At 38.0% G+C, this 57671-nt stretch carries 55 protein-coding genes and 3 pseudogenes (2 of these 58 cut by a window edge); 33 read left to right on the top strand and 25 right to left on the bottom strand.

Translation table 11 applies throughout. The features are described from left to right. The 6 genes in view from ODZ84_RS17715 to ODZ84_RS17690 are tightly spaced (at most 16 nt apart) and all read left to right on the top strand, a layout consistent with a single transcriptional unit that may run on beyond the window. Window positions 1-506: the 3' portion of a NuoI/complex I 23 kDa subunit family protein gene (locus ODZ84_RS17715; RefSeq protein WP_266173706.1), read on the top strand. Its footprint begins 52 nt before the window's first position; the window shows 506 of its 558 coding nt (coding positions 53-558); its start codon lies beyond the left edge, outside the window; its stop codon occupies window positions 504-506. Beyond that, on the top strand, window positions 506-1003 hold the full coding sequence (locus ODZ84_RS17710; RefSeq protein ID WP_266173705.1) for an NADH-quinone oxidoreductase subunit J family protein: 498 nt from the start codon (window positions 506-508) through the stop codon (window positions 1001-1003). The genes ODZ84_RS17715 and ODZ84_RS17710 overlap by 1 nt, the downstream gene beginning before the upstream one ends. A 4-nt stretch (window positions 1004-1007) precedes the next feature. After that, window positions 1008-1337 (top strand): NADH-quinone oxidoreductase subunit NuoK, encoded by a 330-nt coding sequence (gene nuoK, locus ODZ84_RS17705; RefSeq protein WP_089754032.1) that lies wholly within the window; start codon window positions 1008-1010, stop codon window positions 1335-1337. 2 nt (window positions 1338-1339) lie between these two features. Further along, window positions 1340-3253, top strand: coding sequence for an NADH-quinone oxidoreductase subunit L (gene nuoL / locus ODZ84_RS17700; RefSeq protein ID WP_266173704.1), 1914 nt, complete (start codon window positions 1340-1342; stop codon window positions 3251-3253). Further along, on the top strand, window positions 3253-4746 hold the full coding sequence (locus ODZ84_RS17695) for a complex I subunit 4 family protein (protein WP_266173703.1): 1494 nt from the start codon (window positions 3253-3255) through the stop codon (window positions 4744-4746). Before nuoL ends, ODZ84_RS17695 begins: the two co-directional genes overlap by 1 nt. A 16-nt stretch (window positions 4747-4762) precedes the next feature. Continuing rightward, entirely contained in the window at window positions 4763-6148 is a 1386-nt protein-coding gene (locus tag ODZ84_RS17690) for an NADH-quinone oxidoreductase subunit N (protein ID WP_266173702.1), read from the top strand. A 151-nt stretch (window positions 6149-6299) separates the two neighbouring features. Here the strand turns inward: ODZ84_RS17690 and ODZ84_RS17685 are convergent, their stop codons facing one another. The 4 genes and pseudogenes from ODZ84_RS17685 to ODZ84_RS23475 form a co-directional block, all read right to left on the bottom strand. Continuing rightward, a complete protein-coding gene (locus ODZ84_RS17685; protein WP_266173701.1) occupies window positions 6300-6683 on the bottom strand; it encodes a hypothetical protein in 384 nt (127 codons plus the stop codon). Next, a complete protein-coding gene (locus ODZ84_RS17680; RefSeq protein WP_266173700.1) occupies window positions 6677-6967 on the bottom strand; it encodes a hypothetical protein in 291 nt (96 codons plus the stop codon). The genes ODZ84_RS17685 and ODZ84_RS17680 overlap by 7 nt, the downstream gene beginning before the upstream one ends. Window positions 6968-7271: 304 nt before the next feature. Beyond that, the gene (locus tag ODZ84_RS17675) at window positions 7272-7955 is read right to left on the bottom strand and encodes a hypothetical protein (RefSeq protein WP_266173699.1); all 684 of its coding nucleotides are present in this window, start codon (window positions 7953-7955) and stop codon (window positions 7272-7274) included. Between the two features lie 409 nt (window positions 7956-8364). After that, a pseudogene (locus tag ODZ84_RS23475) lies at window positions 8365-8568 on the bottom strand (transposase); the annotation flags it as partial. An 830-nt stretch (window positions 8569-9398) separates the two neighbouring features. Between ODZ84_RS23475 and ODZ84_RS17665 the strand changes: the two are divergent. Next, the gene (locus ODZ84_RS17665) at window positions 9399-11717 is read left to right on the top strand and encodes a GAF domain-containing protein (protein WP_266173698.1); all 2319 of its coding nucleotides are present in this window, start codon (window positions 9399-9401) and stop codon (window positions 11715-11717) included. Here ODZ84_RS17665 and ODZ84_RS17660 read toward each other — a convergent pair. Both ODZ84_RS17660 and ODZ84_RS17655 read right to left on the bottom strand, forming a co-directional pair. Next, entirely contained in the window at window positions 11702-12616 is a 915-nt protein-coding gene (locus tag ODZ84_RS17660) for a bestrophin family protein (protein WP_266173697.1), read from the bottom strand. The genes ODZ84_RS17665 and ODZ84_RS17660 overlap by 16 nt on opposite strands. A gap of 13 nt (window positions 12617-12629) precedes the next feature. Continuing rightward, entirely contained in the window at window positions 12630-13802 is a 1173-nt protein-coding gene (locus ODZ84_RS17655) for a Pycsar system effector family protein (protein ID WP_266173696.1), read from the bottom strand. A 26-nt stretch (window positions 13803-13828) separates the two neighbouring features. On the opposite strand from ODZ84_RS17655, the gene ODZ84_RS17650 reads away from it, so the two are divergent. Further along, a complete protein-coding gene (locus tag ODZ84_RS17650) occupies window positions 13829-17545 on the top strand; it encodes a metallophosphoesterase (protein WP_266173695.1) in 3717 nt (1238 codons plus the stop codon). A gap of 93 nt (window positions 17546-17638) precedes the next feature. On the opposite strand, the gene ODZ84_RS17645 is transcribed toward ODZ84_RS17650, so the two are convergent. From ODZ84_RS17645 to ruvX, 6 genes are all read right to left on the bottom strand, one after another. Further along, complete coding sequence (locus tag ODZ84_RS17645; protein ID WP_266173694.1) at window positions 17639-18511, bottom strand: NHL repeat-containing protein; 873 nt, start codon at window positions 18509-18511, stop codon at window positions 17639-17641. 2 nt (window positions 18512-18513) lie between these two features. Continuing rightward, the gene (locus tag ODZ84_RS17640; protein ID WP_266173693.1) at window positions 18514-19593 is read right to left on the bottom strand and encodes an FUSC family protein; all 1080 of its coding nucleotides are present in this window, start codon (window positions 19591-19593) and stop codon (window positions 18514-18516) included. Continuing rightward, entirely contained in the window at window positions 19580-20359 is a 780-nt protein-coding gene (mazG, locus tag ODZ84_RS17635) for a nucleoside triphosphate pyrophosphohydrolase (RefSeq protein ID WP_266173692.1), read from the bottom strand. Before mazG ends, ODZ84_RS17640 begins: the two co-directional genes overlap by 14 nt. 172 nt (window positions 20360-20531) lie before the next feature. Continuing rightward, window positions 20532-21095 (bottom strand): DUF5606 family protein, encoded by a 564-nt coding sequence (locus ODZ84_RS17630; protein ID WP_266173691.1) that lies wholly within the window; start codon window positions 21093-21095, stop codon window positions 20532-20534. A 97-nt stretch (window positions 21096-21192) separates the two neighbouring features. Next, on the bottom strand, window positions 21193-21765 hold the full coding sequence (def, locus tag ODZ84_RS17625; protein ID WP_266173690.1) for a peptide deformylase: 573 nt from the start codon (window positions 21763-21765) through the stop codon (window positions 21193-21195). Beyond that, window positions 21762-22178 (bottom strand): Holliday junction resolvase RuvX, encoded by a 417-nt coding sequence (ruvX, locus tag ODZ84_RS17620; RefSeq protein ID WP_266173689.1) that lies wholly within the window; start codon window positions 22176-22178, stop codon window positions 21762-21764. The genes def and ruvX overlap by 4 nt, the downstream gene beginning before the upstream one ends. Window positions 22179-22292: 114 nt before the next feature. Here ruvX and ODZ84_RS17615 point away from each other — a divergent pair, with 114 nt between their 5' ends. The 4 genes from ODZ84_RS17615 to ODZ84_RS17600 all read left to right on the top strand — a co-directional run bounded on the left by ODZ84_RS17615 (window position 22293) and on the right by ODZ84_RS17600 (window position 24825). Then, window positions 22293-22769, top strand: coding sequence for a SixA phosphatase family protein (locus ODZ84_RS17615; RefSeq protein ID WP_266173688.1), 477 nt, complete (start codon window positions 22293-22295; stop codon window positions 22767-22769). A gap of 97 nt (window positions 22770-22866) precedes the next feature. Then, on the top strand, window positions 22867-23307 hold the full coding sequence (locus ODZ84_RS17610) for a zinc metalloprotease (RefSeq protein ID WP_266173687.1): 441 nt from the start codon (window positions 22867-22869) through the stop codon (window positions 23305-23307). 5 nt (window positions 23308-23312) lie between these two features. Then, window positions 23313-23636, top strand: a complete 324-nt coding sequence (locus ODZ84_RS17605) for a zinc metalloprotease (RefSeq protein WP_266173686.1) — start codon at window positions 23313-23315, stop codon at window positions 23634-23636. A gap of 139 nt (window positions 23637-23775) precedes the next feature. After that, a complete protein-coding gene (locus ODZ84_RS17600; RefSeq protein WP_266173685.1) occupies window positions 23776-24825 on the top strand; it encodes a T9SS type A sorting domain-containing protein in 1050 nt (349 codons plus the stop codon). Between the two features lie 125 nt (window positions 24826-24950). Here ODZ84_RS17600 and ODZ84_RS17595 read toward each other — a convergent pair whose 3' ends face one another. Next, the gene (locus tag ODZ84_RS17595; RefSeq protein WP_266173684.1) at window positions 24951-26495 is read right to left on the bottom strand and encodes a serine hydrolase; all 1545 of its coding nucleotides are present in this window, start codon (window positions 26493-26495) and stop codon (window positions 24951-24953) included. A 70-nt stretch (window positions 26496-26565) separates the two neighbouring features. Between ODZ84_RS17595 and ODZ84_RS17590 the strand changes: the two genes are divergently transcribed. The 4 genes from ODZ84_RS17590 to ODZ84_RS17575 all read left to right on the top strand — a co-directional run bounded on the left by ODZ84_RS17590 (window position 26566) and on the right by ODZ84_RS17575 (window position 28947). Beyond that, on the top strand, window positions 26566-27063 hold the full coding sequence (locus ODZ84_RS17590; RefSeq protein ID WP_266173683.1) for a metallophosphoesterase family protein: 498 nt from the start codon (window positions 26566-26568) through the stop codon (window positions 27061-27063). Window positions 27064-27069: 6 nt separating this feature from the next. After that, window positions 27070-27564, top strand: coding sequence for a Smr/MutS family protein (locus ODZ84_RS17585; RefSeq protein WP_266173682.1), 495 nt, complete (start codon window positions 27070-27072; stop codon window positions 27562-27564). Between the two features lie 18 nt (window positions 27565-27582). Beyond that, window positions 27583-28299 (top strand): DUF3822 family protein, encoded by a 717-nt coding sequence (locus ODZ84_RS17580; RefSeq protein WP_266173681.1) that lies wholly within the window; start codon window positions 27583-27585, stop codon window positions 28297-28299. 69 nt (window positions 28300-28368) lie between these two features. Then, window positions 28369-28947: an RsmD family RNA methyltransferase gene (locus ODZ84_RS17575; RefSeq protein WP_266173680.1), complete on the top strand. Its 579-nt coding sequence runs from the start codon at window positions 28369-28371 to the stop codon at window positions 28945-28947. A gap of 98 nt (window positions 28948-29045) precedes the next feature. Here the strand turns inward: ODZ84_RS17575 and murI are convergent, their stop codons facing one another. The 5 genes from murI to ODZ84_RS17550 form a co-directional block, all read right to left on the bottom strand. Further along, the gene (gene murI / locus ODZ84_RS17570; protein ID WP_266173679.1) at window positions 29046-29876 is read right to left on the bottom strand and encodes a glutamate racemase; all 831 of its coding nucleotides are present in this window, start codon (window positions 29874-29876) and stop codon (window positions 29046-29048) included. Window positions 29877-29979: 103 nt separating this feature from the next. Beyond that, complete coding sequence (gene hemW / locus ODZ84_RS17565) at window positions 29980-31104, bottom strand: radical SAM family heme chaperone HemW (RefSeq protein WP_266173678.1); 1125 nt, start codon at window positions 31102-31104, stop codon at window positions 29980-29982. 49 nt (window positions 31105-31153) lie between these two features. Then, window positions 31154-32104: a PorP/SprF family type IX secretion system membrane protein gene (locus ODZ84_RS17560; RefSeq protein ID WP_259112989.1), complete on the bottom strand. Its 951-nt coding sequence runs from the start codon at window positions 32102-32104 to the stop codon at window positions 31154-31156. A gap of 51 nt (window positions 32105-32155) precedes the next feature. Then, window positions 32156-33220: an RluA family pseudouridine synthase gene (locus ODZ84_RS17555; protein WP_266173677.1), complete on the bottom strand. Its 1065-nt coding sequence runs from the start codon at window positions 33218-33220 to the stop codon at window positions 32156-32158. A gap of 72 nt (window positions 33221-33292) precedes the next feature. Beyond that, window positions 33293-34363: a PASTA domain-containing protein gene (locus ODZ84_RS17550; protein ID WP_266173676.1), complete on the bottom strand. Its 1071-nt coding sequence runs from the start codon at window positions 34361-34363 to the stop codon at window positions 33293-33295. 154 nt (window positions 34364-34517) lie between these two features. Here ODZ84_RS17550 and ODZ84_RS17545 point away from each other — a divergent pair. The 3 genes and pseudogenes from ODZ84_RS17545 to ODZ84_RS17535 all read left to right on the top strand — a co-directional run bounded on the left by ODZ84_RS17545 (window position 34518) and on the right by ODZ84_RS17535 (window position 36785). Continuing rightward, window positions 34518-35509: pseudogene (locus ODZ84_RS17545) on the top strand (D-alanine--D-alanine ligase). 120 nt (window positions 35510-35629) lie between these two features. Continuing rightward, complete coding sequence (gene coaD, locus ODZ84_RS17540) at window positions 35630-36088, top strand: pantetheine-phosphate adenylyltransferase (protein WP_266173675.1); 459 nt, start codon at window positions 35630-35632, stop codon at window positions 36086-36088. A 64-nt stretch (window positions 36089-36152) separates the two neighbouring features. Continuing rightward, window positions 36153-36785 carry a trimeric intracellular cation channel family protein gene (locus tag ODZ84_RS17535; protein WP_266173674.1) on the top strand — a complete coding sequence of 211 codons (633 nt, stop codon included), beginning with the start codon at window positions 36153-36155 and terminating at the stop codon, window positions 36783-36785. A 236-nt stretch (window positions 36786-37021) separates the two neighbouring features. Here the strand turns inward: ODZ84_RS17535 and ODZ84_RS17530 are convergent, their stop codons facing one another. Both ODZ84_RS17530 and ODZ84_RS17525 read right to left on the bottom strand, forming a co-directional pair. Next, a complete protein-coding gene (locus tag ODZ84_RS17530) occupies window positions 37022-37588 on the bottom strand; it encodes a DUF2892 domain-containing protein (RefSeq protein ID WP_266173673.1) in 567 nt (188 codons plus the stop codon). 121 nt (window positions 37589-37709) lie between these two features. Beyond that, window positions 37710-38201 carry a dihydrofolate reductase gene (locus ODZ84_RS17525; protein WP_266173672.1) on the bottom strand — a complete coding sequence of 164 codons (492 nt, stop codon included), beginning with the start codon at window positions 38199-38201 and terminating at the stop codon, window positions 37710-37712. Between the two features lie 75 nt (window positions 38202-38276). Here ODZ84_RS17525 and ODZ84_RS17520 point away from each other — a divergent pair, with 75 nt between their 5' ends. From ODZ84_RS17520 to ODZ84_RS17495, 6 genes and pseudogenes are all read left to right on the top strand, one after another. Continuing rightward, window positions 38277-38885 carry a LemA family protein gene (locus ODZ84_RS17520; protein ID WP_266173671.1) on the top strand — a complete coding sequence of 203 codons (609 nt, stop codon included), beginning with the start codon at window positions 38277-38279 and terminating at the stop codon, window positions 38883-38885. Continuing rightward, the gene (locus ODZ84_RS17515; protein ID WP_323136768.1) at window positions 38885-39313 is read left to right on the top strand and encodes a TPM domain-containing protein; all 429 of its coding nucleotides are present in this window, start codon (window positions 38885-38887) and stop codon (window positions 39311-39313) included. Before ODZ84_RS17520 ends, ODZ84_RS17515 begins: the two co-directional genes overlap by 1 nt. Beyond that, window positions 39294-40099 (top strand): annotated as a pseudogene (locus ODZ84_RS17510) (TPM domain-containing protein). Before ODZ84_RS17515 ends, ODZ84_RS17510 begins: the two are co-directional and overlap by 20 nt. A 72-nt stretch (window positions 40100-40171) precedes the next feature. After that, window positions 40172-40687: a hypothetical protein gene (locus ODZ84_RS17505; protein WP_266173670.1), complete on the top strand. Its 516-nt coding sequence runs from the start codon at window positions 40172-40174 to the stop codon at window positions 40685-40687. 90 nt (window positions 40688-40777) lie between these two features. Continuing rightward, complete coding sequence (locus tag ODZ84_RS17500) at window positions 40778-41299, top strand: NAD(P)H-dependent oxidoreductase (protein ID WP_266173669.1); 522 nt, start codon at window positions 40778-40780, stop codon at window positions 41297-41299. Window positions 41300-41306: 7 nt separating this feature from the next. Then, a complete protein-coding gene (locus ODZ84_RS17495) occupies window positions 41307-43184 on the top strand; it encodes a monovalent cation:proton antiporter-2 (CPA2) family protein (protein WP_266173668.1) in 1878 nt (625 codons plus the stop codon). Window positions 43185-43272: 88 nt separating this feature from the next. Here ODZ84_RS17495 and ODZ84_RS17490 read toward each other — a convergent pair whose 3' ends face one another. Then, on the bottom strand, window positions 43273-44100 hold the full coding sequence (locus tag ODZ84_RS17490) for a head GIN domain-containing protein (protein ID WP_266173667.1): 828 nt from the start codon (window positions 44098-44100) through the stop codon (window positions 43273-43275). Between the two features lie 55 nt (window positions 44101-44155). On the opposite strand from ODZ84_RS17490, the gene ODZ84_RS17485 reads away from it, so the two are divergent. Together ODZ84_RS17485 and ODZ84_RS17480 are read left to right on the top strand one after the other, a co-directional pair. After that, window positions 44156-46294, top strand: coding sequence for a M3 family metallopeptidase (locus ODZ84_RS17485; RefSeq protein ID WP_266173666.1), 2139 nt, complete (start codon window positions 44156-44158; stop codon window positions 46292-46294). A gap of 150 nt (window positions 46295-46444) precedes the next feature. Further along, window positions 46445-46822, top strand: a complete 378-nt coding sequence (locus ODZ84_RS17480) for a YchJ family protein (RefSeq protein ID WP_266173665.1) — start codon at window positions 46445-46447, stop codon at window positions 46820-46822. 131 nt (window positions 46823-46953) lie between these two features. Here ODZ84_RS17480 and ODZ84_RS17475 read toward each other — a convergent pair whose 3' ends face one another. Both ODZ84_RS17475 and ODZ84_RS17470 read right to left on the bottom strand, forming a co-directional pair. Beyond that, complete coding sequence (locus ODZ84_RS17475) at window positions 46954-47454, bottom strand: FKBP-type peptidyl-prolyl cis-trans isomerase (protein ID WP_266173664.1); 501 nt, start codon at window positions 47452-47454, stop codon at window positions 46954-46956. 101 nt (window positions 47455-47555) lie between these two features. Beyond that, entirely contained in the window at window positions 47556-47804 is a 249-nt protein-coding gene (locus ODZ84_RS17470) for a VF530 family protein (RefSeq protein WP_266173663.1), read from the bottom strand. Between the two features lie 285 nt (window positions 47805-48089). On the opposite strand from ODZ84_RS17470, the gene ODZ84_RS17465 reads away from it, so the two are divergent. From ODZ84_RS17465 to ODZ84_RS17455, 3 genes are read left to right on the top strand one after another with little or no spacing between them, the layout of a single operon-like run. Next, on the top strand, window positions 48090-48242 hold the full coding sequence (locus ODZ84_RS17465) for a hypothetical protein (RefSeq protein WP_266173662.1): 153 nt from the start codon (window positions 48090-48092) through the stop codon (window positions 48240-48242). Continuing rightward, window positions 48239-49444: a metallophosphoesterase family protein gene (locus ODZ84_RS17460; RefSeq protein ID WP_266173661.1), complete on the top strand. Its 1206-nt coding sequence runs from the start codon at window positions 48239-48241 to the stop codon at window positions 49442-49444. The genes ODZ84_RS17465 and ODZ84_RS17460 overlap by 4 nt, the downstream gene beginning before the upstream one ends. A gap of 3 nt (window positions 49445-49447) precedes the next feature. Then, complete coding sequence (locus ODZ84_RS17455) at window positions 49448-52477, top strand: AAA family ATPase (protein WP_266173660.1); 3030 nt, start codon at window positions 49448-49450, stop codon at window positions 52475-52477. A 182-nt stretch (window positions 52478-52659) separates the two neighbouring features. On the opposite strand, the gene ODZ84_RS17450 is transcribed toward ODZ84_RS17455, so the two are convergent. Then, window positions 52660-53685 (bottom strand): LLM class flavin-dependent oxidoreductase, encoded by a 1026-nt coding sequence (locus ODZ84_RS17450; RefSeq protein WP_266173659.1) that lies wholly within the window; start codon window positions 53683-53685, stop codon window positions 52660-52662. A 129-nt stretch (window positions 53686-53814) separates the two neighbouring features. Further along, the gene (locus ODZ84_RS17445; RefSeq protein WP_266173658.1) at window positions 53815-55956 is read right to left on the bottom strand and encodes a S9 family peptidase; all 2142 of its coding nucleotides are present in this window, start codon (window positions 55954-55956) and stop codon (window positions 53815-53817) included. 246 nt (window positions 55957-56202) lie between these two features. On the opposite strand from ODZ84_RS17445, the gene ODZ84_RS17440 reads away from it, so the two are divergent. The 3 genes from ODZ84_RS17440 to ODZ84_RS17430 all read left to right on the top strand — a co-directional run. Further along, window positions 56203-56715, top strand: coding sequence for a YceI family protein (locus tag ODZ84_RS17440; protein ID WP_266173657.1), 513 nt, complete (start codon window positions 56203-56205; stop codon window positions 56713-56715). Between the two features lie 83 nt (window positions 56716-56798). After that, window positions 56799-57626 carry a 4,5-DOPA-extradiol-dioxygenase gene (gene ygiD / locus ODZ84_RS17435; RefSeq protein ID WP_266173656.1) on the top strand — a complete coding sequence of 276 codons (828 nt, stop codon included), beginning with the start codon at window positions 56799-56801 and terminating at the stop codon, window positions 57624-57626. Between the two features lie 42 nt (window positions 57627-57668). Then, window positions 57669-57671: the beginning of a carboxypeptidase-like regulatory domain-containing protein gene (locus ODZ84_RS17430; protein WP_266173655.1), read on the top strand. The gene runs 1167 nt beyond the window's last position; 3 of the gene's 1170 nt are visible here — the first part of the coding sequence; it begins with the start codon at window positions 57669-57671; its stop codon lies beyond the right edge, outside the window.

Raw genomic sequence — 57671 nt, 5'->3', positions numbered from 1 at the left:
CTGAAAAAATCTACTTACCTGCGATTTTTACAGGAATGGGGATTACATTTAAGCATGCTGTCAGAACCGTATTGAAAGGTGCTCCAGCAGTATATTCGTATCCGGAGGTACAGAAACCGAGAGCAGAAATCTGGAGAGGTCAGCACGTCCTGAAAAGAGACGAAGAAGGCAGAGAAAGATGTACTGCCTGCGGACTTTGCGCGGTGGCATGTCCTGCAGAAGCCATTACAATGACTTCTGCTGAAAGAACCAAGGAAGAAAAACACCTTTACAGAGAAGAGAAGTACGCTTCAGTATACGAAATCAATATGCTAAGATGTATTTTCTGCGGTATGTGTGAGGAGGCTTGTCCTAAATCTGCCATCTATCTTACCGACCGATTGGTAGACGTGGAAACCAACAGAGGTTCTTTCATCTATGGAAAAGATAAATTGGTTGAAAAAATAAATCAAAGGATTGATATCACTGAAAGACAATCCGAGAAACAAAAAAATGCGGTAAAATAATGGATCAGTTTTTATTTTTCTTGGTGGCGTTTTTAGCAGTGGCAAGTGCGGTTTATTTCGTATTTGCCAGAAATCCTTTATATGCTATTCTGTCATTAATTGTTACAATGTTCTCTATTGCGGGAATGTACATCCTTCTGAATGCGCAGTTCCTGGCGATTATCCAGATTATTGTTTACGCCGGAGCTATCATGGTACTATTCCTTTATATCCTGATGATGCTTAACCTTAATAAGGAAGACGAAAGTAAGAAGGGCAATACTTTAAAATTTATTGGCGTTTTTACTGCCGGTTTGCTGTTAATCGGAGTATTGGGTGTTTTCAGAGGAGTTCAGGACCATCATGTCGTTGTTGAAAATGTAGACAAAGGCGTGGGTCTTACTAAAAATCTGGGTAGGCTTTTGTTTAATGAATATGTTTTACCGTTTGAGCTTGCATCCATCCTTATATTGGCAGGTATTGTAGGTGCGGTATTAATCGGTAAAAAAGATTTATAAAATTATGGGAGAAGTAAATACATTTATACAAAGCGTCCCTCTGAATTATTTTATCATTCTTTCTTCAGTGTTATTCTGTTTGGGAGTGTTAGGAGTATTGTTGAGAAAAAACGCTATTGTTATTTTGGGTTGTGTTGAGCTTATGCTGAATTCTACAAACCTTTTACTGGCTGCATTTTCAGCATATAAAGGAAATGGAGACGGGCAACTTTTGGTTTTCTTCATTATGGTGGTAGCAGCTGCGGAAGTAGCGGTAGGCTTGGCAATTATTGCGATGCTGTATAGAAATACCCGTTCTGTTGATGTAAGTATATTTAATAAATTAAGAGGATAAGAATGGAGAATTTAATATATGCAATAATACTTTTACCACTTTTAGGTTTTCTTATTAACGGTCTTTTCGGGAAAGGTCTTCCCAAAATAGTAGTGGGCAGCCTGGCTACAGCCATGGTTTTTATACCTTTCTGTATTGCGGTGAGTATTTTCATGAATTTCGATTCTGAAAGTCCGGCGGTTATCGTAAAAGCTTTTGAATGGTTCAGGGTAAACGGAGTTCAGATCAATTTCGGATTCCAGATCGATCAGTTATCCTTAATGATGGTGATGATCATCACAGGGATCGGATCTTTAATCCATCTCTACTCTATCGGATATATGAGTCATGATAAAGGTTTTTATAAGTTTTTCACTTATCTGAACCTGTTTATCTTCTCTATGTTATTATTGGTTATGGGAAGCAACTACCTGATCTTATTCATCGGATGGGAAGGAGTAGGATTGTGTTCTTACTTACTGATAGGATTCTGGTATACCAACGAAGAATATGGTAAAGCAGCGAGAAAAGCATTTATCATGAACAGAATCGGTGACCTTGCTTTATTGATCGGTATCTTTATGATCGCCGGCCAGACTAATGCTGTAGATTACCTTACCGTAGCGGAAAATGCCGGAAAATTTGAATTGGACGGAAACGTAATTATTTTTATTACGGCGAGTTTATTTATCGGTGCTACCGGTAAATCTGCTCAGGTTCCTTTATATACCTGGTTACCGGATGCGATGGCCGGGCCGACTCCTGTTTCTGCATTAATTCACGCAGCAACGATGGTAACGGCGGGAATTTATTTGGTAGTAAGATCAAACTTCTTATTTACCTTAGCACCAACCGTTCAGGGAGGCATTTTATTCATCGGATTCTTAACCGCTGCTTTGGCAGGATTCTATGCACTGCGTCAAAACGATATTAAAAAAGTATTGGCCTACTCTACTGTTTCACAGCTTGGATTTATGTTCATTGCTTTGGGTCTTGGAGCTTATACAACAGCTATGTTCCACGTAATGACACATGCTTTCTTCAAGGCATTGCTGTTCTTAGGAGCAGGTTCTGTTATCCACGCGATGAGCAACGAACAGGATATGCGTTTTATGGGAGGTCTGAAAAAATATATTCCGGTCACTCATGCTACTTTCCTTATCGGAACATTGGCTATCTCAGGATTCCCTTTGCTATCAGGGATGATTTCAAAAGACGAAATTTTAGTAGCTGCATTTGCTAAAAATCCGGTTTACTGGGTACTTTTATTCATTTTAGCTGCTGTTACTGCAACCTATATGTTCAGATTATACTACCTGACTTTCCACGGGGAGTTCAGAGGTACTGAAGAACAAAAGCACCACCTGCATGAGAGTCCGACCAATATGACATTACCTTTAATTGTTTTGGCTATTCTATCGGTTCTGGGTGGTTTAATTAACCTTCCTCACTTTATCGGTCACGGCCATTATGCTAAGCTCATGGAATGGTTAAAACCTGTTCTTACTGAGGAAAGCTTTAAACAGATGGAAGCTACTCTTTCTGGAGTTCCGTTTGGTACTGAAATGATTCTTTTGGGAGCAACAGTTGCGATGTTCTTCTGCGTTTGGTTTATCGTTAAAAACACGTATGTTAATAAGCAAAAACGAGCGTTACCGGAAGAACAATATACGGGATGGGAAAAGTTGTCTGCTAAGAAATTATATATTGACGAACTTTACAATGCCATTGTTGTAAAAACTGTTGAAGGATTAGGGCGCGGAGGAAGAATGTTTGACAGGGGTGTTCTGGACCGTTTTGTAGACTTCGTAGGGGAAGGCGCTGAAGACAGCGGAAAAGCGATGAAGCGTATTCAGAACGGAAATGTTGAGAATTACATTCTGATCATGTCTTTAGCGGTAGGAATTATACTGATTGTTAACTTTATATTACAATAATGTCTGGTTTATTATTAACATTATTACTATTACCTCTAGTAGGTTCGGGATTAGTTTTCGCTTGGAAGAGTAATTCCAGCAAATATTTGGCACTGGGAATTGCTTTGATTCAGATGCTTGTAACGTTTTATATCGCATCGGATTTCAATTTTGGGCCGACGGTAGACAGCTCTTTACAGTATGAGATCACGTACCCATGGTCGCAGTTTATCAAAAGTACGCTTCACTTCGGAATCGATGGGATGAGCTTGCTTCTTTTATTGCTGACTAATATTCTGGCGCCTATTATTATTTTATCTTCTTTTAATGAAAATGTAAGCTACAGAAATACATTCTACGGTCTGATCCTGCTGATGCAGTTTGGATTGGTAGGTGTTTTCACTTCGCTTGACGGACTGTTATTCTACATTTTCTGGGAAGTAACTTTGATTCCGATCTGGTTTATTGCCGGACTTTGGGGACAGGAAAATAAAAGATTTGAGTTTACTACGAAATTCTTCGTATATACATTCGTTGGGTCATTATTCATGTTAGCCGGATTGATTTATGTTTACAATCACTCTGCATCTTTTGCGCTGACAGATTTATACAATGCCCAATTAAATGAGACACAACAGACGGTGGTGTTCTGGTTTATCTTTTTTGCCTTTGCAGTAAAATTACCTGTGTTTCCTTTCCATACCTGGCAGCCGGATACCTATACTTATTCTCCGACTCAGGGATCAATGCTTTTGTCAGGGATTATGCTTAAGATGGCAATTTATGGGGTTATGCGTTATCTTTTACCCATCACTCCCATCCCGATTGCAGGAATTTCAGGACAGATTGTTATTATTCTGGCCATCATCGGAATTGTACACGGTGCATTGATCGCCATTGTGCAGACTGATATGAAGAAGATCATTGCGTATTCATCTTTTTCTCACGTAGGATTAATGGTGGCAGGTATCTTCGCTTCTGCGATCGTTACCCTGAGAGGAACTTTCAATATTGAAGGTGCTGAAGGAGCACTGGTGCAGACGTTTGCTCACGGGATCAACGTGGCTGGTCTGTTCTACTGTTGTGATATTTTATACAAGAGATTTAAATCCAGAGACATCAGACAAATGGGAGGTCTTGCCAGAGTAGCTCCTAAATTTGCTGTGCTGTTCCTGATTATTATACTGGGTTCAATGGGCGTTCCGTTGACCAATGGATTTATCGGAGAATTTATCTTGTTGAAATCGGTGTATGATTTCAACGGATTGGCAGCAGTGGTTGCAGGTCTTACGGTAATTCTTTGTGCAGTATACTTATTGAGATTTTACGGAAGAGCCATGTTCGGACAGGGAGATGATGCGGTATTGAGTACAGCAAAAGATTTATCTGCAGTAGAATTCTCCGTATTGGCAAGTTTAGCGGTTTTTGTGATTGTACTGGGTATTTTCCCGCAACCGGTAATCGAAATGGTGAATAGTTCGTTGAAGTTTATCTACCAGTCAATGGTAAGCTAATTTGATATTTTAAAAAATGAGTGTTTTAATTATTGTTTTCCTAACGGCAGTTGTTGCGTTATTTTCAGGAGTTTTTGAACAAGGGAAATTCGCAAGATACATTGGGATTTTGGGATTAATCATCGCATTATATGTAAGTTTCATGCCGGAATATGCTTTTTTCGAAAAGTACAGACACATGTATGAGTATACTGCAAATACTGCTTTATTTACTAAGATATCAATCGTAACGACATTATTACTATTCTTCTTGGGCGGTTTTGCATTCAGCAACCACAGAAGCCACCAGTCAGAATTATACGCGCTGATGCTTTTTGCATTATGCGGTGGAATCATCCTTTTCGGATACCAGAACTTAGTAACGCTGTTCCTGGGCGTAGAAATCCTTTCTATTCCTTTGTATGTCATGGCGGGTGCTAATAAAACTGATTTAAGATCCAACGAAGCATCAATTAAATATTTCCTGATGGGTGCCTTCGCAACGGGTTTCTTACTGTTCGGTATCGCATTTATCTATGGAAGTGTCGGAAGTTTCGATTTATATAAAATCCAGGATTTTGGAGTTTCAAACCCTAAAGATGTCATGTTCATTTTAGGTGTTTTACTGATCCTTTGTGCACTGGCATTCAAAGTGGCACTGGCACCTTTCCACATGTGGAGTCCTGATGTTTACTTCGGAGCGCCTTCATTAATCACGGCTTTCATGGCAAGTGTGGTAAAAATATCAGGATTTTTTGCACTGTTCAGATTAATGACCATAGGGTTTGGTGGTGTTACCGCAGAATGGATTAATGTTTTCGGCGTATTCCTGATTATCACTTTGCTTTTGGCCAATGTGATGGGTCTGGCTCAGACCAATGCGAAAAGAATGCTGGCCTACTCTTCGGTTTCTCATGCAGGATACATCGGATTAGTTTTCTACGGAATGACAAGCCTCTCTACTTATAATTTAGCATTCTATCTGTTTGCTTATTCTTTATCAACAGTTGGGGTATTCATGTGTCTGATTTATGTTGAAAAACTGAAAAGAGAAACTTCATTCGGCGCATTCAAAGGATTGGCAAAATCTGAACCTTTACTGGCGACAGTAGCCGCAATTTCTATGCTATCCATGGCTGGAATTCCGTTAACGGCTGGTTTCATGGGGAAATTTGCTTTATTCTCCCAGGCTATGAATTCCAATCACGGCGTGTTCCTTGTATTGGTGGCCGTTCTTGGTTCAGCAGTTTCAATAGCGTATTACCTGAGATTAATAATCTCCATGTTCTTCTTTAAAGAAAGCACATTTAAATCTTCAGAGAAAGTAACGGTTACCTACAATATTGTTGCGGTGGTCATCATTGCATCAGTGATTATATTAGGCGTTGCTCCGGATTTATTTGCAGGAGTATTCGGATTATAATTCCAAACTGAAATATAAAAGCTAAACCTTCCAATAATCTGGAAGGTTTTTAATTTATAAGTTTCCCTTTAAAATATTTACTCATCATAATATTACAGTTGAATACTCATACGGGATTTTTATATAGTTCTAATTGCTAATAATTTTTATCTCACGGAACCAATTCAATTGTATAATTCCAATTAGGTTTTTCTTTATTAAACTTCTTTTCAAGACGTATATACATATCTCTAAATTTGATACTTTTATTTTTCAATAGCTTACCTTCTAATAATAGATTCAAATCATAAAAAGAAAAATTATACTTTTCATAATATAGACCAGCCTCGGAAAATGGTTGAAAATAGTATAAAGTATGAAACTGCCATTTTGCATCCGGACAAAGTTTGTGTAAATCTTCACCGATAAAATATAATGCAGGAACAAAAAATTTCATTTTATCATCTAATGAAAGCATTTTTACAAATTTTTCTGCATCTGCATAAAATGTATCTTTTTGATAATTGAAATTTAACTCATTTAAAATTTTCAACATATTTCCTTTGTAAATCTTTCTGTATTCATTAATTCCCTATGTCTGTAATAAGGAGTGTCATTTTCTGGGAGTAGAGGAAATTTATTACTATTGAAATCAGAAGTACTTAATATTATAGAATGTTCGGCTGTCGGCACATTCGGCTGAACAAGTAAATTATTTTCATCAATAAAATGTGCAATACTTTCATTATAAGGCGACATTTTGTAAAATTTTAAATCTCTTAGGTTATAATTTGCTTGTTCTTCTTCTTTTGTTAAAATCCTAAATTTGTTTTGTGCCATTATAATATTGGTTTTTAAAATAAAAAATGTAAAGACTAATAATATATACTTCATAATATAAATTACTTAAGATACGTTGCACTGGTTGGACTACTCATCCAGCCTTGTATAAACCTTATCTGCATTTCTCCAGAAATCATTCTATATCGGCTGGTCATATGAAGAATACTAATGGCACTCTTGCCAAAGCTGGCTCCCAAAGTATAAATGCTTGGAGAAATAATAGTATCTGATGTCGAGAAGGGTTTTCGTTTAAACAATTCTCAACTCACATCGTTTAATTTTGATATACCTTCATTGTTGTTTATTGATTTATTATGATTTCTTTTAAATCAAAAATTTCAGGAGGTAGAAAAATTAATTTATTTTCTAAAATTAATGTACCTTCATTGATAAGCTTAAAGTTTTTAAAGTTTAGATCAAAAACTATTTTTCTTGTCTGATATTCCTTAAGGCTGATTTTCTTTTTATCAGACTCACTTATCATTGCCAATTCTGCTCTTTTAGGTGAAATATCCAAGACAATTTCATATAGTTCTTTATTGTATTTTAATTTTTTTTTAAAGAGGGTGCTTATGATGTTCCATTCGGAATATTTAAGCTCTTCCAGAGATCTTATCACTTCAGATTTATCTACTACAAAGTAATCATCAGATAAATTATTGAAAAGCACCTTCCATTTCTCTATTAAAAACTCTTTCTTTTCTTTGTCGGTAAGATCATTCCAGTTGATGTTTTTTGCGGCAACATCGAGATTTATTAGTCCTTGCCAGACCTTTTTATTATAGTAATTTTTAATGAAATTTTCGATGTTATCATTGTCTCGATCCGTGATTAAGCAAAACATCACCTTAGTCATCTTCTTTTCTCTATTCAACTTATCTTGAATGTTAATAATCATCAACAACTCCATGATGGCATTATAATCCGGTAAATCTGCAAACTCTTCCAAATTGGAAAAATAGGCGGTAAACATTATATTTCTCATTTTTTATATATAAATTTTTCTAAATATCTCGTCAATGCATCAGGATAAGGATAAGATTGTGCATAAGGCATTTTACCTGAATGTTGAAAATATTCCCAAACATAATATTTCTCATATAATAATGCTGATTCCCGACTTACAGGTTCCTGGATAAAATTCCATATATGTGAACCGTAGCTCGTATATCTTACATTTAATCCGGAAAACTGACTTTGCGTCCTATTGATAGAATCGTTTGTCTAGTAATGCCAATTTTAGCAAGCTCAAGAGTATTAGATCTCTTTATTGTATATACATTATAACGAGAAGGAAGCGGATCACCTTTAAGGGATAACAATGTACTAATAGCCAGCATTCTTGTAATGACACTCTCCCATAAAGTGTGTAGGTTAAAAGTCAGGCTTGGATTTTATAATCTGAGCCTGTTTTCAAAAATAAGCCTAAATTGATTAAGAACAATACCCCAATTCTGGATGGGCATAGTCCATTTTTTAGTTGCTTCTTTTAAAGCTAGATACACTGATTTAATTACAGCATCATCTGTTGGAAACGACATTTTATTTTTGGTGTATTTACTGATTTTCCCATTGAGATTTTCAATTAAATTAGATGTCGTTCGAATCATAAACTGACTCCATACATACTCACTCCTACATTTGAATGCATCGAGGTAATCATAGCTTCCTAATTGGACCTTGATTTGAGCTGCCATATAATGTACCATCCATAGCCTTTACTTCTGCATATTGGACACCAGAATACCTCAATATGTTAAGTCTATTTGGAATTGGAATTTTGATATTAAAAGGACCTATCCTTAGAGTGTTCGTTTTATACTTTATCTCATCCCTCACTAAATCCTACACTCCATCTGGCACTGTATTTCTGGGTTTATTTTTATACATTCCACCGATTTTTACTTGGTTCCCTGTAATAATTAAATGAAGCCAATCTAACCCTATGATTGAATTTAAAACTTTTTCAAACATTTTACCCGCCTTTTGCTGCAATTTTCCATATGAACAAGTTACACAAAAATTATTTTTAACATAGTTTAATAATATACTTTTATGTTAAATCTTCCCATCCGCTAGAATAATCAGCGTTATATCAACTGTAACTTTAGAGACAAATAAAAATTTTGTTTTAGACTCAAATATCACTGGTTATTTTGGAATAACTGCGTCAATATTTTATTTGTTAAATAAGGAATTCTATACTGAAAAATATAATAATCAGATTACAAATAGATTATGCAGATCAAAATACAGTCAAAAAACAGCAAAGTCAAAATATACCTAGCACATTAGCCGAACTTCAAGATATCTGATTAAAGGAAAGACTTTTGTGAATGACCAAATTACAACCCTTTCCCAAGAAACTATTCCCTACCATCCGAAAACTTAGAGTTTTTTCATAACTTTACTTGAAATTTCACAGCTCTTGTCAAATCTTTATAAGAAAGACGCTCCATTTCAGGTTTTTATCTCATTCAAAAAGTATTTGGATGTGCTGGAACATATCCGGTATAACGATAGACTGGAGTACCGCGTCAATTATGCGGAATCGTTAATTGAGAAAACAAGAAATTTTCAGGAACTGAGAAACGGATTTCAGGACCTGTCATTACTCCACAAATACGAAGATCTTATTAAACTTCTTCTGGCTGATCTTTTCCCTACCGGCTTAACGAATAATGAAATAAAAGCAGCCAGCATTCCGCTGTCTAACATTACATTTAATTATACCGAAAGGTTCAAAAATATCCTTAAAGATGCCGGAAAAGATTTTGAAATAGAACTCAGAGATATTGAAGATGATGAATTCTATGTCTTCTGCTGCTGCCTTATTTTACAGGTTTATTTTAAGAGAGATGTAAAAAGCTATATTCCTCTTTACTATGACATCCCTAATAAACAGGGGATCATGAAGCACTATAAAATTACGGTGAATTCCGACTTCAGTGATATTTATCCTACGGAAGATGCTAAAATCCCGGAAGACGAGGTTATCGATATGCTGCTTGAAAATCTGGACGACACCAAACTCTGGAAAAAATACTTCCCGTCCCAATCATGGATTTTAAGTGGTTTCACGATCATTTCGTTAGTCGACTGTACGTCAGAAGTAGCTTTATCAGACCTGAAATCAAGCATGATACAGATCGATCCGGAAAACTTTACGCCCGATGAAAATTTAAAAGAGACTTTTAAATCCTACTTCGATGTTCCGGAACTTAACTTCGGCCTGATGCTTTTCAACAATAAAGAAAAGAGACTGGAAAAGGTGCCCATCTATGAGAATGTATTTACCAATCATATCCTGGACTTTTGGATTAATACTTTTGATGAGGATATCCGGAGAACAACATTCGAAAATTTCAATTACAATTCAAAACCGGTTGTAGTTTCAGATGTTGACAAGCTGGATTCAGCGGTTAAAAAGTTACCCTCGTTCAGTATTCTGAAGGAAAATAACATTAATAGTTTCATGGTCATTCCGATCATGAAGGAAAATGAGCTTCTGGCCATCATGGAATTTACTTCTCCGATAGCCCATAGTTTCAACGGGTTAAAACTGAAAAAACTGGAGTTTTTTGCAGATATGATACTGTTTTCTCTCAACAGGTTCACTTTCGAGAGAAACAACCAGATCGAAGCCATCATACAGAGGGAGTATACCACCATTCATAACAGTGTCATCTGGAAATTCAGAAATGAAGCCGAAAAATATTTCAATGCTTTTCTCGCTAAGAAAATATATACGTTGAAACAGATCTCGTTCAGAAATCTGACGCCGCTGTTCGGATTTTCCGATATCCGGTCATCATCGGAAAAGCGCTTTAATCTAATGCTGGAAGACCTCAACCAGCAAATCGATTGTCTTCACGGTATTTTTTCTGTCCTAAATTCTGATTCAGAAAAATATCTGTTGGCTCTGGAGATTTTTGAAAATGAATTGAATAATGAAATAAAAGCAGATACAGAACAGCGATTACAACGGCTGCTGAGGGACGAAATTCATCCTTATCTCCAAGGGGTTTTGGAAACCAAAGCAACTCCGGAAATTAGAGAAAAGATTCAGGATTATTTCTTACAGGTCTTCAGTCAGAATGATCTTTTCTATGCCAACAGAAAGAGTCTGGACGATTCTATTACCTTGCTTAACAGGAAACTGGCAGACATGCTGGATGAAAGTCAGGTAAAGGCACAGCAGATTTTTCCGCATTATTATGAAAGATTTAAATCGGATGGAGTCGAACATAATCTTTATATCGGACCTAATATTGCTCCTGAACTCCAATATCCTTCAAAAGTTGTTCAGAAATTAAGATACTGGCAGCTGGAAACGGTCTGTCATATGGAGCTGGAGTTCCAGAGATTCAAAGAAGACCTTCCGATCTCACTGGATATTGCCTCGCTGATTTTTGTTTATAACGAAAAAATAGACATCCGTTTCAGAATGGATGAAAAACGTTTCGATGTCGACGGAGCCTACAATTCCTATTATGAGATCATCAAAAAACGTCTGGATAAAGCGCATGTAAAAGATTCAGCCGAAAGAATTACCTGTCCCGGGAAAATTACCATCGTCTATTTCGGCCTTGAAAACCAGAGAGAATATCTGGAATACGTGAGTAGACTCCAAAAGAAAGGTCTTCTCAAACATGATGTTGAATTTTTGAGAGTACAGGATCTGCAGGGAATTACAGGACTGTTGGCACTCAGAGTTTCACTGGCAGAAAATCAATTGACAATATAAGAATCCGTTTCTTTTAAAGGATCCTGCGGAATTTCGGCCTGTTCAAAAACAGAATATTCGATGGTTCTGCAAATACTGTTAAGAGCAAGATCGTTTTCTTCTTCACCGAAGGGTTCGCCAATTTCCTGAATAATGGCATCCAAAGCAATAAAGGTATAGCTGATCAACACTACAATAAGCGGCATCATCCATCCGAGACTGTCGACCAGCCCGAATGGCAGCCAGAAACAGTATAAGTAAACTGTACGATGCAGCAAAACACTATAGGCAAAAGGCAGTGGGGTATTATGAATTCTTTCGCAACCTCCGGAAATATTAGAAAACTGGTTCAGCTGATGGTCCAGCTGTGTCAGAACAATCGTATCAATATACCCTTTTTTATGCTGCTGTCTAAGCCAGTCAGCTATAAATCCTAAAATAATACTGGGAATAAATTTCTTATGCTCCAGTACTTTCATCTGATCCGCTGACAGCAGATGGGAAATACGTTTTGTCCCCTGCCGGTCTCTTAACTGATCGTTCAAAGACCAGGAGAACGCTGAAATCATTTTGATTATTTTCTGCTTTTCCTCTTTTGAAGGGCCGTCAACCAGCGAAAAGATCTGACGGGTCAGTGATCTGGTTTCAATGACCAGCAATCCCCACAATTTCCGGCCTTCCCAGTACCGGTCGTAACTCGCCGTATTACAGAATCCCATAAATATCGCCAATGCCAGACCTAATAACGTAAAAATGGTAGGATTAAGATGAACCTTATAATCGAAAATTTTTCCTTTGAAAAAGTAGATAGCCAGAGAAAACAGCGTTATCGTTACCAGCTGAACAATAATTTTTTTTAATACAGAACCCCGCCATATAAGAAGCATTCTCAGCCAGTTTTCACGCTCTCTTATAATCATCTCAGCTTAATTTTTAAAGAGAAAGAAAAGCATAACCAAAAGAGAGTACGGAAATAATAATTCCTGCCATAAAGATCTTATAGGTTATCGAGAGAAGTTTATACTTACGATCCAGGACTTTTCCTAAGTAATACAGGTCTTTTACCATAGAATCATAAATATAATCCCTGTCCTTGATCAAGTCTTTCATCGCGTGATGATAATCACCGAAAGGCATACTGTTGAAGTTTCCAAAAAACAACAGGTTTACCTTACGGTCTGCTACATCCTGAAGCGTAAATCTTGCTTTAGTAACATTAGGCTTTGTAGATAAGATCGCAAAAATGATCGTTAAAACGCTTGAAAGCAAAAGTATAAAACTGGGAATAATCAGGTGGGAGTTTTTCGGAGCATCCAGTTTCGGAACCAGTACAGAAAGACATACCGAAATGATAATCGCATTTACAGACAGCAGAATATTGGCTTTACTGTCTGCAATATCGCTCAGCCTCGTGTGATTATTCAGGGTTACTCTAAACAGAGTATCAACACTGCGGTCTGATTTCGATTCCTTTTCTTTATCTTTCTTATTTTCCGAACTGTCTTTTTTACTGTCCTCTTTTTCCAGCTTTTTTTCAATTTTCTTAATATTCTTCTCTTTCAGAGGCCCCCAGTTTTGCTTAGCATAATCCGTATAGAATTGATGCTTATTCTTCAGCATGTCAATATTTCCGGCATTCCATTCATCATTAGAGAAACATCTTACATTGGTAAGCTCCCACTCTTTTCGCAAAGCATCAGAAATATCATTATAATTGTGACTCGCAAAATGACTGCAGTCGGCATCTTTCACGATTTTCTCCAGTAGATTCTGAGGTTCATAGGTAATTTTCGTAGCTAAGATCAACTGTGCTACATCATCGATATAAGCATGGGGATACTTTTCCTTTATCAGAAAATCCTTCATGATCACTACTCCACTCTCTTCATGATTCTGTGCGCATTTGATGTAGCCCGTATCGTGAAACCATAACGCCAATAATACTTTTTCCTGATCCTCCGTAGAAACAGGGGTATTTTTCATAATTTCCTCGGCCTTATTTACCGTATAGGTAGTATGAATAAAATTATGATAAAAATATACCGAAGATAACTTATCTTTGAATAAGATTTCAACATAATCTTTAGCTTTGTTTAAAATGTTCATCACCGAAAATTTGTTACTGTAAATTTATGAATTTATCCTTTAAAACTCATCTAAAAAATACTTCTATTGTCCTTAGAGTAGCTTTATCTGCCGGAGTGCTTTATTCCTGCGCAACATATAACGTAAAAAAGGGTAAAAACTTATTCGAAGTAAAAAATTCTGATATATCATCAGAAAACGACTTTAAAATCTTTTTAATCGGTGATGCAGGAAATGCAGACGAGCCACAGGCCCGCAACACTTTAGACCTGCTTAAAGCAAAGCTGGATTCTGCCGATAAAAATTCTATGCTGATCTTTTTAGGAGATAATATCTATCCTTCCGGAATGCCCGCCGAAAATGACAAAGATTACGGTCTGGCAAAACAGAAGCTTGAAAATCAGCTTGCCATAACTAAAGATTTCAAGGGAAAAACCTTAGTCATTCCCGGCAATCATGATTGGTACCATGGTTTAGACGGCTTAAAAGCACAGGAAGATTTTGTTAAAAAATATCTGAATGATAAAAAAGCATTTCTTCCGAAAAATGCATGCCCTATTGATGATATTAATCTTACCAAAGATGTCAAATTAATTGTTATCGATACCGAATGGGCTTTATTAAACTGGGATCAGCAGCCGGGAATTAATAAAAACTGCGCTATTAAAACCAGGGAAGATTTTTTTGACGAATTTAAAGATCTGATCAATAAAAACCAGGATAAAAGAATTATCGTTGCACTGCATCATCCGGTGATCAGCAGCGGCACACATGCCGGATTTACTTCGGCGAAGACACATCTTTATCCCCTAAAAAGTAAAGTCCCTGTTCCCGGGGTGGCAAGTTTAATTAATGTTGTGAGAAGTTCTTCAGGAGCTAATCCTGAAGATATTAACAGCCGGCATTATGCAGAGCTTTCCAACCGTTTAAAAAGTATTGTTCAGGATAAGGGAAATATCATTTTCGTGTCCGGACATGACCATAATTTGCAATATCATGAAGACCGTAACATCAGGCAGATCATCAGCGGAGCAGGTTCAAAAACAGCGCCTGCCACCATCGCTGAAAAAACAGATTTTTCATATGGCGGTAACGGTTTTGCCATTTTAAATATCCGGAAAGATCACAGTACTGATGTTGAATATTTTTCAACAAAAGACAGTAATTTAAAACAGCTTTCCCATATCTCCGTTATTTCAAAACCAGATGTGTTTATTAATAATTTCCCTAAAACACTGCCACCAACAGTATCTTCTACCGTTTATCCTAAAGCATTAACTGAGAAGAGAAAGTTTTACCGCTGGCTCTGGGGAGATCATTACCGCAAATATTACGGAATACCGGTTGAAGCGCCCACGGCCGACCTGGCTGTGCTCGGTGGTGGATTTACCCCTTTTAGGGAAGGCGGCGGAAATCAGTCTAACAGTTTAAGACTGAGAGCGGCAAACGGGCAGGAATTTGTCATGAGAGGCGTGAAAAAAAGTGCGGTCCGGTTTCTGAACAATATGGCCTTTAAAAAAAGTACATTCGGAAGTGAGCTCAACAATACCTTTCCTGAAAGATTCCTGCTGGATTTTTATACGACCAATCATCCATTCACTCCTTTTTCAGTAGGAAATCTAGCGGATAAACTTAATATTTATCACAGTAACCCTAAACTCTACTATATTCCGAAACAATATACATTGGGAGAGTATAATCAAAACTACGGTGATGAAATGTATATGATTGAAGAACGTTTTTCTGCTGATCCCGTAACTTTGGCATCGCTAGATAATGCCAAAGATATTGTTTCTACAGATGACGTTCTGAAGAACTTCAACAAAAGTTATCAATATTCTGTCGACCAGGAATCCTACATCCGGGCAAGAATTTTCGATATGCTGATCGGCGATTGGGACAGACACTCTGATCAGTGGAAATGGGCAGAATATCAGAATGGAAATCAGGTTGTGTATAAGCCTATCCCCAGAGACAGAGATCAGGCGTTCAGTAAATATGACGGTACTGCCTTTAAAGTCATCATGAATGTTCCGGCCATCCGCCATATGAAGACCTTTAAAGATGACATTAAAAATGTAAAGTGGGTAAATATGGAGCCATACCCGCTGGATCTTATCTTTTTGAAAGGATCTACGGAAGAGGAATGGATAGCACAGGCAAAGTATATTCAGGAGCATCTGACAGACCGGGATATTGATGAAGCTTTCACCAATATGCCCACGGAGGTTAAAGATGAAACACTGGCTGATATCCAAAGGAAATTAAAATCAAGAATAAAAAAACTACAGGATTACGCCGCAGGTTATTATAATGTTCTGCAGAAAAAAGTACCGCTGGCAGGGACTGTAAATCCTGATAAATTTGTTATTACCAAAACAGGACACTCTGTCAATGTAAAACAATATAAACTGGACAAAAAACAGGAAAATCCGGAACTGGTCTTCGAAAAAACATATGATGATTCCAAAACAAGAGAACTTTGGATTTACGGTTTGGAAGACGATGACATTTATGAAGTTTCAGGTGACGGAAAACCTAAAATGAACATCAGGTTAATTGGTGGTTACAATCATGATACCTATAATGTTGCCAATGGAAGCAAGGTGAGAATTTATGACTTTAAATCTCAGAAGAACACATACAATACACGCGGAGCTGTAAAAAATATTTCCGATGATTATGATATCAATACGTATAATTACAAGCATCCCCGATACAGCTTTTTCGCAGGATACCCGAATGCAGATTACAATCCCGATGACGGAGTGATCATTGGTCTTGTTGCCAATTATACCGTCAATAATTTCATCCGTGCTCCGTATACTCAAAAACATAGTCTGAAATCTAATTTTTATACTGCAACAGGAGGTTTCAATCTTGTGTACAGGGGAATATTTAAGAAAGCCATTTCAGGCTGGGATTTTAATCTTGATGCCTCTTACACGACGCCCCGCTATGCAGAAAATTTCTTTGGGCTCTCTAATGAAAGTGAATATGATAAGAAAGAAACAGAAAGAGAGTTCAACAGAGCCAGAATTTCCAAGTTTTTCTTTGCCCCTTCTGTTTCAAAGAAAAGCTGGATGAACCTGGAAAATAAATTCCAGCTGACTTTTGAAAACAATAAAGTACAGAGAAACGGCGACCGTTTTGTAGATCTTTCTTCTGATGTGAGACCTGAAGTATTCAATAACCAGCAATTTGGAGGAGCAAATTATACCTTAAGTTACAAAAACCTGGACAATAATGCCTTTCCTACCTTAGGAACGGAGTTGATGCTGAATGCAGACTGGAAAACCAATCTTTCAGATTTTAATAAAAACTTTGTTACCTTAACGGGAAGATTGACAATTGATCACAGAATTGATAAAAGAGGAAATTTTGTTTTTGCTAACTCGAGCAATGTAAGGTGGATCAACAATAATAATTTTGAATTTTACCAGGCTGCGGCCATTGGTGGAAATAATGGGATGAGAGCCTTCAGAAACGACCGCTTTTCGGGGAGATCTTATTTTACCAATAACTCTGAGATCCGTTGGGACTTCGGAAGAGTGAGAAATAATATAGTTCCTGCCAATATGGGTGTATTACTCGGCTACGATATCGGAAGAGTCTGGAATGACGGCGAAGAATCCCGAAAATGGCATCAGTCGGTTGGAGCAGGATTCTGGCTAAGCATTGTTGAAATGTTTTCTGCCAGATTGAATTATTTCTACGGTTCAGATGGCGGAAGGGTTTCTGCGGGCGTGGGAATGACTTTCTAAGAGTGATATAATGTAAACTTAACAAAACCCGTTTCCAGATCAAGGAAAAAATAAAATAGTCCGTTTCGCTAATTGTGAAACGGACTATCTGTTTTATTGTAAAGAAAACCGGTATACATTTCCGCCTGTGTTCTTGTCTTTTTCATCGGCTATCAGCAATGTTTTATCATCCAGGAAAACTACCGCTTCTTTCTGAGAATTGTGGTTTAATGATATCTTCTGAATTTTTGCCTTATTAAAATCATTGGGTGAAAATCCTGAAAGGACATGAATATTTTTATGACTTAACAGAACAATTTTATCTTTCGTACTGTTGATCGCGGCGGAAGTTATCGCTGCATCGCTGTACTTTCCGTTAAGTTTTAACTGGCCGATCAGTTTTGCTTCGAAATCCCCTTCCTTATTGGGAATCCTGAAAACTAAAAAAGTACCGTCAAAACCCTTGCTCCTGTTTTTGGTAAACAGATAAAAGTTTCCGTCCATTTCCACGAATGCTTCACAGTCATAAAGCCAGTTCGATTTTTTCGGAGGAAATTCTGTCTGACCTTCATAGCGGAATCTTGTGGTCTGAATTACATTTGTGCTCTTCTGGTAAATATCCTTTAAATCTAATTTTAAAATCGCCAGGTTCTGTCTGTTGTTATCGTTATTCCCGAAATCACCGATGTAAATATTTCCCTGTGGATCTGCAGTAATATCTTCCCAATCATTATTTTCAGCATCATTCACCATTACATCAGCGACCTGCTTTCCCTGTGCATCCAGCGCGTAAACCACATTTTTATTTCCCTGGTCTTCAATCGCCCAAATTATCTTTTTATCTTTTGACAGGGCAATACCTGAAACTTCCTTCAGTTTCTTCGGTAACGAAAACTCCACTTTCAGGTCTTCATTTTTAGGCGAATCCTGAGCTTTCGGATTACAGCTCCACAACAAAAATGCCGATACAATAACAACACGCAACATATCTATTTTTTTAATTTTTTAAACTGGAAATAAGAGAACCTTATATTTTTCTCTAAGTTATTAATAATCTGCTGATGATGGAGGAAAAATCCAGCCGTCAGCCCCATGAAACTTCCGATAATCGTATCGATAAGTCTTGCCTGCATCAGATTTTCAACATTATGATGAATATCGCTTCCGGTTTCTGCCAGCAGAATCGTCAGCGGAGTGATAAAAACTACTGCAAGACCGTAATTTCTTACAATCAGAAGCTCAATGACAAACTGCAATATGGTGATGATGACGATCATCATAATCTTATCGGGATTAAATAATAAAATAATCCATGCAAAACCAATTCCTATGAACGTTCCCAAAATCCGGTGCATATTCCTCTGTCGCACATGTTCAAAGTTTCGCCCCTGGATAATCGCAACAGCAGCAATAGAAATCCAGTATGTATTTTTAAACTGTAAAAGATGGCCGATCACTAAAGTCAGCGCCATAAAGAAACCGATGATGGCACTTTCGACAAACTTGGTATATCTTCGTTTGTTAAAAGCTCTTCTCGGCACGGTTACCACCCGACTTTTTTCAATGAAGACCGAATATATAAAGGCAAATGAGCACGACAGGATTGCCCCCATGGCAACCAGTCCTACTCTTGTGGGAATTAATTCCAGATCAAAGGTATACGTACTGGCCATGGCAGCCACCATGATAAAGAAAAAATTTCCGGGTGGCGGGATTTTAAAATACGATGAAATAAAGTGAGCTAAAAACGAAATAATTCCGACCGATACTGCTGCAAAATAAATATTAAATGCAAAAAATGAACTTATGGTAAAAGAAAATACGATTCCGAATGCACAGATCGCGAGATGGATCATTTTCTGGGTAATGTGAGCCGATGTAAAATATAAAATCGTTAATGCGCCCAGACTTGAAAGCGCTCCATAATTAGGCTTTCCAAGAAAATACCCAATGAACAGGCAGCTCCCGATACATAATGCAGCCAGGAAGGGGAAATGCCATTTCCTTTCCGTCTGCTTAAATTCAAGCAGATATTGAAATCTGTGCGTCGTAGGATTACTGATCTTCATTTAAAATTTTCTTGGCTTCTTCCCACAGAACATCCATTTCCTCCAGAGACATATCGGCAAGCATTATATTTTTCTGTAAAGCCAGGCTTTCCATTTTCCGGAATCTGGCAATAAACTTCAGATTTGTTCTTTCTAAGGCAGAGTCAGGGTTAATTCCTGAGATCCGGGCATAGTTGATCAATGAAAAGAAAACGTCTCCTAATTCCTGTTCTTTTTTATCAGGATCTGTTTCCAGATGAAATTCCTGAATCTCTTCATCTACTTTTTTCCAGGCATCTTCGGCATCATGAAATTCGAAACCGATTCCTTTTACTTTATCCTGGATTCTGTACGCTTTTACCAGACTCGGGAGGCTTTTCGGAACACCGCCCAGAATCGAAGTATTGCCTTCTTTCAGTTTCAGTTTTTCCCAATTCTGCTTTACTTCTTCTTCATCTTTCACCTTTGTGTCTCCGTAAATATGCGGATGGCGGAAAATTAGTTTCTCATTGAGGGAATTGATGACATCTGCCATATCAAAGCTTTCTTTTTCAGAGCCTATTTTCGCATAAAAAACAAGGTGGAGAAGCACATCTCCAAGCTCCTTTTTTATTTCCTGCAGGTCATTCTGCAGAATAGCATCGGAAAGTTCGTAGGTCTCCTCCAGGGTCAGATGCCGGAGAGATTCTAAGGTCTGCTTCTGATCCCACGGACATTTTTCGCGCAAATCATCCATAATATCCAATAATCTTCCGAATGCTTCCAGTTTTTCCTGTTTGGTATTCATAAATAAGAATTCTAGTGATACAAATTTAAGGTAAATCTTTTTGATGGCTCCTGTCCGGAATAAAACGCCCTAACGCAGTTTTATCTGATCAGATCATTAAGGGAAACCGGGCATAAAAACAAAAAACCTCATCATTTCTGACAAGGTTTATATGATAATTTAAAAGAATGAATTATCCTTTCTTGGTATGCGTACTTTTAGGAGCTGCTTTTGCTGCAGAAGTAGCTTTTACTTTTGGAGCTGCGGGCTTTTCAGTCTTCGGAGCTGCACTTTTTTTAGTCGCTTCAGTTTCTAAGCTTACCTCTTCAGCAGGTTCACCGTCTAAAGTTTCAGGTTCTGCTTTTACGAAGCTCTCCGGAGTAATATATCCTGCTTTCTGAAGGATATTATACCACTGAGCCAGTTTTTTGATATCGGAAGCATATACCCTCTCTGTATCATAGTTAGGTAATGAAGCCGTCATGAATTCTTTCAGCTCAGCGTCAGACGATTTATGAGGGATAGCCTCTTTATAATCGTAGTTCTTGGCAATATTTTCAAAAACTTCAAACAAAGGAACTTCCTTATCAAATGTAAACATCGCGATATTATCCAACAAGCTTACCTGGCTTGAATTTCCGATACTTACTTTCTTCTTACTCGTTACATCTTCAATAATGAATCCGCTTCTTAATTGAGAAACTAATTTGTAAAGTCCTGGTTTTCCAGAGATTGAAATTATTTTTTCTAACAGCATAATTTTATTTTTTTAATTTCTGCAATCAGTCTTCATACCTGACAAGCCTGGTATGGTAACCTTTTACTCTATATTTTTTTTGTTTTTACTTCAATTATTATTTTGGAAATCTCATCTTGTAGTTAATGCTTACATCACCCTGAGAGATTTTCGTCAGCTTCCCTTTCACCAGTTTCTTTTTTAGAGAACTTAAATGGTCGGTAAACAGCGTACCTTCAATATGGTCATACTCATGCTGAATTACGCGGGCTCTAATATCGGAAAAAGTTTCCGTATGCTTAACGAAATTTTCATCATAATATTCGATAAGAATGGTACTTTTTCTTTTTACATCCTCTCTTACGTCCGGAATCGAAAGGCACCCTTCATTAAATTTCCACTCATCACCGGATTCTTCAAGAATTTTAGCATTGATGAAAACTTTTTTAAAATCTTTCAGCTCATCTTTAATATCTTCATAATCTTCATCATCCGCAAGCGGAGAAACATCGATTACAAACAGACGAATATCCAGACCGATCTGCGGTGCGGCCAAACCTATGCCATTTGCACTATTCATCGTTTCGAACATATTTTCAATCAATTCCTGTAATTCGGGATAATCTTTTTCTATATCCTTTCCCACTTTTCTCAAAACAGGATCCCCAAAGGCTCTTATTGGTAAAATCATCTTGTTCTTTGTTCTAAAAAATTCTGCAATATGATAGTTGCGCTTACTTTATCTATTAATCCCTTTTCCTGCCTCTTTTTTTTGGTCTTTCCACTCTGAGAAATAAAAAATGAGGCCATCTTGGATGTAAATCTTTCATCAAAACGATGAACCTGAATGGTCGGAAACTCTTTTTTAAAAATATCTATGAACTTTAAAATGTCCTTTTCGATTTCAGAAATATTTCCTTTCAAATCTACGGGAAGCCCGATAACCACATCATCTACTTTATTATCAGTGAAATATTTTTTCAAAAATTCAACTAATGATTGAGTCTGTACCGTATCGAGACCACTCGCAATGATCTGCATATCGTCCGTCGCAGCGATACCACAACGGGCCTTTCCATAGTCTATTGCAATGATCTGTCCCATAAGTCTGCAAATTTAAGAAAATTTAGTCATTTTATCCGTAACACAGTTTTTTTTATAAATCATGTTTTATTCCATTATTTTTTTTATATTTTTAATTCTCCAAAAAGCAATAATATGAAGAAACTCATCCTCGTAAGACATGCCAAAAGCGACTGGCCTGAAGAAACGGAAGACTTCGACAGACCTTTGGCAGACAAGGGTTTAGAAGATGCCATAAACATGTCCCGTTTTTTAAAAACAAACAACATTTCGATAGATTACCTCGTATCGAGCCCGGCAGTACGCGCATTAAATACATGTGAAATTTTTAATCAGACGTATAATACCAGTATTACCACCAACGAGAAACTGTATAATCCTCTGGAACGAAATTTCGAATCTGTCATTTACGATCTGGATGATCGCCATGATTCGGTGGCTTTTTTCTCTCACAACAATGGTATTTCTAATTTTGCGAATTCTATGTCGGAAAATATTTTTCATTTCCCGACCTGCGGTGTTGCAGGTTTTGAGATCGACTGCAATTCGTGGTCTGAGTTTGACGGCGCCCGTAAGAAGCTTTTATTCTTTTATGAACCCGGGAAAATCTAGCATTATTATAAAACTACTGTATTGTTTTACTTTCTTACTCTTCTGTTCATGCCAAAAGAAGCATGTAACTTATTTCGATAAAATTTCATTTTATGACGTGAAGCTCTCTGATCCTCAGCCCGGAGAATGGAGGTACAGCCGGAGTGAAACATTCCAGACCTTTGCCGAATTTCAAAAGACCCGGAAAATAATTCCCGTTAATAGAAAAAATATAATTTACCTGCAGCCTATCGGAAAATTTAATGACCTGCAGCAAAAAGAAATTGTTCTGACCAGAGAGTATTTAAAAGCTTATTTTCAACTGGAAACAAAGATTCTTCCCATTCTGTCCAATAATATTTTCCCGAAGTCTGTCAAAAGAATTTTCAGAGACGCGCAGGGACAGGTGTTAGCAGGATATGTTCTCGACAGTATTCTGATGAACCGTAAGCCGGATGATGCAGTGGTAGTGATGGGAATTACGGAAAGAGATCTTTTTCCAAAGCCTGAATGGAATTATGTCTTTGGGCTGGCTTCCCATGCAGGCGGAGTCGGCTAACTTCAATGTACCGCTTTGCAGACTGGAGCCTTACGGAATCCAATTTTAACAAAGGTCTGGAGAGATTAATAAAGATCAGTTCGCACGAAATCGGACATATGTTCAGGATCAGTCATTGCCTGAACGCCAACTGTGTCATAAACGGCACCAACGGTCTCGGTGAAACAGACACTCATTTTGCCCATGCCTGCTCACTCTGCCAGCAGAAACTCAATTCAGGCATCCGGTATAATAATCGTAAGCGGATGACTGACCTTAAGCACTTTGAAAAACAGCATTTACATTCTGAATGGTCGCGGGTACAAAAAGATCTAAATATAATTAAGTAATTGGCCAGCCTTATAATCCCTACTATAAAAACTTCTGTACAGACTTCAAAATCATGGGAAAATATCATGTTTACACTCTTGCGTTTTTATAACGGATAAGATAATTTTGTTATTAATATTTATTCTAAATAAAAATAATATGAAAAAACAATTTTATTTCATCCTATTTCTACTCCTTTTAAGCGGAAGTAAAATGCAATCACAGGCGACAGCCACTGTCTTTATTACCGATCTTTCCTCTCCGAATCCCATGGTAATAGATGGTCATACAATGTATATCGGTCTCTACGAGCTGAATAAAATAGTGAAGATAAACCTGAGTCAGCCGGGTTTGCCCCCTACTGATGTGGTAACCGGTGTTAACAGACCCTACGGGCTGGCACTGAAAGATCATACTTTATATATTTCCGAGTTCGGAGCAAACAGGATATCTAAATTTAATCTCAACGGCTCCGGTACAAGTGCTGAAATTATGCTCTCCAACATCAGCAGCCCCATAGGATTGGAGTTTTCGGGAAATGATCTGTATATAGCTCTCGAAGGAGATAATAAGATTGCCAAAATAGATGTCACTCAACCCAATCCTCAAGTGAAAGATATAGCGTCCGCAGCTTCACCGTTTGACATTGAAATTGTAGGAAATGACTTGTACTTTACCGAAAGATTTCAGGGTAAAGTTTCAAAGGTCAGCTTAAACAGTTCCGGTGCACCAACAACAGTGGTTCAGGGCTTAAGCTACCCTTCAGGTATTAGCCATTATGGTAATGAAATATTTGTATGTGAAGCCGATGCTGCTAAAGTTTCTAAATTCAATATCACCCAGCCCAACCCCGTCCTGTCTGTGGGTATTGCTTCCAGTGAATTTATTTATCCTTCAGGAATTATTACAAAGGAAAAAACAATATTCGTTTCAGATTTCTTCTCAGGTTCATTACTGAAAACAGACCTAGCAGCATTATCAGTTTCTGAACAAACTAATAAGAATAAAATCTCAGTTTACCCAAATCCCGCCAAAGAATATCTTACGGTAGCAAATGTTAAGTCAAAAGATTATAAAATTTTCGATATGGCAGGAAATCTCATTGTATCAGGCAGAATAGAAAGAAATACGGTCAATGTAAGCCAGCTTATAAAAGGAAACTACATAATCCAGATCGGTGATGTTATTAAAAAATTTATTAAAAATTAAAATTAAATTTTCTTAAAGCGTATTGTCAAGCTTCACGAAAACCTATTTTTAAAGGCTACGGTACAGAAAAACAATACTTTTAATAATCAAAAGCTCCAACTTTTATTGGAGCTTTTTGGTATCATTTACTTTTTTTTGAAATCCAGATCCTCAAAATCAAAACTGAAATCCGTTACTTCAGAAATTGGTTTTAACCGTGCAGCCTGTGCTATGCCGTTCTCATCATAATCAAAAATAATATAGGCATCAGCATCATAACTTCTGTCGTCCCATTTTATGATGAAGGTATTATTTGAATACGGAAGCAATTCTCCCTTCAGTCGTGGAGAGCTTTTGCAGAATATTCGGTAAGAATTTCCCTGAGGGGAAATCTCAGCATCTCCGAACCAGACATCATGATATGTTCCTACAAACTGCTCCGCTTTAGGCTGAAGAGTTTTATCCTTTCTGAAGGCCTCTGATTGGGCAAAGGCTTCTTTCTTCTGCCTGGCAAATTCCTCCTCCGCTTTTTCCATTCTGTCTCCGTAATTTTTCAGCCAGTTTCTGTCTGCAATTCCCAGGTAAGCATCTTTCACCGTATTGGTAATGGTATTGAAGGCCGCCCCGGACTGCTGATTGGTTAGCACCACAATTCCCAGCTTCAGATCCGGAATTATGGTAAACTGAGTAACGGTACCGATTAATCCGCCGGTGTGCTGAACCTGTTTGTGACCTTTCACATCACTTAGAAACCAGCCCATCCCATATCCGTAAAAGCTTGTATCATATGGATTTTTTGCAGCGACCCTGTCCGGAATCTGCAGACTCCAGAGCTGCTGAACATTTTTATCCGAAACTAATTTATTACCGTCTTTTGTGGTAAAATTATTCATCAGACATTCTGCCCAGGTCGTCATGTCTTTGATATTACTCATAATTCCTCCTGCCGCATTGGCCGTCTCATTCCAATCATGCGGAACTGCGACCGCTTTACCGTCTACAGGCGCATGGGCATCAATTTTATTGGTAACTGCTTTTGCCCTGCTGTAGCTTCCGAAGCTGGAAGTCATCCCGACAGGCTTCATAATTCTCTGTTCAATAAAATCTGCCCAGCTTAGACCGGAAACTCTGTGAATAACGTCTCCCGCCACAATAAACATAATATTATTATAATCTAATGTCGTTCTGAACGGATTTTCAGGCTTCAGATACCTTACATGGTGAACGATATCGTTTACCGTAAGATTTCCGCCTTCTGGAAAGAACATTAAATCGCCCTGTCCAAGACCCAATCCGGCTCTGTGCGTCACCAGATCTCTGATGGTGATGTTTTGAGAAACATAAGGATCATACATTTGAAATTCGGGAATATATTGTGACACTTTATCATCCCAGTCCAGCTTCCCTTCATCTGCCAGTATGGCCAATGCCGTACAGGTAAAGCCTTTGGAATTGGACGCAATCCCCACTAAGGTCTGATCGTCCATGGGCTGCTTTGTCGTTAATGAGCGTACACCAAAACCTTTAGAATAAATCACTTTACCATCTTTGATAACGCCTACGGACATTCCGGGTACATCGAACGTTTTTAAGGTATTTCGGATCAGTTCGTCCAGCTTTCTCTCTTCAATCTGTGCATTAAAAAGCCCTACCGCCAGGAGAAGAAAGAAAAAAGAAATTTTCTGTTTCATTTTTTAATTTTTCCAAAGTTAATCAATTCAGTATTATTGAGTAAATTTGCAGATTCAAACAGTTGAGTTAATGACAAAAATCCTCCTCCTTTCCGACTCTCATTCTTACATCGATGACCGCATATTAGAATATGCCGGTCAGGCTGATGAAATATGGCACGGCGGAGATTTCGGAAGTACGGATGTGATCGAACAGCTTGAGAAAATAAAGCCTTTAAGAGGAGTGTACGGAAATATCGACAATGCAGAAATCCGTTCAGAATTTCCCGAGGTAAACCGTTTTTTCTGTGAAAATGTGGAAGTTCTGATGATTCATATCGGCGGTTACCCCGGAAAGTATACTCCGGCCGCTAAGAGAGAGATTACCGAAAAGGCGCCGAAACTTTTTATCTCAGGACATTCTCATATTTTAAAAGCCATGTTTGATCAGAAAAATAATCTGCTTCATTTAAATCCGGGAGCATGTGGAAAACAGGGCTGGCACAAAACCAGAACGATGATGCGCTTCACGATTGACGGAAGTGAAGTGAAAGATCTGGAAATTATTGAACTCGGATCAAAATTCTAAGGTATTATGAAGATCGGTGATAAAGTTTCGGTAGTAGATGAGGATCTGAGCGGAGTGATAACCTCGGTTCATGATCATATGGTTGTTTTTAAAGATATCTACGGATTTACGTATCAATACCCAAAAGACAAACTTGTTCCTAAAGATGTTGATCTCTATGAAAATATTAAAGTCATCAAAAAAGCCGAGCCCCGGAAAGTAATTTCTAAAAAACATCAGAAAAATCATTTGGTTTTAGACCTCCATTTTCATAATTTAGTAAAATATCCTAATGAATACGACAGTTTTGAAAGGCTCTTCATGCAGAAAGAAAAATTACTGCAGGTTATTGCATTCTGCAGGAAAAATAATCTGAAGAGGCTGGAGATTGTTCACGGTATTGGTGACGGCGTTTTACAGAGAATGGTTCTGGATGTTCTGGAGAGCCAGAGTCATCTGGATTTTTATAATAAGGAAATACTTCACCATCAATCGGGTGCGGTAATGGTAGAATTTCACTAAATTTGCAGGAATTGAAATATGAACGTACTTAATTTACTTTTTACCAAAGACGGGCTCATCTACCAAATTGTGAAGAATAAAAGCATTTTGGAAGAAAAGTCTTATTTTGTTAACGAAGAGTCTCCGGAAAATTTCATTGATGAAAAGCTGGATGAGGTTTTACTTAAACAGAGATTTGATGAAATTCAGGTCATTTCGGCACTGAATCATTTCACCCTGATGCCAGAAGGTTTTTCCGAGCATGATGCAGGATATGATCTCATTTCCTACAATGCTCACGTCGAACGGGAAAATGAAGAACTTATGCTTTCTGTAAACAAGAAATTCGGTATCCAGTTTTATTATACGTTCCCCAAAAAATTTTATAAGAAGATCAAAGAACTTGCCTTTCCTGTTCACTTTAACTTTTCAGGAGAAAGATTTTTAAATTCAATTCATCATAAAAGCAAAAAAGAGATTCATATTAATCTATATCATCATCAGTGCGAATTTTTTGCAATAGATAACAAAAAACTCATTTTATACAATAACCTGGATGTGAATTCGGAAGTTGATTTTCTTTATTTTGTCATGTTTACATTAAGTAAAATCGGTTTTGGAATTAATGAAACCAATTTTTTTGCTTATGGTGAAACTACTGAAAACGAAACTTTTATTTCGGAATTACAGAAATTTGTAAAAAATCTGAAAATTGTATTTGATAATATTCCGACCAAAAACTTCATCCTAAATTAGGTGGCAGGTGGCAGATCAAAAGACTTATTTCTGAGCTGCTCCATTACCTAACCCAAAACCCAACCATTTATGTACAGAATAATTTCAGGCAAGTGGAAAGCCAAGAAAATAGCAGCTCCTAAAAATTTTGATGTAAGACCTACTACAGACTTTGCAAAGGAAGCTTTGTTCAGTATTCTGGAGAATACGTATGACATGCAGTCGATTTCTGTACTTGACCTGTTTGCCGGAATAGGTTCTATAAGCTTTGAATTTGCATCACGGGGCTGTCAGGATATCACTTCCGTGGAAATGAATCCCAAACACACTTCATTTTTGAATTCTACGGCTTCAGAGCTGGGATTCAGCTTACAGGTAAATGTACAGCGAGGTGATGTTTTTGACTGGCTTAAAAAATTCAGGAATAAAAAATCTTTTGAGATCGTCTTCTCTGATGCTCCTTTTGAAATGGAAGAAAAAAAATACCACGAATTAATCTCACTGGTTTTAAACAATAAATATTTAAAATCCAATGGAATTCTGGTCGTTGAGCATCAAAGCCGGATGAAATTCGACCATCCCAATCTTATTGACAGCAGAAAATACGGAAATGTAAGTTTCAGCTTTTTTGAACCGAATAAAGAAGAAACAGATACTCTGGAAATGTAATCCTGAGTGTTTTTTTGCAGCCATTCCGTTTGAAATTATGCCGACGTAAAAAAAGGAGTAAAAAAAGCTGTTTCCTGTTGAATGAAACAGCTTCTGTTTTATAGTACTTTTAATTCTAAGTCGATCGTTTTTCCAAAGAATTTTTTCGAGATCTTTTCAAAATTTTTAGTGATATCCGAAAGGTAAAACTGATAATTGGGTTTAGGATTGCTTTCATTCAACAGATCATACTTATCCAGGATGATTTTCAGATGATTGGCGACAATATTCGGCGAGTCTATGACCCGGACCCGGTTTCCGTAGTATTGCTTTATTTCATCAATAAGAAGAGGATAATGCGTACAGCCCAAAATCAATGTTTCTATATTTTTTAACTTACTGTTACTTAAATAATTATAAATTATGGAATGGGTAATCGGATGATTTTTAAAACCTTCTTCAATAGCAGGCACCAGTAATGGAGTGGCCAGCTCGTCTACTTTGATCCATTTATTATGTTTTCTTATGCTTTTTTTATAAAGTCCTGAATTTACCGTTGCCTTAGTCGCAATGACTCCTACGTTATTATGAATTTCGTATGAAACTTTCTCAGCGACAGGATTTATTACATCGATTACCGGAACTTTACCGGCAACCGATTCCATTACTTCCTTCAAAGCATTGGCCGTCGCTGTATTACACGCAATTACAATGGCCTTGCAATTTTGCTGCAATAAAAAGTCGGTGATTTTGGTAGAATACTCTATAATGGCTTCTTTGGATTTTTCACCGTAAGGAAGATGTTTGGTATCTCCAAAATAAATCAGGTCTTCATTGGGAAGAAGTCTCTTGATCTCCTTAGCCACTGTCAAACCTCCCACCCCACTGTCGAAAATGCCGATTGGCTGGCTCTTTGAAAGGTGCGAATAATTTTGCTTTTTAGTTTTCAAAATTGAGTTGAAATTTTATACAAAAATAGTGAATTTGTTGGATACCGGATACCCAAGTTTTAACATTGTTCCGCAACCATTCTTACGCTTTATGACTTTGCGACTAAACAATAAATAAGTCAGCTGCAATTCCATCCGCCATAAACCAATGCTTTTCTGGGATTTTAAGATGGTCATTTTCTATGGTTAACAGACCGTCTTCCAGTTTATGGGTAATGCCGGTGTAAAGCTTTTCAATCATTCTTTCAGGAAATTTATTTCTCACGTTTTCCAGATCTACGCCCCATACGGTCCTGAGCCCGATCATCATCATCTCATTGAACTGGTCTTCCTTTGAAAGGATCTCTTCCTCTTTGGCCAGCAGACCGGCATGTATTTTTTTTATATACTGCGGATTATTGGCAACATTCCAGCTTCGTGTATCGAATCCGTTATACGAATGCGCTGACGGACCTATTCCCAGGTATTCATTATATTTCCAGTAAGCAGAATTGTGTTTAGAATGAAAACCGGGTTTCGCAAAATTCGAAATTTCATAATGTTCGAAATGATGATCTTTCAGAAAATCAATCATATAATAGAATTCTTTATTCTGTTCTTCTTCTTTGGGATTTACAACTTTTCCCTTTGCAATCCAGTTTTCAAGGGCAGTTTTGGGTTCAACCGTTAAGGCATAAGATGAAATATGAGGAATTTCCAATGCCATGGTTTTATTTAAATTCTCTTTCCAGATCTCAAGACTGGAAGTGGGCGAACCGTAAATAAGATCAATACTTAAATTCTCAAATCCAAAATCCTGAGCTCTTTTGATAGAGCCTTCTGCTTCGGAAGCATTATGGGCACGATTCATCAACCTGAGATCTTCGTCAAAAAAGCTCTGCGTACCTACAGACAGTCGATTAACAGGAGATCCGGATAAAGTCTTCAGAAAATGTTTATCCAGGTCATCGGGATTTGCCTCTAAAGTAATCTCGATATCTCTGTCGAAACTGAAATATTTTAAAACCTCATCAATTAAAGAATGAATTTCATCACCTGAAAGGATGGATGGCGTTCCGCCTCCAAAGTAAAGTGACTGTAAATTTTTGTTCTGCAATTCGTCTTTCCGTAAAAAGATTTCCCTTTTCATGGCCGCTATCATTTCCTCCTTAAAATTTAAAGAGGTAGAAAAATGAAAATTGCAATAGCTGCATTTCTGCTTACAGAACGGAATGTGAATATAAATCATAAAAAAAGCTCTGAAAATTCAGAGCTCAAATTTATTTAAATTAAATCGATTAATATCTATAACCTCTGTGATTAATGAAGTTATCAAAGTTATATCCTACTCCCAACATGAAGCTGTTTCCTCCATACTCCTGGATGTCAGACATTCCCAGGTTATAAGTAGCACCCACCATAAATTTGTTAAATCTTACTTTAACAATCGGGGAAATACTTAACTGCTGGCTATCGAATCTGTTTTGAACAGATCGGTAACTTACTCCAAAAGAAAATGCATTGATATCATTGAAAAATGTTGCCATTAAGTTATAATCAATCGTTCTGGTAGAGTTGGTATTTAAATTAATTAAAGCTGATGGGGTTACATACATATTGTCTGCAAAATGCCAGTCATATCCTAAGTTTAAGAAAAACTTAATCGGAGAAGGCTCACGTCCGTTTACAATAGACTCATCATTTGTTAAAGCGATATCATTAACGGAAACTCCGGCAAAGATATTTCTGTACGTAGCGGCAACTCCAAAGTTGGCATAGGCCATGAAGATATTACTTTCGCTTCCCTGTAATAACGGGTCTGATGCATCTTCAGTATTAATTTTTGAATAATCAAAATTCATGTTATACATGCTTACACTTGTACCGAAAGAGAATTGATCTTTTCGGTCTCCTTCACTGCTCAAAGGAATAAAATAAGAAGCTCCCGCAGTGATTCCTCCTGCAGAAATAGGACCATTGCTATCTCTGAAAACAGAAAGACCAGCACCCACTCTATCAAAAATATTCGCATTAATCCCCACTGATTGTACATTTGGAGATTCGCTGAATTTTGAAAATTGTTGTTGATAGTTGAGATTTAGCTGTACGTAGTCTGTTTTACCGTATTGTGCAGGGTTGAACAGGAACTCACCATCCAAGAGATATTGTTGATAGTATGGTAATGTTTCTTGTGCTTTATATGCATTTGACAAAAGAGCCAAACACACGATAGCATATAGTTTTCTCATAACAAATCTTGATTTCAATTCAACAAATATAAAAAAATTCTCAATATATTTTTAGTTTTCTAAATAATTTCTCCATTTTTTTACAGCATCCGCCATATCTTTGGGCATTGGGCTTTCAAAATACAATTCTTTCTTCGTCGTCGGATGTATAAATCCTAAAGTATGGGCATGCAGGGCATGTCTGGGCAGTATTTCAAACACATTTTTTATAAACTGTTTATACTTAGGCAGATTAATCCCTCTTAACGGGGTGTGTCCTTCATACCTTTCATCATTAAAGAGCGTGTGGCCGATATGTTTAAAGTGCGCTCTGATCTGATGGGTTCTGCCGGTTTCCAGCTTACATTCTACCCAGGTCATATATCTGAATCTTTCAAGCACTTTATAATGCGTTACGGCATGTTTTCCCTGGCTTCCGTCTACATAGGTATGCATCTGCATTCTGTTTTTAGGATGTCTTCCGATATGTCCTGTGATGGTTCCTTCGTCATCCTGCACATTTCCCCAGACAAAAGCCCAGTATAATCTTTTAGTTTTTCGTTCAAAAAACTGTTTAGCCAGGAAACTCAAGGCATATTCGTTTTTTGCAATGACCAGCAGCCCTGATGTATCCTTATCAATTCTGTGCACCAGGCCCACCCTGTCCAGGTCAGATTTTTCATTGTTCTGCTCGAAATGGTACGCCAATGCGTTCACCAATGTCCCGTCCCAGTTTCCAAATCCCGGGTGCACTACCATTCCCGGTTCTTTATCTACCACTACGAGATCATCGTCTTCATAAATAATATTGATCGGAATGTTCTGAGGAATAATGACATTCTCTCTCGGTGGATGTGTGAGTAAAACAGAAATCTGATCACCGGGTTTTACACGGTAATTCTGCTTCACCGGAGTTCCGTTAACCACGACATTTCCGGCTCTGCAGGTTTGTGAAATTTTATTTCTTGAAGAATTCTGACGGTAGATGAAAAGGAATTTATCGATCCTCAGCGGCTCCTGCTTTTTATCAACTGTGATATTCAGATGCTCATACAATCCGCTGTTTTCCTCATCAATATCAATACCCGTGATATTTAACAATTCTTCATCTAAAAAATCTTCGTTATCTTCTGTCATTGCTTTTATTTTTATACAAAAGGCTTCAACATTTAAAGTTGAAGCCTGATCATTATATGTTAATTATCCTGATTAATCTATGATTACCTTTTTCGCCTTTGGCTTTTCAGCAGGCGGTGTATTGGCAGGTTTAGCATTTCCTGTACCTGAATTACTTCCCGTTGTTGACGATTTAGGCTTACTCTCAGATGTTGCTGCCGGTTTCCCACTGGCTGGCCTTGCATCGGTTTTGGCAGGTTCCGTTTTCGGCACTTCTCTTCTTGGTGCAGGCGGAGGTGCTACCGGTTCATATACGGGTTCCTGATGAACTTCCTGATATTGCACCGGAGGCAGACCGGTATCTACTTTCATCCGGTAAATGGAGTTCAGCTGCTCGATCTTAGAGCTTAATTCTGCCGGTGTTTTCTTACTTGCCCAGAGATCCATCTGCATTCCCTGGTCCCTGACATCACCTGAAGCAGGATCCTGATAATAGATAATATCAGATTCATCCTTCGATCCGTCTTCGTGCTCTACAAGTCCCACTTCAAACATGCTTCTGGCGATCACCTGTCTTGCCTCTTTCACCGTTAATCCCACTACATTCGGAATTGAAATATTTCGCATAGGTCCCGATCCGATGACCACATCTACTGTTGAGAATCTCGGAAGCAGGGATTTAGGCTGTATCACATTTCCTTTAAATAATAATCTGATGATCGCATCTTTCTGGATGCTCGGCTCGTAGATCGTATCTCCTACTTTAAGTCCCACCTGATCCAGTCTTCTGAAAGCCAGTCCTGCATATTTATTGATGACGTCAGGAACTGCAACGGGAGCCCAGGTTCTCGGATTTACCTTAATCTGGATGGCTCTTCCGTCTTTTACTCGTGAGCCTGGCGCAGGATATACCTGCAGTACCTGAAAAGGTCTGTATTTAGGATCGTATTTAAAACTGTCTACCTCATATTCCAATCCTGCATCATCCAGGATTTTTACCGCTTCATGTACAGATTTGTTAACAACATTGGGGACCGGTATTTCCTGACCATGATTAGTATGGTATTCTAACCAACGAAATGTAAGCCAGACCAACCCCACAAAAACACCTATGGCTACGACTAAGTTCAGTAAAACTTTCCAATTGAAAAGTGATTTAAGCATACTTAAAATGACTATAATTAGACAGCAAATATAATTAATAATTTTAGAACATGCTTTTTATTTAACACATTTCACTTTTGATTTTAAAATTTCAGAATTTGCGTATTCCATTATATAAAATGATTAAATTTGCCCTAATTGATACTATATGGTTATGAGCAAAAAACAAGTTGCCGTAGTGATGGGGGCTATTCTGACGAATATGTGGTCTCTCTGAAAAGCGGTCAATTAATTTATGATTCTTTAGACAGAGATCTTTATGAAGTATATAAAGTCGTTATCCTTAAAGATGAATGGTACTTTTTAGGCGAAGATGACAGAAAATATGATATTAACCGAGGGGATTTTTCTGTAACACTGGGTACTGACAAAACACTAAAATTCGATGTCTGTTTCAATATTATTCACGGTACACCGGGTGAAAATGGTATTCTCCAGGCTTACTGGGATGCCATAGGACAGGCCTATACCGGTTGTGACTTTTACCAAAGTGCCTTAACATTCAACAAAAAAGATACGCTGGCCGTATTATCAAAATACGGGATTCCTTCTGCAAAGAGTGTTTATTTACGAAAAGGTGAAGAAATCAATGTGGATGAGATTGTAGAAAATCTTGGTCTTCCTGTTTTTGTTAAACCAAACCAGTCCGGCTCTTCACTGGGAATTTCGAAAGTGAAAGAGAAGTCTGAACTAGTGGCTGCAGCGGAAGTTGCGTTTAAAGAAGATGATGAGATTTTAATTGAAAGTTTTCTCGACGGAATGGAAGTATCAGTCGGAGTTATCGATTATAAAGGGGAAACGATTGTTTTAGGGATCACCGAAATTGTCCCGCAGAATGAATTCTTCGATTATGAAGCTAAGTACGAAGGTGCTTCGGAAGAAATCACACCGGCCAGAATTGATGATGAAACAAGAATCAGAGTAGAGGAAATTTCAAAAAGAGCGTACGACTCTCTTGGGATGAGCGGTTTTTCGAGAAGTGAGTTTATTCTGATGAACGGTATTCCTTATATGCTTGAAATGAATACAAACCCGGGATTTTCTCCTGCAAGTATTCTTCCCCAGCAGGCGAAGATTTACGGAATTTCTATCACGGACCTTTGTGGAAACGAGGTTGAAAAAGCTTTAAATAAATTCAGAAATTAGTAATTAGAAGTTAGAAATTAATATGATTGATAATGGCAGAATACAAAATTCAAAATTGAGAATTCACCATTTACAATTGCAACCTATAATTGATAACTCATAACTTATAACTATATACGCATGAAAATTGCCGTTTTCCCGGGGTCGTTTGATCCCATTACCTTAGGACATTATGATATTATAGAGAGAGCAGCTCCGCTTTTTGATAAATTAATTATCGCCATCGGACAAAACTCTCAGAAGAAATATATGTTCCCGATGGAGAAAAGAATGGAATTCATCCAGAATTCCGTAGCTGAGTTTCCGAATGTGGAAGTTGATTATTTTGAAGGCCTGACCGTAGATTACTGCTTCGAAAAAAATGCACAGTATATTCTGCGTGGCTTAAGAAATCCTGCCGATTTTGAATTTGAAAAAGCAATAGCCCATACCAACAGAACTTTAGCACATAAAAAACTGGAAACGGTATTTTTACTGACCTCATCGGGAAAATCTTTTATCAGTAGCAGTATTGTAAGAGAAATCATTAACCACGGAGGTGAATATGAATTACTGGTTCCGGACTCGGTGAGAGTTTAATTAATTAGTAATGGGGTAATGAGTAATTTTGCTATCATTGATTACCAATTACCCATATAAATGTATGCACGAACAGCTTAATTTTGCCATAGAAGTACTCGGAACGATTTCCTTTTCCATGTCGGGAAGTTTTGCAGCCATGCAAAAACGTCTTGATCCCTTCGGTGTACTTATCATTGCATTTGTAACCTCTGTGGGTGGCGGAACGGTAAGGGATCTTTTGCTTGACATTCCGGTTTTCTGGATGCATGATCTTCTCACCTGCGCTTTAATTATTCTGACCAGTATCTTTACAATGATTTTTAAGTCATTTGAAAAGAACTTTAAAGTCACATTATTTATTTTCGACAGCTTCGGGCTTGGGTTATTTACCATTATCGGGGTTCAGAAGGGCCTTAATGCAGATATCCATCCTTTAATATGTATAGGATTGGGCACCATTACCGGATGTTTCGGAGGAATTATACGGGATATTCTGCTGAACAGAATCCCTCTGATTTTCAGAAAAGAAATTTATGCAACAGCCTGTATCGTCGGCGGTTCGGCTTTTTTACTCCTGACCAAACTTACCCACCTTTCGTATACTGTTATTCAGGTTTTTACCATCCTGCTCATTGTGTCGATCCGGACGCTGGCCGTAAAATATCACTGGCAGATTCCTAAATTTTACGGGTATGAAAACAATTCTGAAATGTGATCGGGCATTATTATTTCTTTATTTTATTTCAGATACACCTAGAGCAAATTAATGTAAAAAAAAGCAGTTAACATTTAATATGAGATAAAAATGATGATATACTGACTCTGAAACGGATCAGCTACATGATGCCTGAAATATAATGAATCCATTAAAAAAGGTATTACAACTGCCTAGCAAAAACAGAAAAAGTCCTGAAAACCAGGACTTCAATATTCTCAATTAAAAAATTCCGCTTAGAATTTTCCTCTTTGTCTCATATTCGGATTGTGCATATGTTTCTGCATCGTCGGCATTTTCAGCTGATCTTTCATCATTTTTATCTGATCGGCCATCATTCCGGCACTGTCCAGTCTTTTGGCTTCTTCAAGCAATTTCTGACCTTCCTGCTTTCTTCCTTTAGAAATCGCCGCCGCAGCAAGGTTCAAAGTGGCCATAGCTCTGTCATGCTTCATATTCAGGCCATATTCCAATGCTTTTTTCATCAGAGGCTCCACTTTTGTCGGGTGATCCTGAGCCTGCGTTAATCCCAGTAAATAATGAAAATACCCATACTGAGATTTGTGAAGCTGAGACTGATAGTTTGTAATTTTCGATAGCCATTCCGCCGCTTTCTCCATATTCTGTTTTCTCAGCTGCCAGAACGCCAGCAAAATATATTCATTTTTAAAGAAAAGTAAAATAGGCGATGAAGCCAGGAGGAAGATCACAATTCCCCATCCCAGATTTCTTGTGAAAATCATCATATAGAGTCCCAAAAGTATAAGAACCGCCGCAATTACAATTTTTATGTACTTATTCATTATAAAATTTTAGAAGTGCAAAGATAACAAATTTGATTGTTTATTGTTGATCGTTTACAGTTGATCGTAAAAACTTTCCTGAAAAATATTCAGCATTCAGAAGACCATTAGCTAATCACCATTAGCCAACAACCTTTTCGTACGTCTGAAAACAGAAATCATATTGGCTTCTATCGTCTTTTTCATGACCGGTCTCGGCTGTTTTTTTCCAGATTTTCGGATCAATCTTCGGGAAATATACATCTGCTTCAAGATCAGCTTTCACTAAAGTAACTTCTAACCTGTCTGCTGCTTCCATCGTCTGTTCATAAATGTTTCCACCACCGATGATAAAAATTTCCTCATCGATCTTTTTTGCAAACTTTACTGCTTCCTTGATGCTTCCTACAATCAGAATCCCCTCTTCAAACCAGTCTTTCTTCCTGGAAACAACAATATTCGTACGGTTTGGAAGCGGCTTCCCGATACTTTCATATGTTTTTCTTCCCATTATAACCGGATGCCCCGACGTGAGATCTTTAAAGTGTTTTAAATCTTTCGGAAGATGCCAAAGCAACTGATTATTAAAACCAATCTCGTTTTTCTCTCCCATTGCCACCACTATTGTTGTCATTAAAATAATTTTTTACAAAATTAGCACATAATTTGTATATTTGATTAGCACAAAAAATTAAAAGAAAATAAACTTATGAAAAACAAGGGCTGTCTGAGCGCCGGAACTATTGGCATCGCTCTCCTTATTATTGTTGCTGTATTATTCTTCTGGGGTAAGAGCGGTTACAATAGCTTTGTGGATAAAGAACAAACCGTTAATACAAAATGGTCAAACGTAGAGACCGTTTATCAAAAGAGAGCCAATCTGATTCCGAACCTGGAAAGAACGGTAAAATCGTATTCAAAATTTGAGCAGGAAACATTAACCAAAGTAATTGAAGCCCGTTCCAAGGCTACTTCCATCAATGTAGACCCTACCAATATGACCGAACAGGATATCGCAAGATTCCAGGCTGCACAGGGTGAATTATCAGGTGCATTAAGCAGATTAATGGCTGTTGTAGAACAATATCCCAATCTGAAAGCCGATCAGCAGTATCTCAATTTCCAGAGGGAATATATCGCCATTGAAAACAGTATAAGAAGCGAAACCGTTTATTATAATGATGCTGCTAAAGATTACAACACTTCGATCAAGCAGTTTCCTAACAATATCCTGGCAAATTTCACCAATTTCAAGGAAAAACCTTATTTCAAAGCGGAAGCAGGCGCTCAAAAAGCTCCTGATGTATTCTCAGAATAATGAGCCGTTTCCTTACAGATCAACAGATAGCTTCCCTAGTGGAAGCTATTCGGTCGGCAGAAGAACATTCTACCGGTGAAATCCGTGTACACATCGATTCTAATACGAAGGGCGATCACGCAAAAGCTGCAGTGAAGGTCTTCGAAGAATTATGTATGAATAAAACTGCCCACAGAAATGCCGTGCTGTTTCATGTTAACTTTGAGCAAAAGTATCTTACCATTATCGGGGATACCGGAATACATGACAAAGTACATCAGTCATACTGGGATCAGCTTCATGATGAGATTACTTCTGAATTTGCCAAAGGAAATTATTATAAGGCTATGAAAAGTGCCATTCTTAAAACAGGCGTTGAACTTAAAAAATATTTTCCGGTGACCGGAGAAAACCACAACGAACTTTCTAATGAGATTACGTTCTCCTAAAATACTATTTTCACTTTTATTACTATGCTTTTACAGTTTTGTATCAGCACAGTATAAAATTCCTGAAAAGCCCGCAGTTTTATATCCTGTTTATGATGAAGCAAAGTTATTGTCTGAACAGGAAAAAAATGAGCTTAACAATAAACTTATAAAGTTCGCAGATTCTACCTCGACTGAAATCGAAGTTATCATCATCCCTTCTGCTAAAGGAGAAGATATCAACTTTCTGGCGACGATGTTTGGTGAAAAATGGGGGATCGGAAAAAAGATGTTGATAATGGCGTTGTTTTTCTGATCGCTACAGAAGACCATACGATGTCAATCCAGCAGGGAAGAGCTGTTGAACAGTATTTAACGGCTTCGGTTGCAGGACAGATTTTAGATTATATTGTCACTCCGAATTTCAAAAAAGGAGAATGGTATGACGGGATCAACCGTGGTACCTCTGCTATTATGGAAGCCGTGGAAGGAAAATTCAAGCCTGTTGAAAATCCCGAAAACGGCGGAAAGGGCAGTATCACAAAAATTTTTATCATTGCATTTATTATTTTTATTATTATCATTTTCTTATTCAGCAATAGAGGCGGAGGAAGAGGTGGAAATAATGATGATGATGATGATGTGATCCTCGGCAGAAGAGGTCGCAGAAACTATCCCGGAGGATTCTTTCCTTTCCCCGGAAGTTTCGGGGGCGGTTTTGGTGGAGGCAGTTCCGGAGGTGGCGGATTTGGAGGCTTCGGTGGTGGCGGAAGCTTTGGCGGCGGCGGAGCATCGGGGGGATGGTAATCAAATACTTAATTTCAAGTGCAATTTAATCATAGAACTTTATTCACGGTCATATTTCTGACTGTTTCAAATATGTTTTTTTGTCAAAATAATGCTGCACTGGCAGCACAAAAAGAATTATCTGAAAAAATTGAAAAGTATCAATACATAGACACGTTATCCTCGAAAGATTATCTCCACTACAGTATTTCTATAAAAGAAGGTAATATAGAGATGTTTGATAAAAATAAAAAAGAACACGGTCGCGGAGGATTTTCTGTATATACTTATAAAACAACCTCAAAGCCTCAAAAACTTTTAAAATCTGTACACAAGCAGGTTGTACATTACAACCAATCAAAAAGTCAGATTCAAAATTCGGAAAATATTGTTATAACTATATTTTATGATGATAATAGAAAACCTGATCTCGCAAAAATTACAGAAAACCATTATACCGCTGATGAAGTTTTATTATCAAGTCTAAATTATATCAATTTGCCGAAAGACATTGAAGAGAGCAAAAAAATAATTTACACAAAAGAATATTTGAAAGGTATTATAGATCATATTTTCGACGAAGTAAAAGAAGTAATTAACCGGCCTTAATATTAATTTGTCTTCCTTTTTTAACAGGTATTTTTCATTGAAACACTGTTATTTTAGTTTAAATTCACTATTTTTACTAAAAACAGGTATATGAAGAAGACGTTGGTTATCTTTGCACATCCTTATTTAGAGCACTCCAACTCTAATGCGGAAATCATTAACTTCTATGTCCGTCATCAGCATTTTACCTTAAGGGATCTTTACGAAGAATACCCTGATTTTCATATTGCTGCCTTCCGGGAGCGAAAAAGACTACAGAACTATGACCGTTTCATTTTCCAGTTTCCGTTAATATGGTTCGGAATGCCCCCTTTATTAAGACTCTGGATCGACGAGGTTTTTGATCGTGAATGGCTTAAAGACGGCCAGGATAACCCTTTGGAAGGAAAAGAAATTCATATTCTCGTCACCACAGGAGGCAAAGAAAGATCTTTTACCAAAGAAGGGACCTATCGGTATACGATAGAAGAACTGATCAGCGGGCTGATCGTTTCCCTGAACGTTTTCAAAGCCAATATCAAAAATATAAAAGTGGTTTATGAAGCTAATAAACTTTCAAAAAAAGAAATCGTTATTCATAAAAAAGAATTTGTACAACTTCTTAATCAATAATTAACTTATGGAATCTACCTTAGCCATGAATACTCTTATTTTCCTGGGTGTTGCCATTATTATGGTTCCGCTGGCGCGAAAATTCGGGCTAAGCTCTGTGATCGGATATATAGCAGGGGGGATTATTATCGGTCCGTATGTTCTGAAACTTACCGGAAAGGATGTCAACGATATCATGCATGCGAGTGAATTCGGAGTGATCATGCTTTTATTTCTGGTTGGCCTTGAGCTTGAGCCCAGAAAGTTCTGGGAAATGCGGAAGAAAATTATTGGTTTGGGGCTTACCCAGATGCTTCTGACCATTTCCTTACTTTTTATCATATTTGTCTGGGCCGGCTGGAGAATAGACAAAGCTGTTGCTATTGCCATGTGCTTTGCCTTATCTTCTACCGCTATCGTTCTGCAGACTTTACAGGAGAAAAACAGCCTTAAGACACTCGCCGGAGAGGCATCCTTCTCTACCCTTCTGTTTCAGGATATTGCCGTGATCCCGATTCTTGCCATCTTACCTATCATTGCTAATCATAAGGAAAGACATGCTGACAATGAAATCCAGGTTCTCATCCAGACCTTGCCCGAATGGATGCAGGCCGGTACAGTAATTTTAGGCGTTATTGTCTTAATTCTGCTCGGGCGGTATGTTTTTGTTCCGTTTTTAAGATATGTTTCAAAATCGGGAATGACTGAACTTTTAACAGCTTCCTCATTATTTCTGGTAATCGGTGTTTCAGAGCTGATGATCGCTATAGGCCTTTCACCGGCCCTGGGCGCTTTCCTTGCGGGAGTCATGCTTGCAAACAGCGAGTTCCGTCATGAACTTGAAGCTCAGATTGATCCCTTTAAAGGATTGCTGCTGGCTGTGTTTTTTGTAAGTGTAGGTTCTACCATGAACTTCAACATTATCCAGCAGGATCCTGTATTTATTTTCAGTACTGTCTTTGCGGTATTAATTATAAAATTTGTGGTGTTGTTGGCAATCGGGAAGTTTTTTAAAATGGATAACCCTCAGAGTTTATTCTATGCCTTTGCTCTTTCGCAGGTGGGAGAATTTTCCTTTGTTCTGGTTAATTTTGCCTCTACCCTCTATCTTGTGAGTCCGGAACTCAATGCTCAGATGATGGCCGTCACAGCAATTACCATGTGTATTACTCCTTTTCTGCTTATCATTAATGATAAACTTATTACTCCGAAGTTCATTAAGGAGGTACCGGAAGGCGAGCAGGATTTTAATATTCTGGACAGCGCAGTTCCTCAGAAAAAAATCATTATTGTAGGATTCGGGCATTTCGGAAGCACAGTTGGCCGGCTCTTAAAGGCTAATAAAATTCCGGCCACGGTTCTGGACAGAGATTCTGACCGTGTAAAACTGTTGCGAAGCTATGGTTTCAAAGTATATTACGGCGATGCAACCCGTATTCCTATTCTGAGAGCCGCAGGTATTGAAGATGCTGAATTATTGGTTCTGTGTCTGGATGACCCGAATGATAATAAATTCATTGCGGACCTGGTTCGTGAACACTATCCTGATGTCAAAATATTTGTCAGGGCTAAAAACAGGATTGATGCGTATGATTATCTTAATAACGGTATCGAGAATATTTACCGGGAAACATTGGGCACCGCTGTAGATATGGCTGTAGATGTTCTTCACGAAACAGGTATGAGAAAATATGCGGCAAGACGCCTGGGACAAAGATTCATGGCTATTGATAAGGCTTCCGTAAGAAGGCTCGCCAAATTGAAAGCAGAAGAGAATGATATCATGCTGTTTACCACAAGAGAAATTCTGCAGCGTGAGGAGGATCTTCTGGCTTATGATAATCTTAGCTTCGAAAACAGAGAATGGGAAGACTCTTCTTCGGAAGAAGAACAGGAAGAATCCTGAAAACTGTTTTCTTTTAAATAAAGAAGGCTCAGATATAAAATCCAAGCCCTGACTTTTCAACTTATCATTTCATAGACAAGTATTTATTTTATTGAATATCAACACTTCCACCACTACTTTCCTCTTTAGTAACTGAAGTTACATTCCCTCTTTTGGAAACACTAACGCTTCCTCCGGAAGACGCTTCGGCTTTAACGCTTGTCGTAACACTCACTTCTACACTTGCTCCGCTTGATGCGTCAGCCTTTAAATGTTCTACCATCAATCCTTTCGCTGAAATGCTGCTGCCTGATGATGAGCTTATATCAGCATTTTTTGCTTTCCCTGAAACATCAATGCTCGCGGCTGAAGAGGCTTCGACATCCAGATCGACAGCCCATATTTTACCATTGAAACTACTGCTGCTGTCAACAGAAATTTCGAAATCATTAGCTTCCAGGTCTCCGGAAACACTGCCCGAACTCGATACCTCAACATCCATTTTATCCTGAACAAATTTATCTTTTACCGTAATCTTGGCAGCAGAATTGGCAATTACTTTTGAAAAATCTTTAGTATAAATCTTAGCCGTCACTTTAGTATTATTCATCACCCGTATTCCCCGATTGTAATGAATATGAACCTTACTTCCTTTTTTCTCCACCAGGATGTCATCAATAATATTTTCCGAAGCAGAGATCACTACTTTTTCAACGTCCGATTTTATAATTTCTGCATCAATAGCCTGTGACACTTCAATTTCATCGAAATCCAGACTTACTTCCTTATGTTTTAGGGGACCGTGATCCGTATTGGTCACTTTCTCTACCCAGTCTCTTTTTTCACCGGTGTTTTGATCACTATTTCTTCTTTCATGTTTATCATTGCACGACAGTAAGAGGAATGCAGAGAAAATAAAAATAGGTGTTGATTTCATGTTTATTATTTTAATTTAAGTTTTAATATCTTTATACTTTATTAACAACTAATTTATGAAAAATATTACATCGGTATTATTAATTTCTGCATTAGCATTTAACTACTCTTGTACTACAATGAAAAAAGCCGATAACAAACAGGAAATCCCTGTGCCCGATGCCCTGTCATCCAATCCTTTTATTAAAAAAAGCCGGCTTCAGTATGAAGCTCCTGAATTTGATAAAATTAAAAATGAACATTTTAAACCTGCTTTTGATTTTGGTTTACAACAACATGACGCTGAAATCCTTAAAATTGCGGACAACCCGCAGGCGCCTACTTTTGAAAATACCATCGTTGCTTTAGAACAGAGCGGAGAGGTTCTGAAAAGGGCTGTTATTGTATTTTCTAACCTGACAAGTGCGAATACCAATCCTACTCTACAGGCGCTGGATGAAGAGTATGCCCCAATCTTTGCGGCTCATTCCGATAAAATGTATCTCAATGAAAATCTATACAAAAGAATACAGGCCATCACAGAAAAAGGGTTAGATTCCGAAAGCAAAAGATTACTGCAGTATTATAAGCAAAATTTTGAAATCGCAGGTGCCAATCTTTCTTCTGCTGATAAAGAAAAATTAAAGCAGGTGAATCAGGAGCTGGCCTCTCTTTCCACTCAGTACTCGAATAAATTACTGGAAGCCAGAAAAGCGGGCGGAGTTTTCTTTGCCAACGCTAAAGAATTGGACGGACTTTCTGCCGATGAAATTGCGGCTGCCGCCACTGATGCTAAAAATGCAGGTAAGGAAGGGCAATATCTTCTGGCTTTACAGAACACCACACAACAACCTCTCTTACAAAACCTTAAAAACAGGGCAACAAGAGAAAAACTGTTCAAGGCATCCTGGCTAAGAGCTGAAAAAGGTGATGCCAATGATACCAGAGGAACGATCGAAAAACTGGCAAAACTGAGACTTAAAAAAGCCCAGATTTTAGGTAAGAAAAGCTATGCTGAATGGAAATTACAGGACCAGATGGCAAAAACCCCTGAAGCGGCTACCAAATTAATGAACCAGATTGCCACCCCTGCCGTAGAAACAGCAAGACGTGAGGCAAAAGATATCCAGGACCTGATCGATCAGCAAAAAGGAGGTTTTAAAGTCGAGCCATGGGACTGGACATTCTACGCAGAGCAGGTAAGAAAAGCAAAATTCGATCTGGATGAGAACCAGATAAAACCTTATTTTGAAATCACCACTGTTCTGGAAAAAGGTGTTTTCTTTGCTGCCGAGAAGTTTTACGGACTGACCTTCAAAAAAAGAACGGACCTTCCCGTTTATCATCCTGATGTAGTTACTTATGAAGTTTTTGATCATGACGGAAAATCTATCGCCATTTATTATCTGGATTTCTACACAAGAGATTCCAAAAACGGAGGCGCATGGATGAGTAATTTTGTCGAGCAGTCTTATTTATTAGGCACCAAACCGGTAATCGTCAACTGTTATAACTACCAAAAACCGGCCCCGGGAAAACCTTCATTAATCAGCTATGATGATGTAAGCACCATTTTCCATGAATTCGGACATTCTATTCACGGGATGTTTGCCAGTCAGAAATATCCGTCCCTTTCAGGAACGAGTGTACCGAGAGATTTTGTAGAGTTTCCTTCACAGATCAATGAGCATTGGGCTTTAGATCCCGTTGTTCTGAAAAATTATGCGCTTCATTACGAAACAAAACAGCCTATTCCACAGGCTTTGGTTGATAAAATTAAAAAAGCGGCTACATTCAATCAGGGCTATATGACCACAGAATTGGTTTCTGCAGCTGAGCTGGATATGGACTGGCATACGGTAACCGATGAGAATCAACTGATTCCGGTGTTAGATTTTGAAAAACAGTCCTTAGCCAAACATGGCTTTACCTTATCTACTGTCCCTCCAAGATATCATACGCCATATTTTGCGCATATCTGGGGAGGCGGTTATTCTGCCGGATATTATGCCTATCTGTGGTCTGAGACGTTGGATAATGATGCCTGGGAATGGATTTCAAAGAACGGCGGACTTACGAGAGAAAACGGAGACCGTTTCAGAAAATATATTTTATCAGTAGGAAATTCCGTAGATCTTAATCAGGCCTTCAGGGATTTTACCGGACATGATCCCGATATTAAACCTTTATTGAGAAACAGAGGTTTTATTAAATAATTTATAGAAGCATTCATTTTGGATGCTTTTTTTATTTTAAATGTGACAGATTTAACGTTTAGGTTTAGGCTAAAGCCTATGCCTGTTGATGCATGATTTGTGCTGTTTATGAAAAATATTACTGTAAATTTGTGCTTTAAAATTTAGAAAATGAATTGTCCCTGCTGTTCCGGAAAGCCATACGAAGAATGTTGTAAGCCTTATCATACCAAGGAAAAATATGCTCCCACTGCAGAAGCATTGATGCGTTCAAGATTTTCTGCGTTTGCCATTCCGAATGGAGAATATCTAATGGAAACCACCGCTCCGGCCAAAAGAAAGGATCATAACAGGAAAGATCTGCAGGAATGGGGAGAAATCAATGAATGGACAAAGCTTGAAATCATAGATAAACCTTCTGTCAGCAAAGTGGAATTTAAAGCTTTTTATACCGATGAAGATGGTCAGAAACAGGTTCATCATGAATTATCAACATTCAAAATGATCCGAAACCGTTGGTTTTATGTGAATGGAGAATTTCTGGAATAAAATTTTATATCCTGATACCGAAGGACGGAAATTACGATACATTAAAAGCGCGTATGGATTTTTATTCTTGATAATAATCCTGCAAAATTTGAAATAAAAAATGTCCGATACAGATCGGACATTTATATTATTTAGTGAGCTTCGTCTCCGTTAACTCCGTGAGCATGACCATGCGATAATTCATCCTCAGTAGCCGGACGGGTGTTCAGAATTTCTACCTGAAAATCCAGTACTTTCCCTGCCATCGGATGATTAAGATCTGCAACTACCGCTTCCGGTGTTACTTCTACTACGAATGCCTGAAAATTATTTCCTTCATTATCAGATAACGGTAAAATAGCTCCCACTGGTGGGATTCCTGCTTCGTTGAACATTTCAATTGGCAATTGTGCGATCGCATCCGGTTGTTTTTCACCGTAAGCCTCTTCCGGCTGAATTACAAAATCTGCTTTATCACCAGCCTGTAAACCCAGGATATTTTGTTCAAATTTTGGAATCATCATTCCCACACCATACAAAAATGTAAGTGGATTTTCTGCTGTTGTTTCTTCTACAAGAGTTTTACTTCCATCTTCTTCGATCGTGTGAAGTATATACTTTACAGCTACAACATGATTGTTTTCGATTGTCATATTTTAATTTTTTGTCGTGAAGTCTTTTTCACGATTACAGTACAAATATACTGTTTTTGAAAACATTGGTCGGAAAACAGAGATAAAGAAGAATATAAGAATTACCGGTTTTCTTTTTCACTGCGTTTTTTCTCCCTTAATACAAAAAGATATAAACTTTCAACTTTGGCCCTGGCCCAATCTGTTTTTCTCAGAAACTTCAGAGAAGAGCTGATACTGGGATTATCCGTAAAACATCTGATATTAATCTGTTCCCCTAATTTTTCAAATCCGTTATAGTATTCCACCAGTTCTTCAAGAATGGCGTCAAGTCTTTTTCCGTGCAGTGGGTCTTTTGATTGCTGTTCCATAATGCTGTAAAGGTATTCATTTCATTTCTAAAGCAGAAGGATTTTCGGTGGCTGTCTGGTTTCTGATTTAAAATTGTTTTGATGATAACCTATAGTGGATGATTGAGGTCTCCGACTCAAGTAAACTAAGCCTCACCGGTTTCAGAAACCGGTGAGAACTGATGATTCATTACAAATATTTCCCTCACTCCACACTAAAATTGCTTTACCCCATAATCTTTAGTATTTTTGATAAAGATATCCCGATACCGGATCATTTTAAGTTACTCATGAGGAAAAATAAGTATGAGCAAAAATAACGAAGCCAACAGGAAAAAAAATAAAAAGAAAATCGACCAGAAAAAACGTAAAATACAGAATGCGGAAATAGAAAGAAAAGCACGTTTAAGACAAATCAGGGAGGATTTTAAAGCAAGAGAGGAGAATAATACATTATGAAAATTCTACACACCGCCGACTGGCATTTAGGCAAACGTCTCGACCGTTTTTCAAGACTTGAAGAGCAGGTGCTGCTCATGGATGAGATTGTTCAGATTGCCGACGAACAAAATGTTGACCTGGTTTTAATCGCCGGAGATCTTTTTGACAATTTTAATCCGGGTGTTGACGCGGTAGAATTGTTTTATAAAACCCTAAAACGTTTATCGTTAAACGGAAAACGACCTGTTATTGCGATTGCCGGCAATCATGATTCGCCTAATCTGATCAATGCTCCGGATCCTTTAGCCCGTGAATGCGGTATTATTCTGATCGGACATCCAAAAACAAAGATAAATCCTTTCGAGACTGCCTACTTCCGGATTTCAAAATCAGAAGAAGGCTTTGTAGAACTGATCCTGAAAAATTCGGAAACACCAATCCGTATTTTACACACTCCATATGCCAATGAAATTCGTCTGAAAGAATATTTTGGAGAAAATAAAGAAGAAGAGATTAATAAAGTTTTAGCTGAAAAGTGGAAACAGCTTGCCGACCAGTTTTGTGATGAGAATGGTATTAATATTCTCACTGCCCATTTATACATGAATAAAAAAGGAGCCGGTATCCTGGAAGAACCAGAGGGAGAAAAACCGATCAAAATAGGAAATGCTGATCTTATTTTTTCAGATATTATTCCGGATCAGATTCAATATACTGCATTGGGACACCTGCATGGCTTTCAGAATATAGGAACACCAGAGAAACCTGTCATCTATTCTTCATCTCCCCTTTGCTACAGTTTCAGCGAGGCTGGACAGAAAAAATATATTTCTGTCGTTAACGCAGAAAGAGGAAAAAACGTTTCTTTTGAAAAAGTTCAACTAAAAAACGGGAAGAGCTTGGTCAGAAAGACCTTTGATTCCATAGATAAAGCGGTAAGCTGGTTAGCTGAAAACCAGAATACGTTTGTTGAATTAACAATGGAAAGTCCTACTTTTTTAACGGCTGATGAAAGAAAACTTCTGTATCAGGCGCATCACGGTATCGTGTACTTAATACCGAAGATTAAAAATCATGAATTTAATGAAAATGCAGTTCATGAAATCAACTTGAATCAGAATATAGAATCTCTGTTTCAGGAATATTTTAAATCAAAAAACGGCGGACAGGAAGCCAATGAAGACCTGATGAACTTGTTTAACGAAATTTTAAATGCTTAAGACATGATCCCTGTTCAGCTTACTATCGAAGGACTTTATTCTTACCGGGAACGACAGATTATCGATTTTAAAAATCTCACCGGCGCCGGATTATTCGGCATCTTCGGATCTGTGGGTTCCGGAAAATCATCTATTCTTGAAGCGATTTCTTTTGCTCTTTACGGAGAAACCGAGCGCCTGAATATGCGTGACAAACGGGCATATAATATGATGAATCTGAAATCGAATGTCTCCTACATAGAGTTTGATTTTATGAATTTTGAAAATAAAGTTTTCCGGGCGACGAGAGACTTCCGGCGTAATTCTAAAAAATTCGAGGACGTAAAACCGAGCTCGGTAACATTTTATGAGCAGAAGAATCATCAATGGATTCCCCTGGAACATTCAGATGCTGAAAAGATTATTGGTCTGAACTATGCCAATTTTAAAAGGACGATCATTATTCCGCAGGGGCAGTTCAAAGAATTTCTTGAGCTTGGCGCTACGGAAAGAACGACCATGATGAAGGAAATTTTCAATCTTCAGCGTTTTGACCTCCAAAATAATGTCGCTTCTCTGAACGTTAAAAACAGATCTGAGCTCGATCAGCTGGACGGACAGTTGAAAGGGTTTGAAGAAATTACCGAAGAACAGATTTCCGCTCAGAAAGAAGTTTTAAAAATAGAGCAGCACAGTTTTTCCGATGCCAGAGAACGTTTTAAGAAGATATCCGATCGTTTTCAGCAGCTTAAAAATTTAAAAACCGATTTTGAGAATTTAGAACAGAAAAAAAACCGTTTTACCATCCTTTCAGAACAAAAGAAAGAGATTGATATTTTAGAAAGCCAGACTGATCTTTATGACAGGGTTTCCAGAATTTTTAGCCCTTTAATTGCTGAGAAAAATAAACTCTCGAAAGAAATTTCAGCAAAACAGTCGCAGGCAGAAATACAGAGAAAAACGGCACATGAAACGGAATTGGAATTTAATACGATAAAAGAGCATATTGCCAGTCTCCAGCCTCAGTTTGAAGCATTAGAACAGTCGAAAATACAGGAGAATGACCTGAAACTGATTGTACAGATCATGATCTATTCTGAAGAGATAAAAAAACTTCAGGAAAGAACAGACAGAGGATCTGAAGAAGTAAAGGAGGTTGAGGGTAAAAGAAAAAACATCCAGAATAATATTGATTTGCTTTCAAAGGAAATTGACATTTTAAAGGCCAAAAAACTTGATTCCGGGATCCTTATTCCTGTCGGAAACTGGTTTACACAATACAAAGGTCTGAAAAAAATGAAGGAAGATTCTTCTGAAAAAATAAAAAAGCAGCAGATAGAGATCCTGAAGATTTCAGATGAATTAAAAGCATTTCCTGAAAATTTCAAAGAAGATTTTAAGATTAAAAAAGAAAAACTGGAAATTCAGAAGAAGGCATTTTCACAAAAACTGGATTCTTTAAAAATCCAGCAGGAATTGGCCAGGTTTTCCAAGGAGCTTCAGCACGGAGAAGCCTGCCCGCTCTGTGGCTCTCCGGAACATCCGAATGTGGTGGAGTTTCATGACGTAAATGCTGAATTACGGGAGTTTGAAGAAAAAGTGCGGTCTGTTGATCAGGCGCTCCTTAATCTTCAGAAACAGGAAACAGAAACGGATAAGATCTCAGAAAGAAAAAATATTTTCGATCATCAGCTTAAAGCTGAACAGAACATAATCTCCGGAATTCAGAAGGATATTGAAAGTCATTTAAAGGCTTTTATCTGGACAGAATTTAATACTGAAAAAGAAGCTGAATTTAACCAGAAACGGGCAGCATCACTGGAAACGGAAAAGCAGATTGAGCAGTTGAGTCAGACGATCACTAAAGAACGCAACACCTTATCCAAAGAACTTGAAAATTTAGAAAAATATCAGAAGGCTCTTGAAACTTTCAGAATCCAGGAAGCTAAAAAAGAAGAACAGATTCATATCCATCAATCTAATCTGAAAATTGTAAGCTGGGAAAATTATTCCGGTAAAGCAACAGAAGAAGTTGAGGAAATTTATCAGAAATTATCAAGATCCAATTCTGAGACTGAGAAAAATTATCAGGGATTAATTGAAAAAGAAAAACAGGTTTCTCCCAGGCTGGCAGAAGAAAAAACGGTATTAAGTCAGCTGGAAAAGCAGATTTCAGAACTGAAACTGGAAATTTCTTCGAATATGGAATTGATCGGTACACTATTATCTGAGAATAATTTTTCTGATCTTGCTGAGGTCGAAAAGATTTTAATTCAGGAGTTTAATGTAGAAGATTCCAGAAACCGTATTCAAAAATTTAAAATCGATTTTGAAACTTTAAAGAACGGAATTCTCGAACTGGAAGAAAAACTGAAACATTTCACTTTTGACAATGAGATGTTTGAAACTCAGCAGAATGAGGTCAATGCGGCAGAAACGCAATTAAAACAACTAAACGACACTGTTGTAAAACTTACTTCGGAAATTGAAAGATTAGAAAAAGAACACCATAAAAAAGAAGATTTGCTTAAAAATTTAGGTATACTTCAAAAGCGTGCAGAAAATTTAAAGACAATGACCAATCTTTTTAAGGCGGCTGGTTTTGTGCAGTATGTTTCATCTATTTATCTCCGTCAGTTGTGTGATCATGCTAATATACGATTCCACAGAATGACCCGGAATCAACTCAGTTTGCAGCTGAATGAAAATAATGATTTTGAAATTATTGATTATCTGAATGAAGGGCGCAGCAGAAGTATAAAAACTTTGTCCGGCGGGCAGTCTTTTCAGGTCTCTCTTAGTCTGGCTCTTGCTTTGGCAGAAAGTGTTCAGGCGAATGCATTATCGGATAAAAATTTCTTTTTCATCGATGAAGGTTTCGGAACTCAGGACCTTGAGTCTGTCAATATTGTATTTGAAACCCTGAATGCTCTTCAGAAAGAAAACAGAATCGTAGGAATTATTTCGCATGTGGAAGAGCTTAAGGAAAAAATTCCTGTAGCCCTGGAAATTATAAAGGATGAGGAACGTGGAAGCATTATTAATATTATCTGATAATTGGAAGTGATATCTTGCTGTATCACGCAGATTTTGATGTAACAGATGAGCATGACTGGCCTGATCTGTGGGAAATCTTAGCATTTTTGATATAAAGTGTGACGTAATTATAAAGACAATGTTCAGTTATTACATACGTATAAAAGAATCGCCGCTGAGATTTCAGCGGCGATTTATTTTTACAGATTCTGAATGGCCGGCTTCACTTCTTTTCCGAACAATTCTATGGACTTCATCATCAATTCATGAGAAGGGTCCCCAGTATCCATATGTCCGATAAATCTTGTAATTCCAAAAATCTCTTTCAGGTAGACAATCTTATCGGCCACTTCTTTCGGACTTCCGATAAACAAAGCTCCGTCTTTACTTCTTCCTCCTTCATACTGCTCTTTGGTGTAAGGTGCCCAGCCTCTCGAAGATCCTACTCTGTCCATCTGAGATTTGTAGTTATGGAAATATCCGTCAATTACTTTAGGATCATCGCTTACAAATGTATGGGAATGAACAGCAATCTGCATTTTTGATACGTCATGCCCTGCTTTCTGGTATTCCTGTTTATAAAATTCAATTAAATTTTTAAACTGAACGGGCATTCCTCCGATGATAGCCACCACCAAAGGCATTCCCAACTGCGCTGCATTTAGAACCGACTGTGGAGTACCTCCCACGGCTCTCCAGATAGGTAATCTCCCTCCATTTTTTGCTCTTGGGTAAACCGTCTGATTTTCCATGGGTGCCCGAAGCTTTCCTGACCATGAAACATTTTCTTCAGTGTTTATTTTCAGCAACAGTTCTAATTTTTCATCAAAAAGCGCTTCGTAATCACCCAGCGAATATCCATACAGAGGAAATGACTCGATGAAACTGCCCCGGCCCACAAAAATCTCTGCGCGGCCATCGGAAATCAAATCCAATGTCGAAAAATCTTCATATACTTTCACGGGTTCAGATGAGCTTAATACGGTTACGCCACTGGCCAGCTTTATATTTTTTGTAATTCCCGCTACTGCGGCCAGCACCATTTCCGGAGAGGAAACCGCATAATCGGGACGGTGATGCTCGCCCATGGCAAAAACATCTATTCCTACCTCATCCATTAATTTTACCTGTTCAAGGATTTCACGGATCTTAATGCCTGCATCTTTATATTTTCCGGTGGCCTGATCAAATGATAAGTCACCAAACATTCCAATTCCTAATTCCATATTGTTGTTTTTTAGATATACAAAATTAGGAGTCTTACCAATGAAATACATTGATCTTTGATAAGAACGGATGACATCTTTTCTATATTAAAATAAAAAAAAATCCAACCTCATCGGTTGGATTCACTATTATTTTTTCAGGTTCTGGTCAAAATAATCTGTTATTTTCTGCATCAGATGTACCCTGTCTTTTCCGATCACATTGTGCGGATGCCCCGGATAAACGAAATAATCCAGCTGCACTCCATTGTCTACAGCAGATTTGATAAATTTTACAGAATGTTGCCAAACCACCACATCATCCTGTGCTCCGTGGATCATAAGCAGCTTCCCTTTAAGATTCTGAACTTTATCTAAAAGACTGGCAGCGGCATATCCCTGCGGGTTTTCCTGTGGGGTATCCATATATCTCTCTCCATACATGATTTCATACATTTTCCAGTCGATTACAGGACCTCCTGCAACACCTACTTTGAAAACATCCGGCTTACGGAGCATAAAGCTCGTGGTCATAAATCCGCCAAAACTCCAGCCGTGGATTCCCATTTTTTCTGAGTCTACATAAGGAAGTGACTTCAGATACTCTACTCCTTTCATCTGGTCATTCATTTCGGTGGTTCCAAGATTTCTGAAAACGGCCTGTTCGAATTTCATTCCTCTGTTGGCAGAACCTCTTCCGTCCATTGTGAAAATGATATATCCGTTCTGAGCCATATATTCATACCAAAGGTTTCCTGAAGCCGGGAATGTATTGGTGATCAGCTGAAGATGAGGTCCGTTGTATAAATAAACAATCACAGGATATTTCTTCGCCGGATCAAAATTCGTTGGAAGGATTATTTTTCCATATAAGACCGTTCCGTCATCCGCTTTCAGGTTTACACTTTTAATTTCAGGTCTCTGATAATTTTTTAACGGGTTTTCAGCGGTTAAAAGGTTATTTGTTTTTAAGCTATTGGTATTGATAATATTAGCCACTCTCGGTGTGTTGGCATTGCTGTAAATGTCATACAGATAATTTCCGTCACTGCTTAACACTCCCGTATGAACTCCCTCTGCATGATCCAATCGCTGCATTTTGAAGTTGGTCCAGTTGATTCTGTATAAATGCTTTTCCAGAGGTGTTTCTTTGGTAGATGTGAAATAGATCTCTTTTTTCTTTTCGTTGAAACCTAAGATTTCCGTCACCAGCCAATCGCCTTTTGTGATCTGAGAAATCAGTCCTTTTTCCAGACTGTAATGAAAGAGGTGATTGTATCCCGTTCTCTGGCTCTGCCAGATAAAATCTGTAGTTGAATTCGGGAAGAAGGTCAGTGGATGCTGCGGCTCAACATATTTACTGTCTGTTTCTTCAAATACCATTTTCACCAAATTTCCTGTCGCGGCATCATACTGGTTCAGCTTCATATGATTCTGACGTCTGTTCAGAACCCCTACAAAGATATATTTTGAGTCCGGACTCCAGGTAACAGCCGTTAAATACTGGTCTTTTTCACCCTCGATATTTAAAAATACAGTGGATTGGCTTTTGAGGTTGAATACTCCAAGCGTGACCTGATGAGAGGTCTGGCCAGCCATGGGATATTTGATATTGTGATTGACAGCAGGCGTTACAGACCAGTCGATAACCGGATAATCTGCCACCATGGTCTGATCCATTCTGTAAAAAGCGACACTTTCAGAATTAGGAGCCGGGAAAATTCCGGAATCGATTCCGAATTCGTTCCGGTGGACGTTGGCAGCACCATTCAGAATATTTTCATCTGAATCATTGGTTACAGCAAGTGTTTTTCCATTTTTATGAACGAATAAATTATTCTTTACGGTAAATGCAAAAGTCTGATGATCTTCAAATACCTTGATATTCGATGCATTTTCATCGATAGCAACCGTATTTTTTGTTTTCCAGTCGCTTCCTGATTTTTCTACCCAAACCATTTTACCATCCGAATTGAAATATCCGTGGGAATTGCTTGTGAATTTAATTTGCGGAACGGCCTTGAACTTGTTATCTGCAAGGTTTTTATTTAACTGAGTGAGCGATATCAATGTATCCTGCTTAGCAGTCTTCAGGTCTGTGATCAGGTATCCGCCTTTTACCGCCTGAATGTAAGATTTCCCATCAGCAGACCATGAAAACTGAGAGATATTTTTTACGGCTAAGTTGGTCCGTAACCCGTTAACAGCCTCCGCCATCGTGAATTTTTGGGTCTGCGCATATGCACTGCTTCCCAAAACCAGCATCAATAAAGATAATTTATATAATTTCATTGCATAAAATTGAATCCATCAAAAATAAGAAATTAAAATCATTCGTTAAGAAGTGTTAAATTAAAACATTGACAAATCAAACTGATTCCATGGTGGTACAATTTTTAACGCAATAACTAATGTTAATAATTGTTTTATCAGAAATGATAAAATCATCACACAAATCATTTCTTATCCTACGTCAATACTTCGTACGGTTTTATGATCTACATTTGTACTATAAATAACAATAAAAAATATAATACAATGGCAACAAAATGGAACCTGGACCCAGCGCACAGTGAAATTACTTTTAAAGTAAAACACATGATGATCTCTAATATTAAAGGAAACTTCACCAATTTCAATGCTGAAATTGAAGCTGATGATGACTCTTTCGCAAATGCTAAAACTACAGCGACGATTCAGACAGATTCTATCTCTACCCACAATACAGACAGAGATAACCACCTGAAATCTGCAGAATTTTTTAACGCTGAAGCTAACCCTACCATCACTTTTGATTCTCAGGCTCTGAATGGGGACGTGACGGGAAATTTAACGATCAACGGAATTACAAAACCTGTAACTTTAGAGGTAGATTTCAACGGAATCAACGTAGACCCATGGGGAAATACAAAAGCCGGATTCTCATTTGAAGGTAAAATCAACAGAAAAGATTTCGGACTTAACTGGAATGCTGCTCTTGAAGCCGGAGGGGTTATGGTAAGTGATGAAGTGAAACTTGCCGGAGAATTACAGTTTGTTAAACAGGCATAAGTTAAAAAAACCTAGGTAAAAATAAAAGAGCAGAGGAAAAGTCAGATTACCTTTGCTCTTTTTTTATTTAATAATAATTAAAAATGAACCTCAACGATTTACAGAACCTCAGCGATCATTTTAAAAATACCCCCAAAATGCCCGTCTTATTCCTTGGACACGGCTCTCCTATGAATGCGATCGAAGAAAATCAGTTTGTCAGGGGATTCAGGCAGGCAGCAAATGAGATCACAAGGCCTAATGCCATTTTATGTATCTCGGCCCACTGGTTTACCAACGGAACCATGGTTACTGCGATGAACCTGCCACAGACCATTCACGATTTCGGAGGTTTTCCACAGGCTTTGTTCGACGTTCAGTATCCGGCACCGGGAGATCCTGAGCTGGCAAAGGAAACGGCTGAACTCTTAGCACCTGTCTTGGTGGAAGAGGATCATAGTTGGGGCCTGGATCACGGCGCGTGGTCGGTCATCAGACACATGTACCCTGAGGCTGATATTCCCGTAGTACAGATGAGCATCGATTATACAAAACCTCCGCAGTATCATTTCGATTTAGCGAAAAAACTCAACAGACTTCGCGAAAAAGGTATTTTAATTATAGGAAGCGGAAACATTGTTCATAATCTGAGGTTAATCGACTGGAGAAACATCAACACGGTCGGAGCCGGATGGGACTGGGCCATTGAAGCCCGGGAGAAAACCAATAGCTGGCTTTTGGATGGTAATTTCCAGCCCATTATTGATTATCATAAACAGGGTACCTCTCTGCAGTATGCCATTCCTACCCCGGATCACTATCTGCCGCTGATCTATTCTTTAGGACTTAAGGACCGATCCGAAAACCTGAGTTTGTTTAATGATGAATTAATTGGAGGATCACTCAGCATGACAAGCGTGAGAATAGGATAATATATTTTTTTTATCACTATAAATTTAGTAATATTGTTTACCATG

The organism is Chryseobacterium fluminis, from assembly GCF_026314945.1.
Lineage (GTDB): Bacteria > Bacteroidota > Bacteroidia > Flavobacteriales > Weeksellaceae > Chryseobacterium > Chryseobacterium fluminis.
This window is presented reverse-complemented; position numbering and strand designations above follow the sequence as displayed.

What these genes read in the sequence shown, in the direction of transcription:
- ODZ84_RS17560 (WP_259112989.1), bottom strand. Translation starts at nt 32,104, where the DNA reads ATGAGAAAACTATATGCTATCGTGTGTTTGGCTCTTTTGTCAAATGCA.
- ODZ84_RS17640 (WP_266173693.1), bottom strand. Translation starts at nt 19,593, where the DNA reads ATGAAGATCAGTAATCCTACGACGCACAGATTTCAATATCTGCTTGAA.
- ODZ84_RS17555 (WP_266173677.1), bottom strand. Translation starts at nt 33,220, where the DNA reads ATGACAGAAGATAACGAAGATTTTTTAGATGAAGAATTGTTAAATATC.
- ODZ84_RS17455 (WP_266173660.1), top strand. Translation starts at nt 49,448, where the DNA reads ATGATCCCTGTTCAGCTTACTATCGAAGGACTTTATTCTTACCGGGAA.
- hemW (WP_266173678.1), bottom strand. Translation starts at nt 31,104, where the DNA reads ATGATTTATATTCACATTCCGTTCTGTAAGCAGAAATGCAGCTATTGC.
- ODZ84_RS17695 (WP_266173703.1), top strand. Translation starts at nt 3,253, where the DNA reads ATGTCTGGTTTATTATTAACATTATTACTATTACCTCTAGTAGGTTCG.
- ODZ84_RS17460 (WP_266173661.1), top strand. Translation starts at nt 48,239, where the DNA reads ATGAAAATTCTACACACCGCCGACTGGCATTTAGGCAAACGTCTCGAC.
- ODZ84_RS17470 (WP_266173663.1), bottom strand. Translation starts at nt 47,804, where the DNA reads ATGGAACAGCAATCAAAAGACCCACTGCACGGAAAAAGACTTGACGCC.
- ODZ84_RS17535 (WP_266173674.1), top strand. Translation starts at nt 36,153, where the DNA reads ATGCACGAACAGCTTAATTTTGCCATAGAAGTACTCGGAACGATTTCC.
- ODZ84_RS17595 (WP_266173684.1), bottom strand. Translation starts at nt 26,495, where the DNA reads ATGAAACAGAAAATTTCTTTTTTCTTTCTTCTCCTGGCGGTAGGGCTT.
- ODZ84_RS17450 (WP_266173659.1), bottom strand. Translation starts at nt 53,685, where the DNA reads ATGGAATTAGGAATTGGAATGTTTGGTGACTTATCATTTGATCAGGCC.
- ODZ84_RS17630 (WP_266173691.1), bottom strand. Translation starts at nt 21,095, where the DNA reads ATGCTGTTAGAAAAAATAATTTCAATCTCTGGAAAACCAGGACTTTAC.
- nuoL (WP_266173704.1), top strand. Translation starts at nt 1,340, where the DNA reads ATGGAGAATTTAATATATGCAATAATACTTTTACCACTTTTAGGTTTT.
- ruvX (WP_266173689.1), bottom strand. Translation starts at nt 22,178, where the DNA reads ATGGGACAGATCATTGCAATAGACTATGGAAAGGCCCGTTGTGGTATC.
- ODZ84_RS17585 (WP_266173682.1), top strand. Translation starts at nt 27,070, where the DNA reads ATGAAGATCGGTGATAAAGTTTCGGTAGTAGATGAGGATCTGAGCGGA.
- coaD (WP_266173675.1), top strand. Translation starts at nt 35,630, where the DNA reads ATGAAAATTGCCGTTTTCCCGGGGTCGTTTGATCCCATTACCTTAGGA.
- ODZ84_RS17685 (WP_266173701.1), bottom strand. Translation starts at nt 6,683, where the DNA reads ATGTTGAAAATTTTAAATGAGTTAAATTTCAATTATCAAAAAGATACA.
- ODZ84_RS17655 (WP_266173696.1), bottom strand. Translation starts at nt 13,802, where the DNA reads ATGAACATTTTAAACAAAGCTAAAGATTATGTTGAAATCTTATTCAAA.
- ygiD (WP_266173656.1), top strand. Translation starts at nt 56,799, where the DNA reads ATGAACCTCAACGATTTACAGAACCTCAGCGATCATTTTAAAAATACC.
- ODZ84_RS17615 (WP_266173688.1), top strand. Translation starts at nt 22,293, where the DNA reads ATGAAGAAACTCATCCTCGTAAGACATGCCAAAAGCGACTGGCCTGAA.
- ODZ84_RS17475 (WP_266173664.1), bottom strand. Translation starts at nt 47,454, where the DNA reads ATGACAATCGAAAACAATCATGTTGTAGCTGTAAAGTATATACTTCAC.
- def (WP_266173690.1), bottom strand. Translation starts at nt 21,765, where the DNA reads ATGATTTTACCAATAAGAGCCTTTGGGGATCCTGTTTTGAGAAAAGTG.
- ODZ84_RS17515 (WP_323136768.1), top strand. Translation starts at nt 38,885, where the DNA reads ATGAGCCGTTTCCTTACAGATCAACAGATAGCTTCCCTAGTGGAAGCT.
- ODZ84_RS17660 (WP_266173697.1), bottom strand. Translation starts at nt 12,616, where the DNA reads ATGATTATAAGAGAGCGTGAAAACTGGCTGAGAATGCTTCTTATATGG.
- ODZ84_RS17465 (WP_266173662.1), top strand. Translation starts at nt 48,090, where the DNA reads ATGAGCAAAAATAACGAAGCCAACAGGAAAAAAAATAAAAAGAAAATC.
- ODZ84_RS17520 (WP_266173671.1), top strand. Translation starts at nt 38,277, where the DNA reads ATGAAAAACAAGGGCTGTCTGAGCGCCGGAACTATTGGCATCGCTCTC.
- ODZ84_RS17445 (WP_266173658.1), bottom strand. Translation starts at nt 55,956, where the DNA reads ATGAAATTATATAAATTATCTTTATTGATGCTGGTTTTGGGAAGCAGT.
- ODZ84_RS17590 (WP_266173683.1), top strand. Translation starts at nt 26,566, where the DNA reads ATGACAAAAATCCTCCTCCTTTCCGACTCTCATTCTTACATCGATGAC.
- ODZ84_RS17525 (WP_266173672.1), bottom strand. Translation starts at nt 38,201, where the DNA reads ATGACAACAATAGTGGTGGCAATGGGAGAGAAAAACGAGATTGGTTTT.
- ODZ84_RS17495 (WP_266173668.1), top strand. Translation starts at nt 41,307, where the DNA reads ATGGAATCTACCTTAGCCATGAATACTCTTATTTTCCTGGGTGTTGCC.
- ODZ84_RS17690 (WP_266173702.1), top strand. Translation starts at nt 4,763, where the DNA reads ATGAGTGTTTTAATTATTGTTTTCCTAACGGCAGTTGTTGCGTTATTT.
- ODZ84_RS17675 (WP_266173699.1), bottom strand. Translation starts at nt 7,955, where the DNA reads ATGAGAAATATAATGTTTACCGCCTATTTTTCCAATTTGGAAGAGTTT.
- ODZ84_RS17575 (WP_266173680.1), top strand. Translation starts at nt 28,369, where the DNA reads ATGTACAGAATAATTTCAGGCAAGTGGAAAGCCAAGAAAATAGCAGCT.
- ODZ84_RS17600 (WP_266173685.1), top strand. Translation starts at nt 23,776, where the DNA reads ATGAAAAAACAATTTTATTTCATCCTATTTCTACTCCTTTTAAGCGGA.
- ODZ84_RS17490 (WP_266173667.1), bottom strand. Translation starts at nt 44,100, where the DNA reads ATGAAATCAACACCTATTTTTATTTTCTCTGCATTCCTCTTACTGTCG.
- ODZ84_RS17480 (WP_266173665.1), top strand. Translation starts at nt 46,445, where the DNA reads ATGAATTGTCCCTGCTGTTCCGGAAAGCCATACGAAGAATGTTGTAAG.
- ODZ84_RS17645 (WP_266173694.1), bottom strand. Translation starts at nt 18,511, where the DNA reads ATGTTGCGTGTTGTTATTGTATCGGCATTTTTGTTGTGGAGCTGTAAT.
- ODZ84_RS17505 (WP_266173670.1), top strand. Translation starts at nt 40,172, where the DNA reads ATGTTTTTTTGTCAAAATAATGCTGCACTGGCAGCACAAAAAGAATTA.
- ODZ84_RS17680 (WP_266173700.1), bottom strand. Translation starts at nt 6,967, where the DNA reads ATGGCACAAAACAAATTTAGGATTTTAACAAAAGAAGAAGAACAAGCA.
- ODZ84_RS17650 (WP_266173695.1), top strand. Translation starts at nt 13,829, where the DNA reads ATGAATTTATCCTTTAAAACTCATCTAAAAAATACTTCTATTGTCCTT.
- mazG (WP_266173692.1), bottom strand. Translation starts at nt 20,359, where the DNA reads ATGAATACCAAACAGGAAAAACTGGAAGCATTCGGAAGATTATTGGAT.
- ODZ84_RS17530 (WP_266173673.1), bottom strand. Translation starts at nt 37,588, where the DNA reads ATGAATAAGTACATAAAAATTGTAATTGCGGCGGTTCTTATACTTTTG.
- ODZ84_RS17580 (WP_266173681.1), top strand. Translation starts at nt 27,583, where the DNA reads ATGAACGTACTTAATTTACTTTTTACCAAAGACGGGCTCATCTACCAA.
- ODZ84_RS17605 (WP_266173686.1), top strand. Translation starts at nt 23,313, where the DNA reads ATGTACCGCTTTGCAGACTGGAGCCTTACGGAATCCAATTTTAACAAA.
- ODZ84_RS17485 (WP_266173666.1), top strand. Translation starts at nt 44,156, where the DNA reads ATGAAAAATATTACATCGGTATTATTAATTTCTGCATTAGCATTTAAC.
- ODZ84_RS17710 (WP_266173705.1), top strand. Translation starts at nt 506, where the DNA reads ATGGATCAGTTTTTATTTTTCTTGGTGGCGTTTTTAGCAGTGGCAAGT.
- ODZ84_RS17440 (WP_266173657.1), top strand. Translation starts at nt 56,203, where the DNA reads ATGGCAACAAAATGGAACCTGGACCCAGCGCACAGTGAAATTACTTTT.
- nuoK (WP_089754032.1), top strand. Translation starts at nt 1,008, where the DNA reads ATGGGAGAAGTAAATACATTTATACAAAGCGTCCCTCTGAATTATTTT.
- ODZ84_RS17500 (WP_266173669.1), top strand. Translation starts at nt 40,778, where the DNA reads ATGAAGAAGACGTTGGTTATCTTTGCACATCCTTATTTAGAGCACTCC.
- ODZ84_RS17550 (WP_266173676.1), bottom strand. Translation starts at nt 34,363, where the DNA reads ATGCTTAAATCACTTTTCAATTGGAAAGTTTTACTGAACTTAGTCGTA.